This window comes from Streptomyces sp. NPDC033270, from assembly GCF_055576575.1.
The window spans coordinates 62,770-117,017 of sequence record NZ_JBVIRA010000017.1; the positions used below are offsets into that span (position 1 = coordinate 62,770).

Consider the following 54,248-nt stretch of genomic DNA (forward strand, 5'->3'; position numbering starts at 1 on the left):
AACAGCGAAGGGGGGGGGGGGAGACACTCCCACGCGGCTGGCAGGCCCGCCCCCCCCCCCCCCCCCCCCCCTCCCCCCCCCGTGCGCCGTCCGTCTCACGCCGCGCAGCCGGGCAGTTTCCCGTCGTTGTACGCGACCATCTCGCCGAAGACCGAGAGCACGTCCAGCGCCGCCCCCGGTGTGGCGCCCGGCGTCAGTTCGGCGTACGCCCGGTGCAGATTGCCCACCAGCCGCTCCGGGTCCAGCCAGTGCCCGAACTCTCCGGTCCCCGCCTCCCGGGCCGCCCGCAGCGGACTCCAGCCCTCCGCGGCGCCGGCCGCGGCGAGGTGCTGGACGCGCCGCAGATAGGCGGCGTTCTCCTCGAACACCTCCGGGCCCGCCACGGGGCCGTGACCGCATACGACGGTCCGGGCGCCGAGGCCTTGCAACCGCTCGATCGCCGTGAGGGAGCCGGACACCGAGCCCATCAGCGCGAACGGCGTACAGCCCGACAGCACCACGTCGCCGGCGAACAGCACCCTCGGCCCGGGCAGCCACACCACGATGTCGTTGGTGGTGTGCGCCGGGCCGACGTGGAAGACCTCCATGTGCGTTTCGCCGACCCTCAGCGCGATGCGGTCGGCGAAGGTGAGGGTGGGCCGGGCGACGCGGACGTCGCCCCACTCCACGTCGGGCCACAGGGCGGTCAGGGCCAGGCCGGTCGCGTCGAGTTCGGCGACCGCCCGCTCGTGGGCGATCACCTCGGCCGCGGCACCGAAGACATGGTTGTTGAAGGTGTGGTCACCGTGGTGGTGGGTGTTCACCACCGTCCGCCGCGGGCCGATGCCCAGCGCGTCCACCGACGCCCGCAGCCGCTCGGCCCGCCGCTGGGTGGCGAGGGTGTCCACGACCAGCGCGCCGTCCCGCCCGGCGACCACTCCCGCGTTGCTGACGCACCAGCCACCGGGCGGCTGGACGTACGCATAGACGTCGTCGGCGACCTCGGTCAGGCCCGCGGACTCGGTGGGGGTCTCCATCCGGCTCTCCCCCGTCCTCAACGTGCCTGTGCGGCGGCGCCGTTGACCAGGTCCAGCACCGCGCGCGGGGTGCGCAGCTCGAAGAGGTCCTCGTCGGCGATGCGCACCCCGAACTCCTGGGTGATCAACGCCGCGGTCTCCAGCAGGGCCAGCGAGTCATAGCCGAGCGCCTCGAACTCGGTGTCCTCGATGTCGCCCGCGAGGGCGCCGTGTTCGGGCTCGCCGGCCGCCTCGGTCAGCATCCGGCGCAGATCGTCGAGGGTCATGGGAGTCGTTGCCATGGTCAGCTCCTTGGTGTGTGGCGGTGTGGGCGAGAGGGCGGCGGGCGGGTGGCCCGGGGCCGTGCGGGGGTCAGCGGGGTGCGTCGCGGACGACGACGGCGGCGTTGAAGCCCCATCGGCCGCGGGCCAGGACCAGCGCGCAACCGACCCGCGCGGCCCGCGCCCGCCCCCGCACGAGGTCGATCCGGTACTCCTCCGGCACCGTGCCGGAGGGCGTGGGCGGGATGACGCCGTCCCGTAGGGACATCAGCGCGGCGGCCACGTCGACCGGTCCGGCCCCCGAGAGCAGCCGTCCGGTCAGGGCCTTGGGCACGGTGACCGGCACACCGTGCGGGCCGAAGAGGTCCGCCAGGGCGTCGGCCTCCGCGCGGTCGAGTTCGGCGACCCCGGCGCCGTCGGCGAACACCACATCCACCTCCCGGGGCGCCACCCCCGCCTGCGCGAGGGCCAGTCGGGCGGCGCGGCCGAGCCCGGAGGGCGCCGCGGAGCCGGGCGGGGTGGCTGCCCCGTCGAGGGCGGGCGGAGGGTCGAAGGTCGCCGCGTAGCCGGCGATCTCCCCGTAGACCTGCTGCGCGCCGCGCCGCCGCGCCGCGTCGGCGTCCTCCAGCACCAGCAGTGCGCCGCCCTCGCCGGGCACATGGCCCAACGCCCCGGCGTCGAACGGCAGATAGGCGGCGGCCGGGTCGGTCGCCGGGCTCACCCGGCCGCCGGCGATCTGGGACGCCCAGCCCCAGGGGTCCAGCGCGGAGTCCACTCCCCCGGTGACGACCAGCGGGGTGCCGTCCACGATCGTCCGGCGCGCCTGGCCGATCGCGTCCAGCCCGCCGGCCTGCTCGGTCACCAGCGCGCTGCTCGGCCCGCGCAGCGCGTTGCGGATGGAGATCTGGCCGGTGTTGACCGCGTAGAACCAGGCGAAGGACTCGTACACGCTGACCGCGTCCGGCCCTTGCGACCACAGCTTGCGGAACTCGCGGTGGGTGAAGGCGAACCCGCCGCACGCGTTGGCGGTCACCACGCCCATCTCGTAGTCGGCGTACGCGCCCGGCTCCACCTTGGCGTCCTGCAGCGCCCGGTCCGCGGCGACCAGGGCCAGTTGGGTGGAGCGGTCCGTCTGCGGCAGCAGCCGGCCCGGCAGGTGCCGCGCCGGGTCGAAGCCGGTGACCTCGCCGGCGAGGTGGGCCGGATAGCGCGAGGCGTCGAACCGCGTGAGCGGGCCGATCCCGCTGCGGCCCTCCAGCGTGGCCTCCCAGAACTCCTCCAGGCCCGACCCGTTGGGCGTCAGCAGACCGATTCCGGTAACGACGGTCCGGACGCCGTCCACCGGCCGTGGCCCGGCGGGCACCTGCGGTTCCGTCATGCCCGCGCTCCTTCCGGGCGGCGCAGCACCATCGCGCTCTGGAAGCCGCCGAACCCGCTGCCCACCGTCAGCACAGTGTCCACCCGACACTCGCGGGCGGTGCGCGGTACGTAGTCGAGGTCGCACTCGGGATCGGGCGTGTGCAGGTTCGCCGTCGGCGGCACCACGCCGTGCTCGATGGCCAGCGCGCACGCGGCGATCTCGATGGAGCCGATCGCGCCCAGAGAGTGCCCGACCATCGACTTGATGGAGCTGACCGGTGTCCGGTAGGCGTGCTCGCCGAGACTGCGCTTGTACGCGGCGGTCTCGTGCCGGTCGTTCTGCCTGGTGCCGGAGCCGTGCGCGTTGATGTAGTCGACGTCCGACGGGTTCACTCTGGCCTCCGCGAGGGCCACCCGGATCGCCTCGGCCATCTCCCGCCCGTCGGACTTCAGCCCGGTCATGTGGTAGGCGTTGCACCGGTTGGCGAAGCCGGAGATCTCCGCGTAGATGTGTGCGCCGCGGCGGCGGGCGTGGCCGTACTCCTCCAGGACGAACATCGCGGCGCCCTCGGCGAGGACGAAGCCGTTGCGGGTCCGGTCGAACGGCCGTGAGGCGTGCTCGGGGTCGTCGTTGCGGGGGCTGGTGGCCTTGATCGCGTCGAAGCAGGCGACCACGATCGGGGTGATCGGGGTGTCCGCGGCGCCGGCGAGCATGACATCGACGCTGCCCTCGCGGATCAGGCGGCAGGCGTGGCCCACCGAGTCCAGGCCCGAGGTACAGCCGTTGGAGACCAGCGCCACGGGGCCCTGCGCGGCCACCGTCCAGGCCACCTCGGCGGGCATCACACTCGGCACGAGGTAGTCGGCCATGTGCGGCGACATCCGGGTGTGGTCCACCAGCCAGTCGCGGCCGGCCCCGGACACCGCGAGGTACTGCTGCTCCAGGCTGGTGGCGGCGGCCACCGCGCTGCCGAGGCTGACGCCGGTGCGGGTGGGGTCCAGCGCCGCGAAGTCCAGGCCGCTGTGCGCCACCGCCTCCCGTGCGCAGACCACCGCGAACTGCGAGGCGCGGTCCATCCGTTCGGTCTCGGCGGGGGTCAGGCCCTCGGCGGCGGCGTCGAAGTCCGCTTCGGCGGCCACCTGCGAGCGGTACGGGGACGGGTCGAAGAAGGAGATCCGGCGAGTGGCGGTACGTCCGGAGGTCAGCAGCTCCCAGAACGGCGCGGTGCCGCGGCCGCCGGAGGTGCGCACTCCGATGCCCGTCATGACGACACGGCGGCTCATGCCGGACCGCCGATCACCGGTGGTTGTTGACCGCAGACCATCGCGAACCCCTCTTCCCCCTGGCGGTGTTGATGCGGCACAGCCTGCTCAGCGGAGCTTGAGCGCCGCTTGGCGGCCGATCACCGCCCTTGACCGCGCGCTTCCAGCCGACTTCGAGCGACTTACCAGCGGACCACGACCGGCGTTCGATCAACTGGTCTCCCAGCCGCCACGACAGCAGGGAGAGGGCAGCACAGATGGCGTCGACCCAAGGTGACCCGGATTCCGCGAGCGGCCCCCGGGTCGCGGCGCCGACCGGCCCGAAGCCCGCCCCGGCCGTGCCCCGCGAGGTGTGGCGGGTGACCGCGGTGGTGATCGTCGGCGCCTTTCTGACGCAGCTCGACGGCGCCCTGGTCAACGTCGGCCTCGCCACCGTCGCGGACTCCCTGGACGCGCCGCTGCCGTCGGCGCAGTGGATCGTCAGCGGCTATCTGCTGGCCCTGGTCATCGGGCTGCCGCTGTGCGGCTGGGGCAGCCAGCGGCTCGGCGCGGGCCGCCTGTGGCTGTGGGCGCTCGGCGGCTTCACCACCGCCTCGGCGCTGTGCGCCCTGGCCACCGACATCCGGCTGCTGATCGCCTTCCGGGTACTGCAGGGGCTGGCCGGCGGTCTGCTGCTGCCGGCCGGGCAGACGGTCATCGCGCAGGTCGCGGGGCGCGCGCTCATGGGCCGGGTGATGAGCACCGCGGGGATGGCGCTGGTGCTGGGGCCGGCGGCCGGGCCGACGATCGGCGGTCTGCTGATCGCCCATGCCTCCTGGCAGTGGCTGTTCTGGGTGAACGTGCCGCTCGGCCTCCTGGGGCTGTGGCTCGGCCGCCGCATCATCCCGCCCGGCGAACGGGCTGCCGGGACCCGCTTCGACGTCCGCGGGTTCGTCCTGGTCGGCGTCGGCCTGCCCGCCCTGACCTACGCGGTCAGTCTGCCCGGCCGATCCGGCGGGCCCGGCCTCGCCACGACCTATGCCCCCCTGCTGCTCGGCTGCTGCGCCCTGGCGGCCTTCGTACTGCTCGCCCGGCGCACCGAGGCACCGCTGCTGCGCATCGGCCTGTTCACCCACCGCGTGTTCGCCGCCGCGGCCGCGTCGAGCTTCCTGGCCGGTGTGATCCAGTTCGGTGCCCTGGTCGTATGGGCCCTGTACTTCCAGATGGTGCGCGGCTACGACGTGATCGGCACCGGCCTGGCCATGGCCGGTTTCGCGGCCGGTGCCGCGGTGCTGCCGCTGTCCGGGAGGCTGACCGACCGCTTCGGCGGCGGCCCGGTGTCCCTCGCCGGTGCGGTCCTGACGACCGCGACGTTCCTCCCGGCGGCGCTGCTGCCGCCGGACGCCTCCCTCCTCGTCCTGGAGGGCTGTCTGTTCTTCCTCGGTGTCGGCAACGCCCTGTCGGTCGTGCCGTCGTCGACGGCCGCCTATGTCACCGTCGACCCGCCCCACCTGCCCGACGCGGTCACCCTGGTCAACATCTTCCTCCGCCTCGGCGGCGCGGTCGGCGCGTCCCTCCTGGTCGCCGTCGTCACCCACAGCACCGGAGGCCAGACCGCTCCCGGCAGCTACCACTCGGCCTTCTGGTGCCTGATCGCGGCGTCCGCCCTGGCCGTCGCCGCCGCCGCGGCGATCCTCATCGCGTCGGGACCGCGGACGGAACGGGCGGAGGGAGCAAAGAGGTAGGGGCCCGGCGCAGGGCGGGGCAAGACGTGACCAGGCGGCCACAATCCGGCTTTGTCTGTTTTATGTCTTGTCGCGCGGACTGATCACCCGCACTGTCGGTTCCGGCAGTCGTTGATCGCCATCGCCACGCCGGAGAACGGCTGCCCCGCGGGCGACAACCGCCCGCACGCCGCCCGTTCCCCTGCAGCCAAGGTCCCACGATGACTGAAACCACCGCACGTCACGCCGCCGTCCGCACCGCACTGGAACGCTTCCTGCAGACCCCGGAGTTCAGCTGTCTGGGAGCGCGCGCCGCGCTGAAACGCGGCACCCTCACGCATCGGCACTACCGAAGAATGGGCGAGCCGGCGTCGGCTCGGGACAACCACCGCGACCTCGTGGCGTACGTCGAGGAGATGCGGCCCCAGCTGTCCGACCAGAGTTTCCGCACCTTCGTCGCGACGTTCGACGAGCCCGGCCCGGTGGACGAACTCGCCTACGAGGGGCTGATATGGCAGCACCTCCAGCTCATGCACGACATCGACAGCCGGACGTACGGCCTGGACGCGGGCGCGTCGTCGGATCCCGACCGGGCCAATTTCGGCTTTCACACGGGCGGGCATGCGTTCTTCGTCGTGGGGATGCACCCCGGTTCGTCGCGGGCGAGCCGCCGCTTCTCGGCGCCGGCGATCGCCTTCAACTCCCTGGCGCAGTTCATGCTGCTCGGCGAGAAGTTCTACTCGATGCAAGACGCGATCCGTCGACGCGAGGAGCGCCACAACGGCTCGGTCAATCCGAGCTTCACGGTGTACGAGTACGCGCAGCCCGCTCGGCACTTCTCGGGGCGGTTCACCGAGGCGGACTGGAAGTGCCCTTATGTCGCACGGCATGAACCGGCCGACGAGGACTACACCGAGGGGCTGATGCAGCACAGGCGGTGAGGCGCCCCGCACCACGCCGGACCCCCGCTCACCCGGACACCCGGACACCCGGACACCCGGACTACAGCACGTCCGAGGCCGAGTCCGCCGGCCGTCGTCGTGCCGCACGGGCGGCCGGCAGGGTCGCGGCCGCACCCGCGACCACCACGGCCAGGGCGACGACCAGCAGCAGAAGGCTCAGGGCGGGGCGCTGGGCGATGCCCGTTCCCCAGCCGCTGGTGTGGCCCTGGAGGTTGATCAGCCATTGCGCGGCGAGGACGCCGAGCGCCGTGCCGGCCAGTGCGGCGGCCAGTGCGACGAAGCCGGCGGCCGAGACGATGACCGCGATGATCTGGCGTGGAGTCAGGCCGACGGCCCGGAGGGCGAGGAGGTCGCGGCTGCGGTCGCGTACGGCGGCGCCGACCGTCGTCGCCAGTTCCACGAGCCCGATCAGGGTCACCACGGCGATCAGACCGGCGGTCACGGCACGGACCGAGGTGAGCTGGTCGGCGGGGTTGGGCGTCTGGCGCACTTCGAGACGGCCGGCGGAGGCCTCGGTCAGGGCGTGGCGTACGGCGCCGGGGTCGGCGTCGCGCGGCAGGACGAGGTGGTAGAAGTCCGGGCGGGGCGAGGCGGCTCCGGCGGAGGCCGGAGGCTCGTCGCGCAGGGTGTCGAGGCTGGTGGAGACGGTGCGGCCGCCGTCGGCGGTCTCGATGCCGCGGCCGACCAGGTGGAGGACGTGCGGGCGGCCGGCGACGGTCATCCGGACCCAGTCGCCGACGTGTGCGTCCAGGAGGTCCAGCAGGCCCTGTCCGGCGACCGCCTCGTCGGGTCCGTGCGGGGCGCGCCCCTCCGCGATGGCGTAGGGGTAGGGGTGGGCGTCGGTGCCCAGCCCGCGCAGCGTGATCGTCCCGGTCTGGCCGGGGACGAGGGCCTGGACCTCGCTGCCGGGGTAGGCGGTGACCTTCGGCTCGGTGGCGAGCAGCCGCTGCACCTGGCGGTCGTCGAGGGTGTCGGAGCGGGCGGTGAGGGCCGCGGGCAGGCCGACGCTCTCCGGGTGGGTGGTGAAGCGGTCCAGTGTGGTCCAGGTGCCCAGGGCGATGGTGATCAGCAGCAGGGGTACGGCCAGGCGCGCCACGGCGGCCGTCGAGCGCAGCGGGCGGTGGAAGGCGCCGCGCCAGCCGAGGACCAGGGCGGGCGGGATGCCGAGGCCGAGCGCTCGCCGGGTCGTGGCGGAGGGCCGGCCGGCGGTGGGCGCGGCGGCGCGGGCGACGGGCACCGGCGGTACCCGTCCGGCCCGCCAGGCGGCCAGGCAGGTCGCCGAGCCGATGAAGGCCATCACCCCGCCGACGATCGCCGGCGGCAGCCAGGCGTGCTCGGGGAGCTGCTCCCACAGGGTCATCGCCTCCCCGATCCGGCCGGGGACGAGGGAGCCGAGCGCCTGGGCGAGCAGCGCTCCGAGGGCGGTGCCCAGCAGTGCGAGACCGAGGTGGAGCGCGAGGAACATGCGGACGACCTGGCCGGGGGTGAAGCCGATGGCCTTGAGGACGGAGATGTCCCGCAGATGTCCGTGCACGCGGTTGGTGATCGCGCCGCCCACGGCGAGGGCGGCGGCGAGCAGGGCGCCGAGGCCGAAGAGGCCGAGGAGCCGGGCCAGGAGGTTGTTGTCCCCGGCGGCTTCGGCCTTGGCCTGGCGCCAGGTGGAGACGTCGGTGATCTGATCGGCGCCGAGCTGGGTGACCGCCCGCTGGACGACGTAGTCGGTGTCCTCGGGGTGGGTGAGCTGGAGGCCGATGGTGCGGCCGCGCTGGTCGCGGGCCGCGTCGGAGGCGGTGAGGGTCTTGGGCAGCACCCAGGCCACGCCCGGGGTCTCGCCCGCGTGGAAGGGGGCTTCGGCGGTGTCGGCGATGCCGACCACCCGCAGGGGTGCCTTGAAGCCGCTCAGGACGAGGGAGTCGCCCGGTTCCGCCCACATCGCGCGGGCCACCGAGCTGTCGAGCACGATGCCCTGGTTGGCTCCGGCGTCGGCGCCCTCGTCGAGCCAGCGGCCGGCGACGGTCTGCGGGGCCGCGGTGGCGGGGCGCTCGGCCGTGCCGCGCAGCTCCAGGGTCGCCTTGGTGCCGCCGGGCTGGAGGCCGGCGGTGGTGCGGACGGTGGGGAAGGGGCCGGAGGTGGCGCGCACCTCGTCCAGCGTCGCGAGCGATCCGGCGGGGGCGCCGGCCTGGGTGTGGATCCAGACGTGGGCGCCGGCGGACTGGGTGAAGACGCGCTGCCAGGGGTCGGTGGCGTAGGCGAAGAGGGCGGTGGCCAGCAGGAGGGAGATGGTGATCCCGGCGGTGGCCAGCACGATCAGCACGGCCGCCGGGCGGTGTGCTCTGAGGTGCGCCTGGGTCCAGCGTGCCGCTGCTCGCACAGGTCAGCCCTTGAGCTTCAGTACGTCGGCCACGCCGGCGGCGGGGCGGTCGTGGGGCTCGCCGAGGTGCGCGTCGTCGACGACCTGGCCGTCGTGGAAGCTGATCACCCGGTCCGCGGCGCTGGCGATCCTGGCGTCATGGGTGACCAGCAGGATGGTCTGGCCGCGCTGGTGGAAGCGGGCGAGCAGCCGCAGCACCTCCCGGGTGCCCTTGCTGTCGAGGCTGCCGGCGGGTTCGTCGGCGAGCAGCAGGCTGGGCGTGTTGACCAGGGCGCGGGCCAGGGCGACGCGCTGCTGCTCGCCGCCGGAGAGCTCACTGGGTGTGCAGTTCTCCTTACCGGTCAGGCCCAGCTCGTCCAGCAGCTCGGCACGGGCCGTGCGGGCCTGCCGGGGGGACCTGCCGGCCAGCAGCGCGGGGAGTTCGACGTTGTCGGTGACGGTGAGGTTGGAGACGAGGTTGAAGAACTGGAAGACGATGCCGATGTGCTTGCGGCGCAGCACCGCCCAGCGTGCCTCGCTGTAGGCGTCGACCTGGCGGCCGCCGAGCCAGAGGGAGCCGCTGTCGGGGCGGTCGAGGCCGCCGAGGAGGTGCAGCAGGGTGGACTTGCCGGCTCCCGAGGGGCCGGTGACGGCGACGAATTCGCCCCGTTCGATACGGAGGTCGACGCCGCGCACCGCGTGGACGGGGGCGGCGCCTTCCGGCCGGTGGGTCTTGACCAGGCCGGCTGCCCGCACTATCGGGCCGGATGGCTCGTCCCGGTTCATTCCAACTCCTCTTGACAGCGCTCCAGCCAGTCGAGGTCTGCCTGCAGGTGCAGCATCGCGCCCTCGATCAGCAGTTGGGCGACGCGGTTGCCCCGGTCCTCGACCGCCGCGAGTTTCGACAGGTCGCGCATGGTGTTGAGGTACTGGCGGCGCTGCTTGTTGATCAGGGCGATCTGGTTTGCGGTCCCGGTGTGCCGGGCGAGGGCGAGCTTCATGAAGAACTCGTCCCGTACCCGTGGTTCCGCGGTGGTCTCCTCGAACCACGCGTCCACCGTCTCCCGTCCCGCCTCGGTGATCCGGTAGATGCGCTTGTTCGGACGGTCCGACTGCTCGACGTCCTCGCCCTCGATCAGGCGCGCCTTCTCCAGCCTGCCCAACGTGACGTAGATCTGGCCGACATTTGGCTGAGGGTAGGCGGCGCCGAGGAGGTTCTCAAGGGCCTGTTTGAGTTCATAGCCGTGTGCGGGTCCGCTGACCAGCAGTGCCAGGAGTGGCAGCCGCACGCTCTCTCCCTCTCCTCACCGCCGTACATGCCGGTTATCTGGGCCCGTCCGACTGTGAGCCGGATCGCCGTCGTATCTTCCTGCGACATCTAGTATCCCGCATGGCTAACAGGTATACATGGGGCGGGCTGTCGGTCCTGTGTCCCGTCGACGCCTGGTTCAAGGAGGAGCCCATGCGGTGGAAGCGTGCCGCGGGGAGGGCTCTGCTGATCTGTTCACTGCTGTTCGCGGGCAGTGCGGGTGCGCAGACCGGGGAGCCGGCCGGCGGCTCGGACGGCCGGGGCCCGGTCACGCTGGTGACGGGCGGCGACCTCACGGGCTATCTGCGGGGCGTCCTCGACGGCTGGAACGAGCGGCATCCGCGCGAGAAGGTGACGCTGGTCGAGCTGCCGGACGCGGCCGACGAGGTCCGGGCGCAGATGGTCACCGAGCTGCGCTCGCGCAGCGCCCGCTTCGATGTGCTGAACATCGACGTGGCGTGGACGTCGGAGTTCGCGGCCGCGGGCTGGATCAAGCCGGTGGACGGCGGACAGTTCCCGCTTGATCGCTTCCTGCCGCCGGTGGTGGACACCGCCACCTTCCGGGGCCGGCTCTACGCGGTCCCGTACGTGACCAACGCGGCGTTGCTCTACTACCGCAAGGACGTCCTGGAGAAGGCGGGCGCACACCCGCCGCGCACCTGGGCGGAGTTGTCCCACCTGGCGAAGACGGTCGCGCCCAAGCACGGACTGGACGGCTACGCGGGACAGTTCCTGCCGTACGAAGGGCTGACGGCCAATGTCGTCGAGGCCGTGCAGTCGGCGGGCGGCACGGTGCTCGCCGGGGAGGGCGAGCGGGTGACGGTGGACTCCCCCGCGGCCCGCCGGGGTCTGTCCTTCCTGCTCGACGGGGTGCGCGAGGGGTGGATCCCCCGGCGTGCGCTGTCGTACAAGGAGGAGGAGTCCCGCGAGGCGTTCCAGGACGGCCGGCTGCTGTTCCTGCGGAACTGGCCGTACGCGTACGCGCTCGCGGGCGGCCCGTCCTCGAAGGTGGCGGGGAAGTTCGGCGCGGTGCCGCTGCCGGGTCCCGACGGGCCGGGGTCCAGTGCGCTGGGCGGTTCCAATCTGGCCGTCAACACGCAGTCGCGGCACCAGAAGACGGCCACCGAGCTGATCTCGTATCTGACGTCCGAGGCGGTGCAGCGCCGGGTGCTCACCGAGGGTGCGCTGCCGCCGGTCTGGGCCGGGCTGTACACCGATCCCCAGCTGGTACGGCGGTTTCCGTACCTGCCCACGCTCAAGCGGAGCATCCTCGCGGCCAGGCCGCGTCTGAAGAGCCCGCAGTACGACCAGGTGAGTCTCGCGGTGCAAGCGGTGATGCACGACGCGCTGGTCCACCGACGGAGCACGGACGCCACCGTCGCGCGTCTGGAGTCCGAGCTGAGGGCGATCGTCAGCCGCGGCTGACCCCCTCTCCTTTGGTCGCGAGGGCGACCCATCTCTAGTTACTTGTTAGGTACAGCATCGCGCTGCCGTGCGCCTTGGCGCTGCATAAGTCACCGCAAACTAGGACACTTTACGGGCATATTCGTCCGTTCCGTTGACACCCAAATGACATCCCTACTTAACATGCATGCATAACGGCGACCAGCAGGTCGCACAGCACGCCCCTGCAAGAACGGGATCACGGCAGATGCTCACAGCCACGGCGGACAACGGCCGGCCGGCCGACTCCGCGCCCTCTCTCCCCCTCCCCGGCCCGGGAGCGCCCGCGCTCTCTCCGGCCGCCGAGGACGCCTCCCGGAACACGGCTCAGCGCTGGTGGCGCGACGCGGTGATCTACCAGGTCTACGTCCGCAGCTTCCTCGACAGCACCGGCGACGGCATCGGCGATCTCGACGGCGTCCGCACGGGGCTGCCGTACCTCAAGAAGCTGGGGGTGGACGGCATCTGGCTCAGCCCCTTCTACCCCTCCCCGCAGCACGACCACGGCTACGACGTCGCCGACTACCGCCAGGTGGACCCCGTCTACGGCGACCTCGCCGCCTTCGACCTCCTGGTGGCCGACGCCCACCGGCTCGGCCTGAAGGTGCTCCTGGACATCGTCCCCAACCACTGCTCCAGCGAGCACCCGTGGTTCCGCGCCGCCCTGGAGGACCGGCCGGACGGCCCCGCCCGCGAGCTCTTCCACTTCGCCGACGGGCACGGCGAGAACGGGGAGCTGCCCCCCAACAACTGGCGGGCGATGTTCGGCGGCCCCGCCTGGTCCCGCGTCACCGAGGCGGACGGGACCGCCGGCCAGTGGTACCTGCACATGTTCACGCCCGAGCAGCCCGACCTGAACTGGCGCAATCCCGCCGTGGGCGCCGACTTCGAGAAGGTGCTGCGCTTCTGGCTGGACCGCGGCGTGGACGGATTCCGGATCGACGTGGCCGCGGGCCTGTTCAAGCACCCCGAGCTGCCCGACTCCCCCGACCCGTCGGCCGACGAGCGGACCCGCGACTCGGTCAACCCGCTGGCCTGGAACCAGCCCGAGGTGCACCAGGTGTGGCGCGAGTGGCGCGCGCTGTGCGAGGAGTACACCGCCCGCGACGGCCGCGACCGGCTGCTGGTCGGCGAGGTCTCCGTACGGACACCGAGCGAGCAGGCCGCCTACGTCCGGCCGGACGAGCTGCACCAGGCGTTCTTCTTCCATCTGCTGACCGCGCGCTGGGACATCGACACCTTCCGCACGGTGATCTCCGAGGCGCTGACCGACATCGCCGCCACCGGGTCCACCGTCACCTGGGTGCTCAACAACCACGACCAGGTCCGCACCGTCACCCGCTACGCGGCCGAGCCCGGCGGCGGGACCGCTGCCACAGCCGGGACACAGTCCGCGGACGGGTGGGGGCCGGCGCGGGCCCGTGCCGCCGCCCTGCTGATGCTGGCGCTGCCCGGCGCGGCGTACATCTACCAGGGCGAGGAGCTCGGTCTGCCGGAGGTCCTCGACCTGCCGGACGAGGTCCTCACCGACCCGATCTTCCACCGTACGGGCAGCCGGCAGCACATCCGCGACGGCTGCCGGGTGCCGCTGCCCTGGTCCGGGCACGCCTCCCCGTTCGGCTTCACCGCCAGCGCCGACGCGCCGGCGCCCTGGCTGCCGCAGCCCGCCTGGTTCGCCGAACACACCACGGACCGGGCGCTGTCCGACACCCGGTCGTTCTGGCACCTGTACCGCGAAGCGCTCCAGCTGCGCCGCAGCCTGCCGCAGCTCGGCGAGGGCACCCTGCGCTGGCTGCCGTCGTCGCCGCTGGTCCTGGCGTTCGTCCGCGGCGACGGCCTGGTCTGCGCGGTCAACTTCGGCACCGAACCGGTGCCGGCGCCCGTACCGGGTGTCCCCCTGCTGGCCAGCGGCGACTGCCCGGCGGGCACGCTGCCCGGCTCCACCGCCGCCTGGTGGATGCACACCCCCGACCCCCGATAACGCCACCCTCCAAGCCCCGCCCCGCTGGCCCCCGCCCCTCCTCGCAAGTCCTCTCGAAGGGAATCCCACGATGAGACGCTCCGCAGTACGACACACCCGAGTCGCCCTTTCCGGCGCGGCCGTGCTCGGCCTGGCGCTGACCGCCACCGCATGCGGCGGCGACGTCTCCGCCGGAGGCGGCAAGCAGGAACTCGACGGCCAGACGGTGACCGTCGCCGGGGTCTGGACCGGCGTGGAACAGCAGAACTTCAAGAAGGTCCTGGACGCGTTCTCCGAGAAGACCGGCGCCAAGGTCGTCTTCTCCTCCACCGGCGACAACGTCTCCACCGTCGTCGGCAGCCAGATCGAGGGCGGCAACGCGCCCGACGTGGTGATGGTCCCCCAGGTCGGTGTGCTCCAGCAGTTCGCCAGGAAGGGCTGGCTGGCTCCGCTCTCCCCGGAGATCGCCGCCGCCGCCAAGAGCAACTTCGCGAAGGTGTGGAAGGACTACGGCACGGTCGACAAGACCTACTACGGCCTGTACTTCAAGGCCTCCCACAAGTCGACCGTCTGGTACAGCCCGGAGGCCTTCCAGCAGGCCGGGGTCGAGCCCGCCAAGACCTACAAGGAGTTGCTGGCGTCGGGCCGCACCCTCTCCGACTCGGGTGTCCCGGCCTTCTCCGTGGCGGGCGAGGCCGGCTGGCCGCTCACCGACTGGTTCGAGAACATCTACCTCTCCCAGGCCGGGCAGGAGAACTACGACAAGCTCGCCGCCCACAAGATCCCCTGGACGCACCCCACCGTGGTCAAGGCGCTGACCACTCTGGGCAAGCTGTTCGGGGACAAGAACCTGGTGGCCGGCGGCGGATCGGGCGCGCTGCGCACCGACTTCCCCGAGTCCGTCCAGCAGGTCTTCGGCCCGGAACCGCAGGCGGCCATGGTCTACGAGGGAGACTTCGTCAGCGCCCTGGTCACCGACGAGCTCCACAAGCAGGTCGGCAAGGACGCCAAGTTCTTCCCCTTCCCCTCCGTCGACGGCGGCAAGGCGCCGGTGGTCAGCGGCGGTGACGCCGCGGTGGTGCTCAAGACCGGGAAGAACAAGAAGGCCGGGATGGAGCTGGTGAAGTACCTGGCCTCCCCCGAAGCGGCGAGCGTGTGGGCCAAGGCCGGCGGCTACATCTCCCCCAACAAGAAGGTGCCCGCGGGCGCCTACCACGACGAGGTCACCCGCAATGCGGCCAAGTCGCTGACCGGCGCCGGGAACTCGGTGCGGTTCGACATGTCCGACCAGGCACCCGCGGCCTTCGGCGGCACCCAGGGAGCCGGCGAGTGGAAGCTGCTGCAGGACTTCCTGCGCGACCCCGCCGACCCCGAGGCGACGGCCGGCAAGCTCGAGGCCGCCGCGGCCAAGGCGTACGGAAAGTAAGGACCAGGGCCCCCTCCATGCCTGTCACCACTCCGGAGGTGCCGCGCGCGACGACGCGCGGCACCCCGCCCCTCCCGCCGCGCGGCACCCCCCGCCGGCCCAGTGCCCCCGCCCGGCGCGCCGTCCGGCGCCGCCGCCGGATCGCCGCGGTGTTCCTGTTTCCCGCGCTGTTGCTGCTGGGCGCGCTCGTCGCCTACCCCATCGTCTTCTCGGTGGTCCGCAGCCTGTACGACGCCTCGGGCGACACGTTCGTCGGCGCCGGCAACTACACCGAGATGTTCCAGGACCCGGCCACCCTCCGGGCCATCCGCAACAGCGCGATCTGGGTGGTGTTCGCCCCCGCGCTGCTGACCGGACTCGGCCTGGTCCTCGCCGTCCTGACCGAGAAGATCCGCTGGAAAACCGCGTTCAAGCTGCTGATGTTCATGCCCATGGCGATCTCCTTCCTCGCCGCCGGCATCATCTTCCGCCTCGCCTACGAGCAGGATCCGCAGCGCGGCGTCCTCAACGCGGTCACCGTCGGCATCCACGACAGCGTCCAGGGCGAGTCCGCCTCCTTCCCCACCGCCAAGACGCGCATCGGGGACAAGCAGTTGACCCACGCCCGTGACGGCTCCTACCGCACGGCCGACCGCACCTCCCCCGGACACACCGTCAACCTCGGCCTGGTCGGCGTCGCGCCCAAGGACATGCCGCCGCAGGCACGACCCGCCGCGCCGGCGGCCGACGCCCCGGCCGGCGAGCGCGAACTGCGCGGTGTGGTCTACCTCGACTTCACCCCTGGCGGTGGCGGCACACCCGGCACCGTGGACCGCGGCGAGCGGGGACTGCCGCGACTCTCGGTCGAGGCGGTCGACTCCCACGGCAAGGTGGCGGCCACGGCCACCACCGGGCCGGACGGCTCCTACCGGCTGAAGGGCCTGTCGCCGGGTTCCTACGCCGTCCAGCTCCCCGCAAAGGACTTCGCCCCGCCCTACGAGGGCATCTCCTGGCTCGGCCCGGCCCTGATCACCCCCGCCATCATCGGCGCCTACATGTGGATCTGGACCGGTTTCGCGCTCGTGCTGATCGGCGCGGGGCTCTCCTCGATGCCCCGGGACGTCCTGGAGGCCGCGCGGATGGACGGCGCGAACGAGTGGCAGGTGTTCCGCCGGATCACCGTGCCGCTGCTCGGCCCCGTCCTGGGCGTGGTGTTCGTGACGATGGTGATCAATGTGATGAAGGTCTTCGACCTCGTCTACATCATCGCCCCCGGCCCCGTGCAGCAGGACGCCAACGTCCTGGCCCTGCAGATGTGGCTGGTCTCCTTCGGCGGCGGCAACAACCAGGGCCTGGGCAGCGCCCTCGGCGTCCTGCTGCTGCTCCTGGTGGTGCCGGCCATGGCCCTCAACATCCGACGCTTCCGCAGGAGCCAGTCTTGACGTCCTCGCCGGGTTTCCACGCAAGGAGATTTCGATGACCACCGTCCAGGGAACCGCCGCGCCCCGCAAGCGGGCGGCCGCGCGGCCGGCGAAGTGGCTCAGCCGCGGCGCGATCCAGCTCCTCCTGGCCGTCGTCGGGCTGGTCTGGCTCACTCCGGCCGCGGGCCTCTTCCTGTCCTCCCTCCGCACGGAGGGGGCGAACGCGAGCAGCGGGTGGTGGACCGCGCTGACCGCGCCCGGCCAGCTGTCGTTCGACAACTACGCGGTGCTGCTGAAGGACTCGGGCATCGTCCAGGCCTTCTGGAACACCGTGTTGATCTCGGTGCCCACCACCCTCGCCGTGGTGGCGTTCGCCGCGCTGGCCGGATACGCCTTCGCCTGGATGGAGTTCCCCGGCCGGGACTGGATCTTCCTGGTGGTAGTCGCCATGCTCGTGGTGCCGGTCCAGATCGGACTGCTGCCGGTGGCCAAGCTGTTCGGCGCGCTCGGCCTGTTCGGCTCCATCCCGGGCGTGATCCTCTTCCACACCGCGTACGGTCTGCCGTTCGCCATCTTCCTGTTGCGCAACTACTTCGCGGAGATCCCCAAGGAGATGCTGGAGGCCGCCCGCATGGACGGCGGCGGGGAGTGGCGGATCTTCTCCCAGCTGGTGCTGCCGCTGGGCCGCCCCGCCATCGCCAGCCTGGCCATCTTCCAGTTCCTGTGGGTCTGGAACGACATGCTGGTCGCGCTGCTCTTCGCCGACAACTCCTCGCAGCCGCTGACGGTGGCCCTGCAGTCGCAGATGCGGCAGTTCGGCAGCAACATCGGCGTGCTGGCACCCGGCGCGTTCCTGTCCCTGATCGTTCCGCTGATCGTGTTCTTCGTGTTCCAACGGCACTTCGTCCAGGGGATCATGGCGGGTTCGGTCAAGTAGCCCGCCCCCGGGACGTACGGGGGGATGGGCGAGGGGGGGGGGGGGGGGGGGGGGGGCGCGCCCCCCCCCCCCCCCCCCCCCCCCCCCCCCCCCCCATGCCGTGCCCTTACTGGCCGGGGTCCGGCAGGGGAACCGCCTGGCCCGTCACCCGTATCCGGGCGTCGTCCGGGTACAGGTCGACGAGGAGGTCGCTGGGGCGGCCCATGTCCTCGCCCTGCCGGATGTGGACCCGCCGGGGCTCGGTGACCAGGCCCAGCGCGCGCAGATAGCCGCCGAAGGCCGCCGCGGCGGCGCCGGTCGCCGGGTCCTCCACGACACCCCCGACGGGGAAGGGGTCGCGGGCGTGGAAGTCGAGGCGGTCGGGGGCTTCGCGGTGCACGAGGTGCACGGTGGTCCAGCCGTACCGCCGCATGATCTCGTGCAGGGCGTCGAAGTCGTAGTCGAGCGCGGCCAGTCGTGCCCGGCTCGCGACCGCCAGTACGAGGTGCTCGTTGCCCGCGAAGGCGATGTGCGGCGGGAGGGCCGGGTCCAGCTCGTCCCGGCTCCAGCGCAGGGCCCGCAGCACCGGATCGACCTCGGTGTCCTCGGCCGGGCGGGAGTGCGCCGGAACGCTGGTGAGCGTGGCGCGGACCGGCCCGTCGCCGTCGGCGGTGGTCCCCACCCGGATCTCGCCCGCGGGTGTGTCGAAGAGCAGCTCGCCGGTGCCCGTCCGGGAGGCGAGGGCGACCGCGGTGGCGATCGTGGCGTGCCCGCAGAAGGGGACCTCGGCGCGGGGGCTGAAGTACCGCAGCCGGTAGCGGCGGGCGACGGGGTCGGACGCCGTGACGAACGCGGTCTCCGAGTATCCGACCCGGGCGGCGACGGCGAGCATCTGCGCGTCGTCGAGCTCTTCGGCGTCGAGCACCACGCCGGCCGGATTCCCGCCCGCGGGGTCCGCGGTGAAGGCCGAGTAGCGCAGGACGTCGAGGGCGGACAGAAGCTCGTCCGAGCCGGTGGAGGACTGCTGTGTGCTGGTCATGCACACACCCTGGCACCGTGCGCTCATCGCGTCCAACGATGGTTTTCGTTGGCGCCCATCGACGATCGCGATAGTGTGCGCCGATGGACACCAGACTCCTGCGGACCTTCGTGACGCTCGCCAGAACGGGCGGCTTCACGGCCGCGGCCCGCGCGCTGCATCTCGCGCAGTCCACGGTCACCGTCCAGATCCGCACGCTGGAGCGGGAGCTGGGGACGCCGCTGTTCGACAGGCTGCCCTCGGGGACGGTGCCGACCCGGGCCGGAGCGCGACTACTGGAGGCGGCCGAGGAGGTGCTCGACGCGGTGGCCCGGCTCCGCGCGACGGCCTCGGCCGGGCAGGGGGATGCGGCGAGCGGGACGGTCGAGGGCGAGGTGGCCGTGGGGGCGGGTGATTCGCTGTGCTCCTCGCGGCTGCCCGCGGTGATCGCCTCGTTGCGGCGCGGCCATCCCGGTCTCGATGTCCATCTGCACGCCGTCGGCACGGCCGCGGCGGTGGACGGTCTGCGCACGGGCCGGCTCGACCTCGCCCTCCTCCTGGAACCGGAGGTCGCCGAGAGCGATCTGCTGGCCCGCCGGATCGCCGGCGAGCCGCTGGCGTACGTCGTGGCGCCGGGCCACCGGCTCGCCGGCCGGGCCGCCGACTGGGAGGAGTTGGCGGGCGAGAGCTTCTTCGTGCACGAGGAGGGCTGCTCCTACAGCGACCGGCTCGTCCGGACATTGCAGGGCATGTCCGGCGCCCGTCCCCGGATCACCCGCTTCGGCAGCATCGACGCCGCCCGGTCGTGCGTCGAGGCCGGGCTCGGTCTGACCCTGCTCCCCCGGGTCACCGTCGAACGGCATCTGGCGGAGGGCCGGCTGTCCGCGGTGGACGGCCCCGGGGCCCAGCCGGTTCCCGTCCAGCTGGTCCGGCATCGCAGGCGCTGGGTCTCGCCGGGCGCCCGGGTCGTGGCGGAGGAGCTGACGCGGGCCTTCGCCGGGGGCTCGGACGCGGCGTCGCACGAGGCCTGACACCGGCATCGGCATCGGCATCGGGCTCGGTGCGGCGTCGGGTATCCGAACAGCGGACACCAGAGGACTCCCCTGTGATATCCGCCATACCCGTGGGCGGCATCAACTAAGCCGGTTAGTAATTGATCTGCTGGCGACATAGGGGACTTGTCCGTCTTGATAGCGGAATACCTCATGCGGGGCGGGACGATATGAGTTCACCCTGAAGCGGTCCCTCGCCCATTCGCCGCACAAGGCATTCTGACGGGGCACCAGCAATTCCCGGACGAGGTGGATCAGGACCTGCATGCCGATACCTCCGTGACAAGGGCCGAGCCGATCTACTATTCGCTTTAGTACATCGCTTTCTTGTCTTGCCCGGCAGTGGTCCGAAGAATGACGACCCCACGGCATCTCCGCAGCTCAGAAGCGGGGACTAGGCGGAGCAAGCCGCACGCAAAGGCGCTCCGCGATTACCGAGCGAGGTCATGGATGAGCAAGCACCGCAAGACGAGGCACCGCCGGAAGATAGTCATCGCCGCTCTCGCCGTAGGCGCCGTGGGTGTGCCCTCCGTCGCCATGGCGTGCTTCGGTGACCAGGCGGACGAGCGCGTCCGGTCCCATGACCGCGGGCAGCACGGGTCCCCCCACCGCTGGCAGCACGAGTCCCCTGACGGCCGGCACCACGATCGGCCCCAGCACCACCGGTCGCGGCAGGGCACGGAGCACGCGAAGCCGACCGCGCAGGCCACCAAGACCCCCACCGCGGCGCCCACCAAGGCCCCCGCCAAGACACCCACCGCGGCGCCCACCAAGGCCCCCGCCAAGACACCCACCGCGGCGCCCACCAGGGTCGCCACCAAGGCCCCCGCCAAGGCCCCGGCTCCGGCGCCGAGCGCCACGAGAACCGCCGCCCCGGCGTCCTCGGCCACCGCCCGCGTGGTGGAACTCGTCAACATCGAACGCGGCAAGGTCGGGTGCTCGCCGCTGAAGGTGAATGCGCAGCTGACCAAGGCCGCGCAGGATCACAGCAACGACATGGCGTCGCACCGGAACATGTCCCACACGGGATCCGACGGATCTTCTCCGGAGGACCGTATCCAGCGCGCCGGCTACAACTGGAGCGCATACGGCGAGAATGTCGCCTACGGATACTCCACACCGGAGAGCGTGATGAAGGGCTGGATGTCCAGCCCCGGCCACAAGCGCAACATCCTGGACTGCTCGTTCAAGGAGATCGGTGTCGGCCTGGCTCAGCCCGGCTATTACTGGACGCAGGACTTCGGAACGGCCGGATAACCGCGAGGCGTCGAACGCGAGACGTCGAAGCGGCCGGAATTCCTCGGCACTTCGGGACGGCCATGAGGTCCCCTACGGGAGTGTCCGTAGGGGACCTCACCGCTGTCCGGTCGCCGACACCCCCTGGCGGTCGCGTGCGATCCGCAGATGGCGCGGGCCGCGCAGTACGGGGCTGCGCCGGTAGGGCGGGGGGTCCTCGACCAGCCGGGGGTCGTCGAGGTGCCGGATGAGTGCGGTGAGGGCGATCTGGGCCTCCAGACGGGCGAGCGGTGCGCCGAAGCAGCTGTGGATGCCGCTGCCGAACCCCAGGTGCTGGTTGTCCTCGCGCGCCGGGTCGAAGCGGTCGGGATCGCGGAACCGCAGCGGGTCGCGGTTGCCGGAGGCGAGCACCAGGATGAGCGGAGCGCCCTTGGGGATGGTGACGCCCGAGACCTCGATGTCGGCCAGCGGGGTGCGCTGCGGCAGCATCTGGACCGGTGGCTCGTAGCGCAGCAGTTCCTCGACCGCCAGCGGCATCAGCGCGGGTTCGCTGCGCAGGCGTGCCAGCTGGTCGGGGTGGCGCAGCAGGGTCAGTACGCCGTTGGTGATCAGGTTGACGGTCGTCTCGTGGCCCGCGATGAGCAGCAGGACCGAGGTGGTCATGATCTCCAGCGGGTTGAGCTGCTGGTCGGCGCATGCGCCGGCACCGTCGACGAACGCGGAGAGCATGTCGTCGGAGGGTCGAGTGCGGCGCTGCTCGGCGAGCCCTCCCAGATACAGCGCCGTCGCCTTGCGGGCCTCCAGGGCGGTTTGTTCCCGTTCCGCGGGATCCTCGCCGGGCGTGGGGTCGAAGCCGGCGACGATGGCGTCCGACCACTGCCGGAACTGCGGCTCGTCCTCGGTCGGTACGCCCAGCAGCCGGCAGATCACGGTGACGGGAAGCGGGTAGGCGAAGTCGTCCACCACGTCGATCTGGTCCCTGTCCCCGAAGCCGGCGAGCAGCTCCCCGACGATCCGGGTCATCTCCCCCTGCAGGGCGTCGATCCGGCCCGGGGTGTGCGGGGGGCCGAAGGGCCGCATCGCCAGTCCGCGCAGCCGGTGGTGGGCGGGGTCGTCGAGCCCGATGAAGGACGGCGGAAGCTGCTCCCCGGCCCCGGCCCCGGCCTCCTCCGCCGCGGTGCGCTTGCGGCGGTCGGAACTGATCCGCGGGTCGTGGAGCAGCGCCATGATCTCGTGGTACGTGCCGACGAGGTAGCTGCCGTCCTCCTGTCGCGCCACCCCCGCCTCGCGCAGCTCGGCGTAGAGCGGGTAGGGGTCGGCGCGGCTGGCGTAGTCGGTGATCCGGTGGAACAGGGTGTCCGCGGCCATGGGCGGGGGCTCCTCATCGCTCTGCATCGCTAGGGAGTGACGGGTCTCAGCGGGCCGGGCGCACCAGGGTCAGGCGCCGGTCCGGCAGATGACCGGTGAGGGCGACGGTCGGACCGTGCGAGAGCACCTTGGGGTCCGGTACATCGGAGGGGGCCGGCGCCATGCGCCCGGTCTGGTCGGGGGCGCCGGGCCCGGGCGGGAAGGGCGCCGCCGTCTCGATCATGCGCTCGTAGTGCTCCAGGGACTTGGCCTGGTTCACGCTCACCGCCGCGGTGACGCGCCCCCGGTAGCCGTAGACGGCGACCAGCCGGGCCTCTTGGAGCGACCCCTGGGCGATGACCACCTGGTCGGAGAAGGTGGGTACGCCGACCGACTTGATGTTGAGGCCGAACTGGCTGGACCAGAAGGCCGGTACGGACAGATGCGGGCGTCTGCGGGGCCCGGGGTTGACCATGTTGTGGGCGGCGACCTCGGCCTGCGCGACCGCGTTGCCCCAGTGCTCCAGGGACAGCAGCTGATACTCGAAGAGCGGGTGCGGGAACCTGGCCACATCACCCGCGGCGAAGACGTCGTCGGTGACGATCCCGTACATGTCGAAGGCGCGGCACCCCGCGTCGCAGGTCACCCCCCGTGGGCCCGCGGCGAGTCCCGACTCGGCCAGCCACTCGGTGTTGCGGACCGCGCCCAGGGCGACCACGGCGACCTCGGCTTCGATTCGTGTGCCGTCGCAGAACCGTGCGCCGGTGAGCCGCCCGTCGCCCTCCAGGGAGGTGACCGTCACTCCGCAGCGCAGGTCGACGCCGTGGGCGCGCTGCAAGCGTGCGGCCAGCGCGCCGAGCGTTCCGCCGAGCGCACCGACCAGTGGCGCCGGCCCCCGCTCGGCGACCGTCACCTCCAGGCCGCGCTCCCGGCAGGCGGAGGCGATCTCCGAGCCGGTGAACCCGGCGCCGATGACCAGGACCCGGCGCGGCCCGGCGTCCAGCCGCTCGGCGAGCCGGCCCGCGTCGTCGCTGGTGCGCAGGGTGAACACGCCGTCCAGGGCGGCTTCGGCCGGGTCCGGCCAGGGGCGGGCCCGGGTGCCGGTGGCGATCAGCAGCCGGTCGAAGGGCACCTCGGCACCGTCGGCGAGCAGCACCCGCTTCCCGTACGGGTCGACCCCGGTGGCCCGCACGCCCAGTCGCCAGTGCGCGTCCACCTCCCGGCGCCGCGGCAGGCCGGTGCCGTCGGCCGGCACCTTGCCGAGCAGCACCTGCTTGGACAACGGCGGCCTGTCGTACGGGGCCTGCGGCTCCTCCCCGATCAGGGTCAGCGAACCGCCGAAGCCCTCCGCGCGCAGCGTCTCGGCGGCCCGCAGCCCGGCGAGCGACGCGCCGACGATGACGATCCGGCCGTCGCGGAGTTCACCCGGCACCGGTGCCCGCCTCCTCGCCGACGAGGATGGCCTGCACGGGGCACGCCGCCACGGCCCGGTGCACCCGTTCGAGCTGGTCGTCCGGGATGACCGGGGTGTACATCAGGGCCTCCTCGCCATGCATCGTGAACACCTCGGGGGCGAGGAACGCGCACTGTGCGTACCCCTGACAGCGATTGAGGTCGACGACGACGTTCATCCCGAGCATCCACTCCTCCCGCGGCCACGCCGGTCCCGCCACCTCCGTCCTACTACCGATGCCGGCGCGGGGCAGGCGGTGCCGGGCCGTCGGAGTGGTGACTCATGGCGAGCGCGGAAGTTGTCATGGGCATGCTTTCCGCGCCTCGCCGCGGCGGCCGCCGAGAGACGCCCCGACCGGAAGAAACAAGACCTGACCCCCCTTCCGCTTCTCGCGCCCACTGAGCACCCTTTTGGCACGAAGGCGGAAGACCGGAACGCATGCCGCCCCCCACACCCGAGAAGTGAGTCGCACCATGGACGCTGAACACACCACCCGCCCCTTAGCAGCCGAAGGAACCGCGGCCACCGACTGGTACGTCGACGAGCGCTGCAACAACTGCGACGTCGCCCGGCAGCTCGCGCCGACGCTGATCGGCGAGGTCGGCGGAAGGTCCCGGATCCTGCGTCAGCCGCGCGACGAGGCGGAGGAACGCCTGCTGCACACCGCCGCGTTCGCCTGCCACTCCCGCTCCATCCGCCGGCCTTCCCGACGGCTGGACACCTCGCTGGACCCGTTCCCGCAGCCCCTCGACGACACCGACGACGCGGTGCACCTGTGCGGCCACAACTCGCCGCACACCGCCGCGGCCAACTCCTACCTCGTGCGGCGCCCCTCCGGGACCCGGATGATGGTCGACACCCCGCGCTGGAGCGAGGAACTGGCCGCACGGTACGAGGGGCTCGGCCCCGTCACCGACATCCTGCTCACCCACCGGGACCACGCCGCGCACGGCCGCCGGTACGCCGACCGCTTCGGCGCCCGGCTGTGGATCCACGAAGGCGACCTCGATGCGGCTCCGGACGCCGACCGCGTGCTGCGCGGCACCGGCCCGGCCGAGATCGCCGACGGCGTCCTCGCCCATCCGCTCCCGGGTCACACCAGGGGAAGCGTGCTCTACGTCGTCGACGAGCGGTACTGCTTCAGCGGAGACAGCTTCTACTGGTCGCGGTCGACCGGCGACATCGAGGTGGCGGAGAGCGTCACCTGGTACTCCATCGAGGAGCTGGCGGCGTCCTTGGCCCGTACGGTCGACCGGCTGCGCTTCGAGTGGCTGCTGCCCGGACACGGCGATCGCAAGCGGCTGCCCGCCGACCAAATGGACCGCAGAATGCGGCAGTTGGCGGCGCGGGTCGGCGAACTGGAGCCCCGTCCCATCGACTTCACCGCGGTGCGCTGGTGAGCGACGGCAGGCGGGGCCTCGTCGCGGCGGCCGGAGCAGCGGTTCACCGCACCGAGGCGGCCGGCGGGCGCTCGCGCACGGCGCCGTAGGCGAGGAAGTAGGCCGGTACGCGGTTCAGCCACCGCGAGGTCGTGACCAGTTCGGCCATCCGCTTCGCCCGCCGGGGATTGCCGAACGGCGCCTCCCCGGCCAGCACCGGTCCGATGACGCGGGTGTGGGCGAGCCGCTGCAGGGCCTGGGTCAGTGCGGTGGTCGGCCACCGGCGGCGCTGGACGGCCCGTACGTCGCGCAGACCGACACGGTCCGCCCGCAGCGGCCCGACGAGGTGCCGGGCGGCGGCCACCGCGTCCTCGACGGCGAGGTTGATGCCGATGCCGAAGACCGGCGACATCGCATGCGCGGCGTCGCCGATGCACAGCAGCCCCGGGCGGTGCCAGCGCCGCAGCCGGTCGAGCCGTACGTCGAGCAGCTTCACCTCGTCCCAGGACCCGAGCGCCCGGACCCGGTCCGCCAGCCATGGGGCGGCGGTGGTGAAGTTGGCCATGAACGGTTCGAGGCCGGCGGCGCGGCGCTCGGCGTCGGTGCCCTTGGGGATCAGCGCGGCGCACTGCCAGTAGTCTCCGCGGTCGATCATGGCGGCGAGCAGCCGGTCGCCGACGCCTCCCACGAGCCCGTGCGGGTCGCCCGCCCGCCGCGGCAGCCGGAACCACCAGGCGTCCATCGGGCAGGCGAAGCTGTGCAGTCCGAGCTCGGGCAGGAGACGGGCCAGCGAGCCCCGCCCGTCACAGGCCACCGTGAGCGTGGCCCTCAGCTCACCGGTGCGGCCGTCGGACGTGCGGTAGCGCACCCCGGTGACCCGGCCGCGATCGACCAGGAAGCCGGTGGCCTCGGTGCTCATCCGTACCGAGAAGGACGGCTCGCGCCGGGCCTCGTCCGCCAGGAGGTCGAGCAGGTCCCACTGCGGCACCATCGCAATGTAGTTGAACCTGCCCCGCAGCGCGCCGATGTCGCCGACGGTGACCAGCGAACGATCCCGCCCGAGCGGCAGCTGAACCGTCTTCACCCGCCGCTGCGGCAGACGGGCGAACCGCTCGCTCAGCCCCAGCTCGTCCAGCAGCGCCAGCGTGGAGGGGTGCACGGTGTCGCCGCGGAAGTCGCGCAGGAAGTCCCCGTGCTTCTCCAGGACCGTGACCGCCACCCCCGCCCGGGCCAGCAGCAGCCCGAGCACCATCCCGGCGGGGCCACCGCCCACCACACAGCAGGTGGTCCGCTCCATCGCAACCGCTCCTCTCCGGTGTCCGCCGGGCATCCGCCGCACCGGCGCCCCTGGGGGCACCGGCACTCAGCCAGATATACCCGCAAACCCGGGCACCATCGCGGATCCCCCTTCGCGACCCGGGCGGGCACCGCGGCGGGCGGGCCCGCCGGAGCGCCGCGTCACCAGGTGTGCGCGACGTCCACGATCAGCTGGTGACCGGACTGGTGGACCCGGAACGGCAGCTTGGCGCGCACACCGAGGCCGACCTGGGTCTGCCCCTCGAAGCTCGCCCCGAACCTGGTGTCCTTGAACGTCCGGTAGCCGGCGAGGTCCACGCCCGGCAGCGGCTTGCCGGCCTCCGCGGCGTAGCTCTGCCCGCCGGTCGACGGGTCGTAGCTCGGCGCGGACACATAGATCTGCAGGATGGCGCCGCCGCCGACCGGAATCCGCCGGCCGGAGCCGTCCTGATGGAACGCGTCGACGTAGCCGACGTGGTAGCCGATCTTGCCGGTCGTGCCGCCGATGTCGAAGACCATGCGGTCGTAGCACGCGTGCCGGCCGGTCCTGACGCTCTTGAGCGGCGCGGAGTCGGCGTCGGTGGCCGACTTGTCGCGGCTGCCCCAGCCGGTCGCGCAGGTCGTGGCGGGGTCGGCCGTGCCGGCCGGGCCGGTCACGGCGCCGGCCGCCCCGGTAGTGCCCAGCACCCCGGCGCCCGCCAGCACGAACACCGCGGCCGCGGTCCCCAACCGTCGCATGACTTACCTCCAGGAGAAATTCGGTACGGAGAACTCCGGTGCAGCGCATTCGATGCCATCGCCACACCGGTAACGATGCGTGCGGGAGGACGGCCGGCGGGGCCACCGCGTTCCACCCGGGGCCGCTTTCGGCCAGCGCGGAGGCGAAGTTGTCGCGAAAACGGGCGCCGTGGTCACCGCACGCCGTGGGGCCGGAACTGCACGCTGATCCGCGGTCCCGCCGCCCGGGTGCTCTTGGGTATCGCGTGCTCCCAGGTCCGCTGACAGGAGCCGCCCATCACGATGAGATCGCCGTGCCCGAGCGGCTTGCGCACCGAGCCGCCACCGCGACGTGGACGCAGCAGCAGGTCGCGCGGCGCGCCCACGGACAGGATGGCGACCATCGTGTCCGCATGCCTGCTGCGGCCCGTCCGGTCGCCGTGCCAGGCCACGCTGTCGTGGCCGTCGCGGTAGTAGCACAGGCCGGCTGTGGTGAAGGGTTCGCCGAGCTCGGCTGCGTAGTGGGCGGAGAGCACGTCCCGCGCCTCGTCCAGTACGGGGTGCGGCAGCGCGTCGTCGGCCTGGTAGAAGGCGAGCAGCCGCGGTACGTCCACCACGTGCTCGTACATCTGCCGGCGCTCGGCCTGCCAGGGCACCTCGGTGGCGAGCCGCAGGAACAGGGCGTCCGCCCCGCTCAGCCACCCGGGCAGCAGATCGATCCAGGCCCCGTCGCCGAGCTCGGTCCGGCGCAGCCCGTGCAGCGGGCCGAGGCGGATGTCGTCGGTCTGGTCGAAGAGCGAGCCCTGAAGTTGCGTGCTCATGCTGCCAGCGTACCCAGATAATCGAATAAATGTTCAGTGCCGTGTTCTGTAGCGGCCCCGCTCACCGGGCGCGGGCACCCGGCCGCACCGCGTCGGCGCCCGAAACGCACGGATCCGCCCCTCCCGACGGCGCAGATTGCGATCATGGGGCGAGCAACCGCGGAGCCCACCGAGGGACTCCCCCGCGCATGAAGGAAGCAGATCTGCGATGCCGGCAATTCCCGCCGACCCGACCGTGGTTCACCCGATACCCGAGCTGCCCCGGCTCGTGCTGCTCAAGCCGCTGTTGACCTCGCCGCTGATCGAGGTCGGGGAGTTCACGTACTACGACGATCCGCACGACCCGACCGCTTTCGAGTCCCGTAACGTGCTGTACCACTACGGGCCGGAGAAGCTGATCATCGGGAGGTTCTGCGCGTTCGCCGAGGGCGTGCGCTTCCTCATGAACGGCGCCAACCACCGTATGGACGGCCCCTCGACGTTCCCCTTCCCGATCCTCGGCGGCTCCTGGGCCGAGCACGCCGATCTGCTCACCGGCCTGCCCAGCCGCGGTGACACCGTGGTCGGCAACGACGTCTGGCTCGGGAACGGGACCACGGTGATGCCCGGCGTACGCATCGGCCATGGGGCGATCACCGCCACCGGCTCGGTCGTCGTCGACGACGTGCCGGACTACGGCATCGTCGGCGGCAATCCCGCACGGCTCATCCGCCGCCGCTACGACGCTGCGGACATCGCGCGCCTGCTGGCCCTGGCCTGGTGGGACTGGCCCGTCGAGCACCTCACCGAGCACCTTCGAACGATCATGTCCGGCAGCGTCGACGACCTCGAAGCAGCGGCCCCGGCTCCGCCCCCGCGGTAACCGCCCACGGCTGACCTCCCCTCAGGCCGATGCCTGTGCGGCGGCGCGTTCGCGGGCGGCGGCCGCCCGCGCCGGGTCGCCCAGCTGGTCCTCCAGCCGGGCCTTGGCCGCCCAGTTGTACGGGCAGATCGGACGCAGTTGGATGCGTTCGCTGAGCAGGGTGCGGGCCAGTTCGGTACGGCCGGCGCGCAGGGACGCCTCGACCAGGGTGCGCTGGATCGCGTCGCGCTGGGCGTGGCTGCCGCCAAAGGTGTGCAGGCGGTCGCGGACGGGCAGCAGCAGATCGGTGGCCCGGGAGTAGTCCTGCTGTCCGTAGGCGATCAGCGCGCGGCAGACCGGCAGGCCGATCCGGGCGGTCATGGCGCGGTTGAACCCGGCGGGCTCGGCCGCCAGCCAGCGCTCCCGGTCCTGGACGAGGCGCTGCGCCCGGGCGATGCGGCCCGCCCCCACATAGGCCATGACGGCGTGGGCGTCGTTGAAGGCGTAATAGGGGCCGTCCTGGCGGCGCTCCCAGGCGTCGGCGAGTCGCTCCCACCGTCCGCTGTGTACGTCCTCGGCCAGGTACAGCCGCCACAGCAGGGCCGCGGCGTCCAGCAGTCCCATCGCCATGCCCGCCGAACCGTCGTGGTGGATGGCCGCGTCGTAGATCTCCAGCACCCGGTCGCCGTCGCCGGCCTCCAGTGCGTAGAGGGCGTAGTGCCACCAGGTGTGGACGGTGAGCAGGGTGCCGCTGGCCCAGTCGTCGGTACGGGCGTCGAGGAAGCGGATCCCGTCGGCGAAGCGTCCGCGCATCTCATGGCTGTGGACCACGCTGTGGATCGCCCACACATCGTGGGGATGCCGCGCGACGGCGGCGAGGCCCACCTCCTCGGCGCGTTCGTAGTGGCCCGACTCCTCCAGGCCGAACGCGTACATGCCCAGCAGCGGTCCGTGGTGGGGGTCGTCCTCGTCCCAGGCGTCCAGTGCTCCGCCGACGCGGTCGCGCAGACGTGCGGCGTCGCCGGTGAGGAAGTCGTGCTGATGCCCCACGAAGAGCGCCAGCGCATCGCGCGGAAAGGCGATGGAGATCTCGCCGAGGAGCCGGCCGGCACCATGCAGGTCGCCGTCCAGCCATGCCGTCGCGGCGGCGATGTGCATCCGCTCGCGGGGGGTGAGCCGTTCGGTGTCCAGCCCGGAGCGGAAGTCGACGAAGGCCTCGCGTGCCGCGGCCGCGTCCTTCTCCTCGGTCCCCAGCACGCCCAGATACGCCACCAGGCTCTGCCCCATCACGGAACGCGGCGCCGCGGCGAGCACGGACCGGGCCGTCTCCATGACCTGGGGGCGGAAGAACAGCAGGTCGTCCAGGGCCTGTTCGTAAGGGGTGACGGCATCGGCGCCGGTGTCGGTCATCGTGTGGCCGTGCCGGTCCGTGGTCATGGATACCTCCTGTGTGGCATGGGTGGGGACGGGCTGGTCCGCTCAGGATGCAAAAGAAGCACGGGCCGCCGCTCCGGGACGGGGCCGTCGCGCATCCCGCCATGGTCCCCGCGCCGGAGACGTGCGTCAGGCCCCTTCACCCGAATGGCCGAGCGACGTCGCCGGGCCGGGTCCGCGAGCGAGCACCTCCCGCCCCGTCCTCAGCCGACCTCGGGCCGCTGCTGGGTCGAGCAGTGAATGCCCCCTCCGCCCTCGCCGAGGTGGTCCACCGGCAGTTGTACGACCTCGCGGCCCGGGTACAGGTCGCGCACGATGGACGCGGCCCTGCTGTCGGCCTTCCGGTCACCGAAACGGGGCATGATGACCCCGCCGTTGACCACGTAGTAGTTGACGTAGCAGGCCAGGAATCCCTCCCCGCGGCGACCGATGTCGACCGGCTCCGGCAGCTCGACGATCTCCAGCCGCTTCCCCCGGGCGTCGACAGCGCGGTCCAGGACCTCGCGGGCCTGGTCGTAGGCCGCGGTCCAGACGTCCCGGGGGGCCTGCTCGGGCGGTGTGCTCATGACCACGACGCCGGGCTCGCTGAAGCGCGCCAGCGCGTCGATGTGGTAGTCGGTGATGTCTTCGCCCAGGACGCCCTTCACCCAGATCACCGTGGTGACGCCGAACAGGTCCTTGAGCGCCCGCTCGATGGCGTTGCGCGACATACCGGGGTTGCGGGCGTCGTTGACCAGGGAACTCTCGGTCACCAGCAGCGTCCCCTCCCCGTCGGTCTCCAACGCCCCGCCCTCGGCGGTGATCGGCGCCTTGATCCTCCTGACGCGCTCGCCCTCCAGGACCGCCCGGGCGACCCGGCCGTCGCGGGCGTGCTCCTGCTTGCCGCCCCATCCGTTGAAGTTGAGGTCGACGCCCGCGATCCGGTCGCCGTCACGCACGAAGGTCGGTCCCGTGTCGCGCATCCACAGGTCGTCCACCGGGGTCGGCACGACCTCCACCGCGGAGCCGCACGCCCGCCGGGCCGCCCCCACCTCCGCGCGGTTGGCGAGCAGGGTCACCGGCTCGAATTCGGCGACGGTCCGCGCGATGCGTGCGATGTCCTCGCGCACGCCGTCGGTGGCCGACCCCCAGATCCGGCGCGTGGGCCAGGCCATATAGGTCAGCTCGTGCGGCTGGGACTCGTCGGGCCACCACCGCCGGCCGGTCGGCCGTGCGCAGCCGATCCCGCCGAGGGCGGCCATGGCCGCTGCCTGCAGTGTCCGGCGTCTGGATATTCCCACGATCAACCACCTGACTGAAAATTCGGTCAGGACGATTCTAGGGCATGATCTGAGCCGACACAGTGACCTTTCTCTTGGACAGCGGGAGTGCGTGATGCCGGACCGGCCCACCCAGATCCTGGAAGCCGCCGCCCGGCTGATCGCGCGGCGCGGTGTGCGCGGGCTGCGCGTCGAGGAGGTCTCCGCCGAGGCCGGCGTCTCGACCGCGCTGATCTACTACCACTTCAAGGACCGCGCCGGGCTGCTGCGACGGACGCTGGAGTTCATCAGCCGGCGCGCGGTCCGCTACACCGACCCCGCCCTGGAGTCCTCCGACGATCCGCGAACCCAGCTCACCGACATGCTGCTGCTGGAACTGCAGGACCTCGCCCAGGTACGGGAGAACAGCGCGGCCTGGGGCGAGTTGCGCGCCACCGCCGTCTTCGACCCGGACCTGCGCGAGCTGCTGGCGGATGCGACCCGCGACTGGGTCGAGGACCTCGCCCGGCTCATCGGCCAGGTGCAGACGGCCGGTTCGGCCGACACCGCCACCGACCCGTACGCCGCGGCCGAACGGCTCACCGCCCTGGTGGAGGGCCTCAGCGAACGCTGGCTGAGCGGGACCACCTCGCTGGAGCGGGCCCACGAGCTGCTCCGCGGCGCCATCGAGGTGGAGTTGGGGGCGAGGTGACCGCCGGGCCGGCCCCCTCCCGCGCACCCTCGGTCTCCGACTGACACGGCGTCAGCGCCATCGGGCACGCCCCACGGCGGCCGCGAGGGTCAGCGGAACCGTCAGCGCGGCGGCGACGGCGAAGAGCGCGCCGTACTCATGCCGGGCGGCGGTACTCGCCGTCAGGCTGCTGGCCAGCGCGCTGCCGCCGTAGAGGCTGACGCCGAACATCGCCACGCCGGTGGCCCGGGCCGTCGGCGTCGCCGCCGTCGCCCACGACTGGACCGTGGTGTGCAGGAACGACCAGCCGGTGCCCAGCAGCAACGCGGCGACTCCCAGGGCCGGTACGGACCGGCTCACGGCGGCGAGGGAGTAGGCCACGGCGGCCTGTGCCCCGCCCGCCGCGATCAGCATGGCGGGGCTCCACCGGCCCACCAGCTTCTTGACCAGCTGTGCGCACGCCATCGCGCCCACGCCGTAGAGCGCCGACACCGCCCCGGCCACCGCGGCCGGCACGCCCCCGGCCTCCAGCGCGGGCGCCAGATACGTCAAGAAGCCCAGCATGACGGCGCCTTCGAGCAGGGCGACGGCCATGACGTACCACATCCACCGCGTGGCCAGGACGATGCGGAACGGAGCCAGCAGGCCGGATCCGGAGGGGCTGCGCGCCGGTTCGGGGAGGTGGCGCAGCGCGCGGGAGAGGTACCCGGCGAGCAGCGCGGGCAGCAGGAAGACCACCCGCCAGCTGACGTAGTGCGCCAGCGCGCCGGCCACGACCGTGCCCAGCGCCGTTCCCAGGGCGAAGGCGGTCATCAGATCGGTCAGCGGGCGCTGGCGCCGCTCGGCGGGTACGACGTCGCCGACATGGCTCAGGGAGGCGGGAATGCAGGCGGCGAAGCAGGCTCCGGAGACGGCACGGGACACGATGAGCGTCTCGACGTTCGGGGCGAGCGCGGAGAGCACCGCGGCGAGCGAACCCGCGGCGAGGGAGAACCTCATCACGCGGATCCGCCCCAGCCGGTCGCCGGCCAGCCCCCAGGCCGGCTGCATCAGGCCGTACGCCAGGTAGTAGCCGCCGGCTGCGAGCGCCACCTTCGACAGCCCCGCGTCGAGTCGGTCCGCGATGATCAGCAGCATCGGAGCGATACAGAACCGGTCGAAGTTGCTGATCAGGCCCGCGCCCCGCAGGAGCCGGAGCGAGCGGGCGGGCAGCCCGGACGCCGGCTCGGTGGGCCGATCGGGCCCGGTGGGCGTGGCGGCGGACACGGAGCGGTCTTTGAACACAGGGGGACTCCCTTCGGCGCCCGGCACCTCCCCGGGCTCTTTCCGCCAGCCCACCACCCCCACCGTCCACTTTTGATCGCCAAGCGATCACCATCACTCACACTTTGAGCCGACACGACATGCGTGACGAGAAAGGAAGTCGGCCCGATGAGCGTCAGGGAACGGCCGGCCGGCGAAGGACCCGGCCCGGCCAGTACGTCGCGCAAGGAGCTCGGTGCCTTCCTGCGCTCGCGCCGGGAGCGGCTGACGCCCGGGGAACTGGGGCTGCCGGTCGCACCGCGCCGTCGCGCCCCCGGTCTACGGCGCGACGAGGTGGCCGAGCGGGCCGGTATCAGCACCTCCTGGTACGCGTGGCTGGAGCAGGGACGCGTCCGTACGTCGGAGCAGGTGCTGCGCGCGGTGGCGCGGGCGCTGTGCCTGGACGGCGCCGAGACCGCGCACGTCCTGTCGTTCGTCGAGGACGCCGCGGCGGCCGGCACCCCGCCAGGCTATGTCTCACGGAACCTGCTGTCCCTGGTGGAGTCGGTGTCACCGAACCCCGCGGTGGTCATCGACCCACATTGGGACCTGCTGGCCTGGAACGCCGGATACGCGGCCCTGCTCACCGACCCTGCGCGCCTTCCTCCGAAGCGGCGCAACCTGCCGTGGCTGGTGTTCCGTTGGGCACCGGCGCGTGACCTGCTCGCCGACTGGGAGTCCGAAGCGCGTGGTCTGCTGGGCCAGTTCCGTGCCGCCGCCGCCCGGCGTCCGGAGGACCGGCGGTATGCGGAGATCATCCGCGAGATCACCCAGGACCCGGATGCGGCCCGCTGGTACGGCCGCCGGGAGACAGCCGTCTACCAGCCCGCGGTCCGCCGCTTCCGCCACCCCAGGGCGGGCGCGCTGAGCCTGCGCTATGTGAAGCTGGCCGACCTCGACGAGCCGGGGCATCACTTCCTGTGCTACCTGCCCGACGACGCGGACACCAAGGCCGCGGTGCGCAGGCTCACCGAGGACGACGGCTGATTCCGGCCCGGTCCGAACCGACGCCCGGTCCGGACCGGCCCGCTATGCCTCGCCACCCGCACCGGAGCGGCATGCCGGGTGGCCCCAGCCGTCCGGGTTCTTGGCGATGGGCTCGCCCGCGGCGTACGTCCGCCCGCACCGGCAGCGGCCGGGGAACTTGGCGTCGAGGGTCCGCGTGGAGCCGCCCGAGGTGCGCCGCCGCGGCGAAGAGGCCGTCTTCGAGGCGGCCGTAGGCGAGGAAGCGGTCCTTGCGGAAGCCGCCTTCGTCGCCGAGCCGGTGGTACGGCGGCGCGCGCCGCCGGGCCGAACGGTGTCCGGCGCGGGCGGCGGCTCCGCGGACCCGAGCGCGCTGCCCGCGGCCTCCTGGACGACCGCCGCCTGGCTCGCGGCCCGGTCGGCGAAGTCGTTGAGCCGGTCGCCGTCCACTTGGTGCGCGGGCACGTACCGGAACTCCACCTCGCGCCCCGTGAGCAGGGCGTCGATGCGTACGACGAGTTCCTGGTTGGCCACCGGCTTGCCCGCGGCCGTCTTCCAGCCCTTGCGCTTCCAGCCGGGCAGCCACGTCGTGACGGCCTTCATCGCGTACTGGGAGTCCATCCGGATCTCGATCGGAACCGCCGGGTCGGTGGCCGTCAGCAGGCGTTCCAGCGCGGTGAGCTCCGCGACGTTGTTCGTCGCGGTGCCCAGCGGACCGGCCTCCCAGCGAAGGACGGTCTCCCGGGTGTCGGCGACGACCCAGGCCCAGCCCGCGGGCCCGGGGTTTCCTTTCGATGCGCCGTCACATGCGGCAATCACGCGTTCAGCCATGCGCGCGATCATGCCAGGCGGCGACTCGCGGGGCGAAGTCGCGTCCGGTCAGTTGCCGGCGGCCTTCTCCGGGCGGAGCTCACTGGGCCGTACGATCACGAAGCCCTCGCCGTCGAGGCGGAGCTGAACGGCCTCGCCGGAGCCGCCCCGGAGCATCGAACCCAGGCTCTGCGAACGGTGCAGCGTGGTCTGCAGGCTGCTGCTCCAGCCAACCACGGCGTCGGTGTCGACGAAGACCGGAGACTGCGGCGACACGGGGATGACGATGGGATTGCCCTCACACACGACGCCCAGCTTGCCCTGGCCGCTGAAAACGGAGTTGAAGAGTCCGCCGCCGACCATACCGGCGCCCTTGACGACCTTGATCTCGTAGGAGAGCGACGGGTCGAAGCACAGGACATTGCGGCCGTTGACGGTCAAGCCGTCACCAGGGGCGAGATCGATGATGAAGCAGTTCGCGGCTTCGTGCGCGAACCACACCTCGCCACGGCCCCGTACGGCCATCAGCGCCAGCCCCTCGCCGGTGACCGCTCGCTTGAGGAACTTGCCGACGCCCTGCCCCTGCTTCTCGAACTGCAGATCGCCGCGGAAGGCGACCATCGCCCCCTGCCGGGCGTAACACTCGCCGTCCAGCGCATACTTGATCGACTTCGCGTTCTGCTGCGTCATACCGGGCGCGGTCGCCGGTATGGCCATGTTGTCCGAGGAAAAGAGATCACTGTTCATGGCCGTCATGGTAGGCCGCGTTGCCGCCGCGCCAACCAGCAATGACGGCCGGCAGCAACCGATGCGGTCCTGCCGTGCCCTCTCCCGCCACGGATCGATTCGTACGGCAGAGCGTCAACTCGGGCCGCGACAACACCTAGAAGTCTGATCTTCGTGACCCGTGCTTCTGGATCGGGATTCGGCGGGGAATCCACATCGGTGTACGCACCGGGCGGCTCACAGTCGTGGTGCGAGGCGCTCCTACGGAAGCCGCATCGCCCGTGAGCCGCTTTCCTTCACCAGTAGGGAGACCGATCGATGGCTCACCGGATCAAGAGTGCCCTCCTGACCGCCGGCGCCTGCGCCGTCGTCCTCGGCGGGGCCGGCCTGGCCTCCGCCGACAGCGGTGCACAGGGCGCATCGCTCCACTCACCTGGTGTCCTGTCCGGCAACACCACCCAAATCCCCGTCCATGTTCCGGTCAACGCCTGCGGCAACACCCTCAGCATCGTCGGACTGCTGAACCCCACCTTCGGCAACACCTGCGTCAACAGCTGACGCCTTGCCGTCACGCGGCGTCCGGAGGCGAGCAGCCCGCCCCGGAAAGCCGAGTGCCGGCCGAGCGGGCCCTCGGTTTCCCTTCCCGAGGGCCCGCTCTTCGCGTCGTGGCACTCTGACCGGCACCCGACTGACACGGCCACTGCCACTGCTGCCCAGCACTGACTGGATCCGTGCAACGCCGACCGGAACCGGAAAGCCGCTGACCGGCCTTTCCTCCTCGGGCGGAATTCCGCGACCGCGCACGCCGCTTTACCCCTAAAATCTTCTCCCGTTTACCTTCGGTGCCCCCCTAGGCAATCGCGTCCTCGCGTAGCACGATCGACTGTAAAGGGCCGGACCTTCATCTCGACACAGCAGGTATTCAGCACGTCCCTCACCGCCACCGCTCCCCCGATTCGGCTCGCAATCCATCAGACTTTCCCCACCCTGAGCGCACCGGCGCGTCGCGTGGTCGCGGCGCCGGTGTTCGGCACCGCGACCACAGGACGCGCCGGTGCGGAAAGCGACACGTCATGAAACTGCTCGCCGAGCCACGGACGGACAACGACTCCGGGCCCAACGGACTCCGGTCTCCCCCGCTCGCAGCCGATGTCGGCTTGCTGCTGCTCCGCCTGAGCGTAGGACTGATCATGGCCGGCCACGGCGCCCAGAAGCTCTTCGGGCTCTTCGGCGGCGAAGGGCTCACGGCGACCGGAAAGGGATTCGCCGCGCTCGGCTACCGGCCGGGCGAGTTCTTCGCCGGCCTCGCCGGGGCCTCGGAGCTCCTCGGCGGTCTCGGTCTCGCGGCCGGGCTGCTCACCCCGCTGGCGGCCGCCGCACTGATCGGCGTGATGATCAACGCCATGGCGCTCGGCGCCCCCAAGGGCCTCTGGGGCCAGTCAGGCGGGCTGGAATATCCCCTGACCATCGCCGTCGTCGCCCTCGCGGTCGCCGCGATCGGGCCCGGCCGCCTCGCGCTCGACAGGCCCTTCGTCTGGCGGGACGGGGGCTGGGGCTGTGCCGCCGTCGCCCTGGGACTGGGCGGCCTGGGCGCCGCCCTCATCTTGGCCCTGTGATCCGGAGAATTCCCCACCTGTGATCCGGAGGCGCCCTGGAAAGAACAACGCATCACACGTCCTTGAACGAACACGGGCCGCTCGACCGGCATCGCGCGGGAGGAATACGCGGGTAGCCGATCGGTGGTCATCTAGGTCATGCGTCCGGGAGGGTGGCCTGCACCTGGCGCAGGAACGTCGCATTGTCCGGAGCGTGTCGCATCTTCTCCAGCAACGCCTCCCATTTCGCCGACCCGTCGCCGGTTTGGAGGGCCCGCCGCAGTCGACGCGTAGCCGTCAACTCGGCCGAGGTGAGCAGCAGTTCCTCGCGACGGGTGCCGGAGGCGGTGGCATTGACCGCTGGGTAGATCCGCTTTCCCGCCAGTGCGCGGTCCAGGCGGAGTTCCAGGTTGCCGGTGCCCTTCAATTCCTCGAAGTAGTAGTCGTCGGCCCGGGAGCCGGTCTCCACCAAAGCGGTGGCGAGGATGGTCAGCGAACCGCCCTCCTCCGCGAGGCGCGCGGCTCCGAAGAGCCGCTTGGGCCCGTACAGCGCGGCGGCGTCCACACCTCCGCTCAGCGTGCGACCACCCGATGCGGCGGCATTGTTGTGCGCCCGGCAGAGCCGAGTCAGCGAATCCATGAGGATGACGACATCCACTCCGTGCTCGACGAGTCGCTTCGCGCGTTCCACGGCCAGTTCGGCGAGTGCGATGTGCTCTTTCGGCGAGCGGTCGAAAGTGGAGGCGAGCACCTCACCGCGTACGCAACGACGCATTTCGGTGACCTCTTCCGGCCGTTCGTCGACCAGGACCACCATCAGCCGGCATTCGGGGTGATTGTCGGCGACGGAGGCGGCGAGCTGTTGCAGCAGAACCGTCTTGCCGGTCTTCGGCGGGGCGACGATGAGCCCGCGCTGCCCCTTGCCGACCGGGGCGATCAGGTCGACGATGCGTGACGCCAGACCGCCATGCGGGCTTTCGAGGCGTATCCGGTGTCGTGGATGCAGCGGTGTGAGATCACGGAAGTGCGGTCGGGCCCGCAATTCCTCTGGCGGGCGACCGTTGACGGTCTCGACCTCGGTGAGCGCCCGCGGGCGGCCGCACCGGCCCACGACGAAGTCACCTTTACGCAGGCCGTTCCTGCGGATCAGCGCAGCGGGCACTCGAACGTCTACGGGCGAGGCGAGGCATCCTTCCGCACGAAGAAAGCCGAATTCCTGCCGCTCGTTCGCGATATCCAGGATCCCGGCGGCCGGCGTGGCGATGTCGACCCGGGGATCGACCATCGTCGTGGAGTGGGTCGAATGGGTCGAGTGGGTCGAGTGGGTCGAGTTGGTGGAGTCGGCGGCGTGAAGGGCGCGCGTGGTGTGCTTGGTTTTGGTGGTGGTCACGGTGTCCTCTCGGGACGTATGGAGATGAGTACGCGGTAGGGCGGTACAAGGGGACCCGGCGGGTTGGGGGGCGGTGCCTTCACGCCCACGGGCGGGCAGGAAACCCGCGGCCGGAGAGGGAGGGTGATGCCGCTGCCCGGCAGAAGTGAGATCTGCGAGTGCCGGGCGGAGAGCGGGAGCTGGACCGCCGTCGCCGGTCTGGACAGACAGACCGAGGGCGTATCGGCGATGCGAACCCGTCGCGAACGCACTGCGAGGAGAGGCCAGCAGAAACGAACGGATGCGATGGTGATGATGGTGATGGTGTTGCTGAGATGAGCCGGGCACCGGCGCCGTCATCGCGGCGAACACAAGTGCGCTCCGAACGCACTGTAGCACTCGACGCGGACGGGCTGACAGGCCTTTCGGTACCCCTCGATACCTCTCGATGCCTCACCCTGCGTCCCGGGCCACGGATGAGCCTATGCTGAGCGCGATGTTCGCACCCCAGGGCCCCACGTTCCGTGAACTCGCCGTCCAGGCACTGTCCTCCGTCGAGCACGGCTATGACCTGCTCGCTCCGAAATTCGACCACACCCCGTTCCGGACACCGCAGTCGGTGCTGACTCCCGTGTCACAGGCGCTGCTGAGGCTGGGACCGTTCGACAGCGGCCTCGACCTGTGCTGCGGTACGGGCGCGGGGGTGGGCGTACTGCGGCAGGTGTGCCGGGAGCGGGTCACGGGGGTCGACATCAGCGCGGGCATGCTCTCGATGGGCCGTGCCCGTGAGCGGACGACCGCGACCGCGCCGCGCATCGACTGGGTACGGGCGGATGCGCGGGCCCTTCCGTTCGGCCCGGCCTTCGATCTCGTCGTGAGTTTCGGCGCGTTCGGGCATTTTCTGCCCCAGGAGCGGCCGGGGCTGTTCGCGCAGGTCCACTCCGTGCTGCGCCCCGGCGGACGGTTCGTCTTTCCGATCGGCGCGCCGCCCCGCCCGGGGTCGCCGGCCTACTGGACGCTGCTGGCCTTCGATACGGCGATGCGGGTCCGCAATGCGCTCTGGCGCCCGCCCTTCGTCATGTACTACCGGGCGTTCCGGCTCGCCGACGTACGGGCGGAGCTGGCCCGGACCGGCTTCGCAGTGCAGCTGCACGCGCTGCCGGAGCCGGGCCTGCGTCCCGATGGCACCCCTCGGTGCCGGTTGGTGGTGGCCACCCGGAGCGGGTGAGACCAGAGGGGGCCCGTGCACCTCACCGTCCAGTCGACGACGGCGTACCGGCGCCCTCCGTCCGAGCCGTGACGACCGCCGCCGCGTCCATGACCTGCCGGGCCACCGCCGTTGCGTCCGCGAGGAGGGTGAGGTGCCCACACCCGGGCCGGACGTTGAGGCGGCCGTCTCGGCAGGCACGGAGGAAGCGGCGTTCGTCGCGGCGGAAGTGGTCGCGTTCGCCGTTCCACAGCCATACCGGGCCCGGATACGCCGACAGCGTCGCGAGCGGGTCCAGCTCGCGGACGGCGGCGACGACGTCCGGCACGGTCTCGCAGCTCAGACCGCCCGCGGCCATGGCTCGCCCCAGGGAGCCGGGCAGCGCGTGACGGAACGCGAACGCGCTGAGGCGGTTGGCCTCTTCCGGATACCTGGCCGCCGCTCGTGCCGCTCCCCGGTACACGGCGCCGAGCGGTCCGCGTGGCAGGGCCGTACAGCCCATCGCCATCAGGCCCGCCACCCGGTCCGGGTGTCCGGCAGCCGTGGCCATCGCGACGTAACCGCCCAGGGACAGCCCCGCCACCAGGGCGCGGCCGCCGAGTCGATCCACCGCCTCGGCCACCGCCGCCACGGCGCCCGGCAGGGTGAACTTCTCGCCGCGCCTGGCTCCATGGCCCGGTAGGTCAGGTGCCGCCACGGGGTGGCGGGTTCCGATGGCACGGACAACGGGTTGCCACATCGTGCCGCTGACGCGCGTGCCGTGCACGAAGACGACGGGCAGCCCGGCTTCATTGGTCTCCATGCTCGGCACGCTACACGCAAATGCAACGCAACGTTGCGTTGTTTTTCGATGCTAACCTTCCCTCATGAGCGAGGCACGACACGACGGAACGCGGCGAAGCGGCGGCCCACGGAAGGCACCGGAGATCTTCGACGCCACACTGGACCTGCTCGCGGAGAAGGGCTACGAGGGCCTGACCGTCGAGGGGGTCGCGCAGCGGTCCGGGGTCAACAAGACCACGATCTACCGCTGGTGGCCGTCGAAGGGAGCGCTCCTGGGTGCCGCGCTCACGGGTGCCCGCCGGCTCGATGTCGAACTCCCCGACACCGGCAGCCTCCAGGGCGACCTGGAGGCGCTGCTGCGCACGGTGGTGACCTTGCTGACCGCCCCACCGGGCGCCGACATCGCCGTCTCCGCACTGGGCGCGGTCACCCACAGCCCCGAACTCGCCGGCCACGTCCGCGACTTCTTCGCCGACCGGATCGACCGCGAGCGGCCCGTCTTCGACCGCGCCGTCGCCCGCGGCGAACTCGCGGCGGACGCCGACCCGATGCTGCTGGTGGACCTGCTGGCCGGGGCCGCCTGGCTCCGCGTCGTACTGCGGCAGCTCCCGGTGGAGAAGGACTTCGTCTCACGCGCCGTGAGCACCGTCCTCAACGGCGCGTCCGCTGCCCGGCGGTGAGAGAAGAGGACCCGAAGAGAGCCCGCAGAGGACCCGCGCGAGACCCGCCAGGAAACTGACGCAGCCTCCGTTTCGATTCCCCCTAAAGGGACTGTTTCGCCATCAACTACAACTTTACCGACTCTTGGTGTAGTTGAAACAACTTTCACTCCAGTCTCGAACGCAACAGCGGCGGACGCGACATGCACCACACTCCACCCGGAACCGTCGCTTCCATGTGCCGTGTGTGAAATAGGCGAGAAGCACGAGAGGCAACACCAAGATGACGAAGAGGAACGGCAGAACGGTCCGGTACGGGAGTCGGCTGATGGCACTGTCGACGGCCGCACTGGGACTGCTCGCAGCAATGACCGTACCCGCTGCCGCAGACGACGGACCCACCCGGGAGCAGCTCATAGCCGACTGCGCCTCCGGCGAGGGGAAGTGCAGCTTCAACGAGCCGACGCTCGGCAAGGCGTACCTCGGCGACTTCCGGCAGGTCTCCAACTCCCTTTACAACTGCAGCACTTCGGATGCCACGCAGTCGATGGGCTGGGCGGACACGGTGGGTTCGACGGACAGTGCCGGAGTCTCGGTCACGGCCGGCGGAAAGATCGCCGGTCTGATCGACCTGAGTGTGACCGCGACCTACAGTCACACCTGGTCGAGCTCGCACACCGAGAACAGCTCCCTGAACATGACGGTGAAGCCGGGCGAGGTGGGCTGGATCTCCCGTGCACAGGTCATGCAGACCGTCTCGGGTACCTGGCAGACCCATTACGACAGCCCCAAGTGGGGGCACTACTTCTGGTTCGTGCCGGACACCGTCACGGGCCCCGCGCCCAACGGCACGGACGGGCAGAGCAATGCGGTGACGGTCAAGACCCGCAAGATGACCGCGTCGGAGAAGGCTTCCTGCTCCGCCGACGCGAAGAAGGGCCGGGCGTTCGTCGTGAAGCGCTGATCGCGGCGACCGCGGCGACCGCGGCCGCCTGACGGTGGGCGCGGCCGACACGAGAGCGCGGATGGCCGAGCAGCCGGCCCGGCGCCTCCCGGCCCACCCCATGGGGCCGGGGGGTTCCCCGGGCCGGACTCCCGAAGGGCTCTCCCTAGGGCCTGTCCGATGGGTCAGGGTCGGAAAGGCCCTAGTCCAGGGATTCGGCCGCCTTGGTCCTCGGGCCCCCCGCGTCACCGGTGTTGATCGTCCCGGCGGGTTCGAGCAGCAGGACGGCGGTCTCCTCCTCCGCCAGTGGGCAGTGTTCGACGCCGCGCGGAACGACGAACAGTTCACCGGGTCCGAGCACCACATCACCGTCCCTGAGCTGGATGGTGAGGCGACCGCCGAGGACGAGAAACAGTTCATCGGTGTCCTCGTGGGTGTGCCAGATGAACTCCCCCTTCAACTTGGCGAGCTTGACCTCGTAGTCGTTGAGATCGGCCACCTTCTTCTGTGACCAGAGGTCACTGAACTGCGCGAGCTTGTCGGCCAGACTGACCGGGGCGGGAGGCTGCGGCATCTGCGGTCCTTTCGCTGTCGTGAGATGTCAGCCTGCCGCGCCCGGACGCCCGCGATCTTGTACGTTCCTGGCATGACAGCAGCTCCGGGCCCACCCCCCACGACGGTCAGCGCCTGGCAGCCGTCGGTACCGGGTCTCTCCGAGGTCTTCCATGCGCGCTTCACCGATCACGCCTATCCGGCCCACACCCACGACACCTGGGCCCTGATGATCCTCGATGACGGGTCGGTCGACTTCGCACTCGATCGGCAGCGTCATGGGGCTACCGGTACCGGCAAGGTCGTTCTGCTGCCTCCCGGTGTCTCGCATGACGGCAGGACGGTCACCGCGACGGGCTTCCGCAAACGCGTGCTCTACCTGGACCTGACCGTGCTGCCGGAGCGGCTGACCGGCAGCGCGGTGGACGGCCCGGTCCTGCACGATGCGCTGCTGCGCCATCGGATCCACCAGCTGCACACCGCCCTCGGCGACGCCGGCACCGCTGCCGACGCCGGGTCCGAGGGTCGGCCCCGGGCCGGCGGCGGGTGCGGCGACGCCGCGTTCGAAGCCGCGTCCCGGCTGGCCTTCATCCGTGAACGGCTGCATCGTCACCTCGCCCCACCCGACCGCCTCGACGCGCTTCGGCTCCGTACTCCCGGTCGCGAGGCGAACCGGCTCGCGGCCGAGCTGCGGGAACTGCTGGACTCCCGGATTCCCGCCGGCATCTCCCTACAGGAGGCCGCCGCCGTCCTGCACGCCCACCCCACCCATCTCATCCGCTGCTTCAAACAGACCTACGGGCTGCCGCCGCACGCCTATCTGACCGGCAGACGCATCGACCGGGCCCGTCGGCTGCTGCTCGACGGCCGCCGGCCGGCCGAGGTCGCGGCGACCGTCGGCTTCCATGACCAGGCCCATCTGAACCGGCACTTCACCCGCCACGTGGGCACCACGCCGGGCCGCTACGCCGCCGTGCGAGGGCACGGCTCGTCGTGAGGGCGCTGGGAGGGAGGTTTTGGCCGACCGTGGCGTCACGGAGAGCTGAAGTGCCGTCATTTCGGCCATCTCCCAGAGTTGTCGGTCTGATGCGCTGCGTGTTGTGCCTACAGTCCCGCCATGACGCATGGGCAGGACGTGGCCGGCGACCGGGTGCTGGTGGCCGGGGCGTACTCGGTCGATCTTGTGTACCGGGGGCTGACGGGACCCGTCGCGTACGGCAGGGAAGTGTGGGCCGAGGGCTTCAGCATGGTGCCCGGCGGGGCGTTCAACCTGGCCATGGGGTTGCGGCGGCTGGGGCGCGAGGTCGTCTGGGCAGCGGACTTCGGCAATGACCCGTTCAGCCTGGAGGTGCTCGCGGCGGCACGGGACGAGGGGCTGGACGAGCGGGGCTTTCGGCGCCATGCGCGACCGCTGCCCCATGTGACGACCGCGTTGTCCCGGGCCGGTGACCGGGCGATGGTCTCGTACGAGGAACCGGTCGTCGCCCCTCCGCTGGCGCAGCTGATCGAGACCTACCGGCCGACGATGGTGATGCTGCCGTTCCTGCAGTACGGGCCGGCGGTGTCCAAGGCCCTGGACGCCGCCGCACGAGTGGGGGCGGAGGTGTTCATGGACTGCCAGGACTACGCCGGCAGCGTCGACGTCCCCGAAGTGGCCAAGGCGCTCGGGCAGGTCGCCGTCTTCGCGCCCAACGCGGCGGAGGCGCTGCGGGTGACCGGGACCGGATCCGTCGACGACGCGCTGGAGGTGCTCGCGGGGTTGGTGCGCACCGTGGTGATCAAGCAGGACAGCAGGGGCGCGGTGGCCGCGCAGGACGGTGTACGGATCGCGCAGCCGGCGCTGCCGGTGGACGTGGTGGACACCACCGGCGCGGGGGACTGCTTCAACGTGGGTTTCGTCCATCGCCGCCTCGCGGGCGGGACGCTCGCCGAGTGTCTGGCCGCCGGAGTCGTCTGCGGGGCGGCGTCCGTCACCGCGGCGGGTTCGGGCGCCGCGCTGGACGCGGCCGGACTCGAGCGGTGGCTGGCACGCCTGGCCACGTAGCGCAGCCGTCTTCGTACGGCGCACACGGCCCGTACGGAGCCGCCAGGAGCAGACCTGCTCGGCGGTGGACAGATCCGGACCGCCGGAGTACCGACCCGTAGCGCGGAGACGCGCCCAGACGACAACGGGGGAAACATGGCAGCGCTGGTGTCGGACGAGCAGGCTTCGCGCGAGCCGTCGGCCGCGGGTGCCGGTGACCGGGTGCTGGTCACCGATCTGGACGGCACGCTGCTCGGCGGCGACCGTACGGACCGCCGGCGGCTGCGCCAGGCGCTCGACCGGCATCCGGAACTGACCGTGGTGTTCGCGACCGGCCGCTCACTGTCGTCGGTCGAGGGGATCGTGCGCGCCGATCCGCTCGTCCCCTCTCCCCGGTGGATCATCGCGGACGTCGGTGCGAGTGTGGTCGACGGGAGGGACCGCACCTGCGTCGGCCCGTTGCAGGACCGGCTGCGTCACGGCTGGCCGGGGCAGCGGCGCGTACGGGAGCGGTTGGCGCGCTTTGCCGAACTCGTCTATCAGGAAGGGGTGGTTCAGGAGGGCCGCTGCTCGTTCTTCCTGCGTCCCGAGCAGTTCTCCGAAGCGATCACCGACGCGGTGCGGGAGCTGGGCTGCGGATGGACGTACTCGGCGGACCGCTACTTCGACGTCCTGCCGGCCCGGGCGAGCAAGGGCAACGCCCTGGCTCTGCTCGCCCGTCGGCAGCGGTGGCGCATGGACTCGGTCCTCGTGGCCGGCGACTCGCTCAACGACCTGTCGCTGTTCCAGCTCGGCGCACGAGGCGTGCTCATGAGCAATGCGGAAGCCGCCCTCCGGGAGCGGATCCCCGACCGTGCCGAGGTCCACCGGCCGGACCGTCCGGGGGCGGCCGGCATCCTGTCCGCGTTGGAGAGCCTGGGCTGGATCGAGCGTGCTCGCCCCCTCGTGGTCGGCTATCACCGTCCGCCGGTGCGCTGGGCGGACGGGCAGTGGCAGCAGCCCCTGAGCCCGAACGGCGTGCTGCCCACGCTGCAGGGCCTGTTCAGCCCCGACGGTCCCGACGCCGTCTGGGCCACGGCACTGGTCGGGGACGACGCCCCGCAGGGCAGGGTCCAGGTCCCGCAGGGGGGCGGTGTCGCGTACGGCGGCGGGGCCGGGCCGCGCGGCGGCGAGGGTGCCTTGGCCACCTGTCACGGCGTGCCCGCCCGTCCGGGTCCTCCGCACGGGACCGGTCTGCCGCTGGCGTTCCTCCCGGTGGCCGCCGCCGAGTGGAGGGAGTACTTCCACCGTGCGTGCAAGGAGACTCTCTGGCCGGCGCTGATGTCCCAGCCCGACCGGATGCGCCACAGCGCCTCGGCCTGGCGGCACTACGAGTCGTTCAACGCGCGCTTCGCCGACCACGTGAGCGCCCACGCGGCACGCGGCGCCACGGTCTGGCTGCACGACTACAACCTCTGGCTCGTGCCCGGCATCCTGCGCGCGACGCGGCCCGATCTGCACCTGGGGCTGTTCCACCACACACCGTTCCCGCCACCGGACGCATTCGCCCGCATTCCCACCGCCGAGCAGCTGCGCGACTCCCTCGCGTGCCTGGACTGGGCCGGCTTCCACACCGCCGAGTTCGCCGGCCACTTCCGGCAGGCGCTGGCCGGGGCCCGTCGGGCACCGCGTACCGGCGTCCACCCTCTGGGCATCGACCGGCGGGCCGTCGAGGAGCTGGCTCGTACGCGCGGGGTGCCGGCGGCGCGGCCGGGGCCAGGGCCGGCCCTGATCCTGTCGGTGGAGCGACTCGACTACGCCAAGGCGCCGCTGGAGAAGGTCCGTGCCGTCGCGATCCTGCTCGCCCAACACCCGGAACTGTGCGGGAAGTTGGTGTTCCGACTGGTGTGCCCGCCGCCCGAGCCGGGCATCCGCGTGCACGACGGCACCCGCGCCGCCCTGGAGCGCGCCATCGCCGACCTCAACGACCGCTGGCGCACCGGCGGTTGGGAACCGGTCGAGTACCTCCCCCGCGCCCTGTCCTTCGGCGAGGTGGTCGGCCAGTACCTGGCAGCGGACGTGTTCTGGGTGACGTCGCTGCAGGACGGTATGAACCTGACCGCCAAGGAGTTCATCGCCAGTCATGCCGCCACCGGCCGGTCCGGGGTGCTGATCCTCTCCCGCCACACCGGAGCGGCCTCCCAACTGGGGGCCGCCGCCCTGCTCACCGACCCGCACTCCCCCCGGGACCTCGTCGGCACCCTGCACCGCGCGCTGACCATGACGCCTTCGGAGCGCTTGGCGCACCTCACCCGGCTCGCCACCCTCCTGGACGACCAGACGCCCGCCCGCTGGGCCCGCCAGATCATCGGCGCCATCCCACGGCCGTCGAGGCAGACGGTCAGGGCGACGGGCGCGGCAAGCGGACCGAGCGCGGCGAGTGCGGAAGAGGCCTTCATGCGCTGAGCCGCTCCCCCGCCGCGCTTCGAAGAGCGCGGTGCGAGCGCCCGAACAGCGGGTATCACCCTGGGGAATCCGCACTCTTGCGCTCCCGGGAGCCGCTCATGAGGCACACCCATCCCCAGCCCGGCGACATCGGACTCACCCAGATCCCCGGCGTCACCGGCCGGTTGATCCGCTTCGGACAGTGGATCAACGGCGACGGTTTCGCCGACTACCAGCACGCCTTCCTGGTCCTGCCCGACGAGCGGCTGCTCGAAGCCCAGCCCGGCGGGTCGCGCATCCGGCCGCTCGCGGACTACGCCGACGCCGATGTGCTCTATGTGTACCCGGAGGGGCTCACGGAACGGCAGCGCGCCGGCATCTGCGCGGCGGCCTCCCGCTATGTCGGGGTGCCGTACAGCTTCCTCGACTACCTCGCGATCGCCACGCACCGGTTGCGGGTGCCCGTTCCGGGGCTGCGGCGCTATATCGCCAGCAGCCGGCACATGATCTGCTCCCAGCTCGTCGACCAGTGCTATCTGGACGCCGGCGTGCACCTGTTCGCCGACGGTCGGTGGCCCGGGTATGTGACGCCGATGGCGCTGTACAAGCTATTGGGCCGCTGACGCCGCCGGAGCCGAGGAGAGGGGCGGCACGAGGGCAGGGGCGGTGCGTCCGGGGCGCCGGAGCCATGCATCCGGCTGCTGGACCAGCGCCCCTTGCTCGTCGTCCTCGGTCGCCCTCGTCCGCCGTGCGTGCGGGCCCGGTGATCAGGTGCCGGACTTGCGGCCGTAGACGTAGACGTCGTCGCCGTTCTTCAGCAGGGACCAGTACTTCTTCGCGTCATTGCCGCGCATGTTGACGCAGCCGTGCGAGCCGGGGGCCGACCAGACGCTGCCGCTGATGGAGTGGAAGGCCTGACCGCCGTCGAAGAACTGGCTGTAGGGCATGGGGACGTCGTACAGCGTCGAGACATGGTGCAGGTTGCGCCAGTAGATCTTCTTGGCGCCGGTGCGGGTCTCGTAGCCGTCGCGGCCGCTGCGGATCGGGACCGGCCCGAACACCAGCCTCGATCCGTCCTGTATCCAGCTGAGCTGGCGGGTCAGGTCGACGCAGGCTATTCGCCCCCGATTGGTGGGGCATTTGCCGGATTTATTCGGGTTGTGGCCGGCTGCCTTCTGCTGTGCGACCAGGCTCATCACGCCCCAGGTGACGGGGCCGGCGTAGCCGATGTTCGGGGTGATGCCGTGGCTGGTCTGGAAGGCGCGGATCGCGCGGCAGTCGGAGGCCGACTGCCGGCCGTCGACCCGCAGGCCGAGGAACTTCTCGGCCTGCTTCTGGTAGGGGCCGCGGCTCGCGGTGCAGGCGGACGCGGCGGTGGCGGCCTGGGCGGTGGAGCCGAAGGCCGCCGTCAGCGGCAGGGTCAGCGCCGTGAGGGCGAGCGCCGCGCCCACCCGGCGGCCGGAGCCGGACCGCTGCCGTCTGCTGAGGTTCACCCGCCGTCGCAGGTTCAGTCGTGGTTTCATGCCGGGTATGACTGTTCGCCCGACCTGTCGGTTGCAGGCGTGACCGACCCGAAATAACGGCGTACGTCATATCCGGTCAGGTGGGGTGCCGCCCCGGTCCTCGCCCCGGCCCCGGCCCGGTGCCCGTCGCGGTCCGTCCCTGGCGGCGACGCGGCCCCTGCTCCGGACGCTCACGCCGACGGATCAGCCTCCCACCATTCCTTCGCTTCCCTTGCGACCATGGGCGCGCCGCCGGGGCTGACGCCCTCCGCCCGTCGTCGCAAGGGAGCCCGTATGACCGCCGCCAGCGCAGAACTGCTCGTCGATGCCTTCGGCCGCATCCGGGAGGTCGTCGAGGAAGTGGTCAGCGGGCTCAGCCCCGAGGAGCTCGGCGAGCGCCCCGACGACGCCGCCAATTCGATCGGCTGGCTGGTCTGGCATCTGACCAGGATCCAGGACGATCATGTGGCCGGTGCGGCCGAGGCGGAGCAGGTCTGGATCTCGGACGACTGGTACGAGCGCTTCGGGCTGCCGTTCACGGCCGATGACACCGGATACGGCCACTCCCGCAAGGAGGTGGCGGCGGTGCAGGACCTCAGCGCGCAGCTGCTGACCGGCTACCACGAGGCGGTCCACGACAACACGGTCCAGTACCTCGCCGGGATCGAGGACAAGGACCTCAAGCGCGTCGTCGACCGCGCCTGGTCGCCGCCCGTCACGCTGGGCGTCCGGCTGATCAGCGTCATCGCCGACGATCTGCAGCACGCCGGCCAGGCGGCGTACGTGCGCGGTCTGCTCGGTCGCTGAACGGCGGGGCGGCCGGCCGGCGGGCATGGCGCGCCCGCCGGACAGCCGCCCACGGGTGCTCACCGCGCGACCAGCCCCCGGGGCAGATGGTTCTGCTGGAGGAACGTCTGCAGGCTGCGGTCCCAGGTGCGGGCGAAGCCCTGGGCCAGTTCGGAGGTGCCGCGGACGGGAGCGGGCAGGTGGAGGTCGAGCGTGAAGCCCATCATCCGGGCGATCGCGCGCCACAGCCGGGCGTCGGTGGTGCGGCCGACCGCGGCGTGGTGCACGGCCAGCAGGTGGGCGGCGAGCTCGTCGCCGGCGCCGGCCGCGAAGCGCCACCAGTACAGCGCGCCGTCCCACTTGTCGAGGGTGTAGAGCAGACAGGCGAAGGTTCTCGCGCCGGCCGCGTCGTAGTCGGCGGCGAACGCGCCGAGGGTGTCGATGTCCTTGGAGCGCAGCACGACGTTGCACAGCCGCCGGGCCTCCGCGAGGACGGCGGCGGACGGGACGGGCGCGGCGAGGATGGGGGTCGGACGGCGGCGCCGGCGGCCGCGGGCCGGGCTCGGGCGTACGGGGGTGGGGCGGATGCCGCCGACCGTGCCGCGGGTGACGGACTCGGGTTCGCGGGCGGTGCCGTCGGCGATGCGGGCGGCCAGGCGCTGGGTGAAGGCCACCGGGTCGTGATCGGCGAACTCGGCGTCGAGGGCCTCGGCTTGGCGTCGTAGCAGGTCTTCGAGCATCACGCGTCCTCTCCGGTCCCGCAGGAACCGTTCGTCATGATCTCTTTGAGTCGCTGTAGTCCGACGCTGGTGCTGACCTTCGCGGCGCCGGGGGTGGTGCCCAACCGCTCGGCGATCTGGTCGTACGACAGGCCCGCCAGGTGGCGCAGGCGTACGGAGTTGGCCTGCAGGGGCGCGGTGGACTCCAGCTCGTCCAGGGCGAGGTCGAGCGCCTCGCAGCTGCGCAGCTCCTGGAGGTAGGAGGTGTCGGGCGGGTCGGCGAAGGGCTGTACCCGGCTGTTGCGGATCTCGCGGCGGTAGAAGTCGGAGATGACGCCGTTGAGGATGGTGTACGTCATGGCTTTCGGGTTGACGTGGGCCAGGATGCGCTCCCACTTGCTGTACATGCGGCAACCGGCTTCCAAGGTGGCCTCCTCCGCGTCCCGGCGGTCCCTGAGGCGGGAGGCGGCGATGGCGAGGAGCGCCTTTTGTTCGCGCTGGAAGAAGACCTCGAAGTCCAGTGGCAGATCGGTCGGGCTGGCCAGGGGGGAGTGCTCGTTCACCGGGCCTCCTCACAGGGGTGGCCGGTCGGTGGCAGCGGCGGGGACGTGATGCCGGCGTCCGGGAGCGCGCCGCCGCGTCGCGAGCGGCCCTGGAGGGGGGTGCCGTGTGGTGGTGGCACGGCGGTGGCACGGGCGGTGGTGACGGCGCGGTGGTGCTCGGCACGGGCCTGCGCGACGGTGCGGACCACGCGGCGGACAAGGGCGTCGAGTCCTGTGGCGGTCAACCGGTAGACGCCGACCAGTGCCAGCGCGTACCAGGGCCATGAATGCCCCAAGTGCTCCACGAAGCCCTCCCTTCATGAGAGTTGCTGCCACCCGCGTCGTTGCGGGTGGGGCGGAACGTGCGGTGCGTTCCTGCCCCTCTCACCGACGAGAGGGGCCCTCAGGGTTAATCAGGCTGCGCACATAATCAGCAGAAAGTGATCGATCAATTGCACACTGTGGGTCCGACCTGCGCATTCCTCCTCCTGGAGTGATCAATGCCACATCGACGGGATGTTTAATGGTGGGTAACTCCTGTTCGAGAGGGGCCGGTTCGCGCTCGGCGGCGACCTCACGGGGCGTCCGGGGCGAGTAGCGCACCCTCCGCGGCGGCCGGCGCGGGCCTCACGGCTTTCGCTCCGCCCCTCGCGTCCCGGCCGGGGCCGCTGCGAACCGCCCCGGTGGGACGGGTTGTTGCACCGCCGCGCCGGGACGGCACGAGCCGTTGCACTGCCCAGAGGTCTGTGCGCGGTGCGTGCGGACCTGCGCAGCGCATGCACCAAGTGCCTCGGATGCGCTCGGCGGACACCCCCACAGCGGGTGAACGATCCCCCGGACCCGGTGGGGCATGCGCCTACGGCATGAGGGGCGCGCCCCTGCCCGTCAGAGCGGGTGCGCCGTGGGCAGGCATGCCCGTGCTCCGGAGGCAAGGGGGCAGACCGAGCGGCGACGGCGCTACCGCGCGCTCTGCCGATGCGAACTCGGTGCGTGGTTGTCTCATCCCCGTCGAATTCATGGCGCCGCACGGAAATCGCGGTCGGGGCACCGCTCGAACGCGATTTCCGTTAAGGCGTCACGTTTCCTGAATGGCCGCCAGGGAACTGCGCGGCAAGCGACGGGAGCAAACGCATGGAATTTCCGCAGGTATCGGAATCGACCGCCCGGAATGAATTCCGGGGCTACGGGGTCCGAGGCATCACGGCGGCAGCCGTACTGCTCGCGGCCGGCGCGCTGAACGTGGCGACCGAGCAGCCGGCCGAGGCGGCGGCAGGCGGGACGTGGGACCGCCTGGCCGGGTGCGAGAGCGGAGGCAACTGGCGTATCGATACCGGGAACGGGTTCTCCGGAGGGCTGCAGCTCGCCCACTCCACCTGGCGCTCGTTCGGCGGCCGGGCGTACGGGGTACGGGCGTCGCATGCGAGCCGGGCACAGCAGATCCACGTGGCGGAGCGGGTGCTGGCCCGGCAGGGGTGGGGTGCGTGGCCCGCCTGCTCGGCCCGGCTCGGACTCAACTCGGCCTCGCGGCACACCGCCCCGCGGGTCACCACCCCGCGCCCCGCACCGCAGCACCGGGCCCAGCCGCCGGCTCGCCAGCGACTGCCGCACCCGCAGTTCCACCACAAGCGGTACAAGCCGCGTCCGCAGCGCAGCGGCACCACCGTCGTCGTCAACACCGGGGACACGCTGAGCGGTATCGCGCAGGAATTCGGCTGCCACTGGCGGCAATTCCACCGGCTGAACCGCGAGGTGATCGGTGCGAATCCGAACCTCATTTACCCCGGCACGCGACTGGCCGTGCCGCGAAACAGCTCCCGCTGAGCACCAATTGAGCGGAAGACGGGCAGCGGACACGAACTGAACGCACCGTAGAACCGCTTCGAAACCCCGTTTCGAAGCCCGATCCGAAACCCGTTACGGAATACCCGGGTATTCCCCAGCGGTGGGTTGCAGGCCGTCCGTGGCGCCGCGGACGGCCTGCCCGCGCGAGCGGACCCGTGGGGATGCGGGGCTGGACGAAGCGTCAGACCTTGGTGAAGCAGAGCGTGTAGTTGCCGCTGCGATAGCGCGAGCCCGTGAACACGATGCTGGCGTCGTACTGCGGCCCGCACTTCTGGCCGGAGCCGTACAGCCGGTCGCCGGTCTTGAACTCGGCCTGGGCGGAACCGCAGTCGACGACCAACGGCCGCGGAGCGTCGTCGGTGCCCTGCATGTCGACGCAGTCACCGGTCTGCGGGGAGTACTTCTTGTTCTCCTCGGCCCGCGCGGACGCCGAGGCCTCCGCCTTGGCCTTGCCGCCGTTGGGGTTGGTGTTGTAGTCCCACACGTACCAGGCCCCGCCGCCGAAGACCGCCAGCACGACGACGGCGGTGATCAGACCCCGCAGCGGACTCGCCTGCCGCTGCGGCGGCCGCTGCGGCCCACCCGGCTGCTGCGGATACGGGTGCTGCTGCGGCTGCTGGCCGTACGGCTGCGGTGGCTGCTGCTGCCCGTACGGCTGCTGCTGCGGATACCCGTAGGGCTGCTGCGGCGGCTGGTTCTGGTAGGGCGGCGGCGGTGCGGACACGACTGAGGTCCCCCATGGTTGACTGCACGATGACGTCAACGCGTTGTTGACCGATGCAGGCTACCTGCCGTCAGCCGGCCGCCGGTCGGGCGGGCCCCCGCGCCCGGACGGCGCGCCGGGCCGGAACTCTCCCGGCTCCAGCGCACCGGTGCGCCAGGGTGTGCAGGAGGGCGACCGTCAGGCGGTCGCGTACACGCGGGTCGCGAACTCCGCGATCTGCTTGTCGTTGAGGTTCTTGGCGAGGTTGGCCTCGGTGATCATTCCGATCAGGCGGTGGCCGCCCTGAACATCGATCACCGGCAGGCGCTTGATGTGGTTGTTCTCCATGATCTCCAGGACCTTGGTGGCGTCCGCGTCGGCGTCGATCCAGTGCAGTTCCCCGCCCAGGGAACCGGCCTGCACGGACGCCGGGTCCACCCCTTCCGCACAACAGGTGACGACGATGTCGCGGTCGGTGATCATGCCCATGAGCTTGTTGTTGTCACCGCAGATGGGCAGGCATCCGACGTCGAGATCGCGCATCATCTTGGACGCGTCGTAGAGCGATTCATGCGCACCCACGCAGCGCACGCCGCCGGTCATGATGTCTCGGGCTCGCAGTTTGCCGGCCATGGTTCCTCCTGGCTTAAGGAGCGTTGCTTGCCTCGCCTTCGATGACACCACGAATGGCCCAACGACGCTTCCCGGGGAAGGGCCCGGCGGGCCGTGTTCGGCGACTGCCGGACCAAGCGTCGCCACCGGGCATAGGGTCGACGCCCGTGATGCCGACGAACCCCTTCTTCGAACCGAGTGACCTGCCCTACGAGCTGCCGCCCTTCGCGCGGATCCGGCACGAGCACTATCTGCCGGCTTTCGCACGCGCAATGGCCGAGCAGTTGGCGGAGGTG

General features: G+C 71.6%; 53 protein-coding genes (1 of these 53 running past the window's edge). 25 read left to right on the forward strand and 28 right to left on the reverse strand.

Translation table 11 applies throughout. From position 1 onward, the window contains the following. Window positions 1-95: 95 nt before the first annotated feature. The 4 genes from ACZ5XZ_RS23275 to ACZ5XZ_RS23290 all read right to left on the reverse strand — a co-directional run bounded on the left by ACZ5XZ_RS23275 (window position 96) and on the right by ACZ5XZ_RS23290 (window position 3,919). Window positions 96-1,016 carry an MBL fold metallo-hydrolase gene (locus tag ACZ5XZ_RS23275; RefSeq protein WP_468981016.1) on the reverse strand — a complete coding sequence of 307 codons (921 nt, stop codon included), beginning with the start codon at window positions 1,014-1,016 and terminating at the stop codon, window positions 96-98. Between the two features lie 17 nt (window positions 1,017-1,033). Continuing rightward, entirely contained in the window at window positions 1,034-1,297 is a 264-nt protein-coding gene (locus tag ACZ5XZ_RS23280) for an acyl carrier protein (RefSeq protein WP_468981018.1), read from the reverse strand. Between the two features lie 70 nt (window positions 1,298-1,367). Beyond that, the gene (locus ACZ5XZ_RS23285) at window positions 1,368-2,654 is read right to left on the reverse strand and encodes a ketosynthase chain-length factor (RefSeq protein WP_468981020.1); all 1,287 of its coding nucleotides are present in this window, start codon (window positions 2,652-2,654) and stop codon (window positions 1,368-1,370) included. Further along, window positions 2,651-3,919, reverse strand: coding sequence for a beta-ketoacyl-[acyl-carrier-protein] synthase family protein (locus ACZ5XZ_RS23290; RefSeq protein WP_468981023.1), 1,269 nt, complete (start codon window positions 3,917-3,919; stop codon window positions 2,651-2,653). The genes ACZ5XZ_RS23285 and ACZ5XZ_RS23290 overlap by 4 nt, the downstream gene beginning before the upstream one ends. Before the next feature lie 236 nt (window positions 3,920-4,155). Between ACZ5XZ_RS23290 and ACZ5XZ_RS23295 the strand changes: the two genes are divergently transcribed. Together ACZ5XZ_RS23295 and gntA are read left to right on the forward strand one after the other, a co-directional pair. After that, entirely contained in the window at window positions 4,156-5,622 is a 1,467-nt protein-coding gene (locus ACZ5XZ_RS23295) for a DHA2 family efflux MFS transporter permease subunit (RefSeq protein WP_468981025.1), read from the forward strand. Window positions 5,623-5,822: 200 nt separating this feature from the next. Further along, a complete protein-coding gene (gene gntA / locus ACZ5XZ_RS23300) occupies window positions 5,823-6,542 on the forward strand; it encodes a guanitoxin biosynthesis heme-dependent pre-guanitoxin N-hydroxylase GntA (RefSeq protein WP_468981027.1) in 720 nt (239 codons plus the stop codon). 61 nt (window positions 6,543-6,603) lie between these two features. On the opposite strand, the gene ACZ5XZ_RS23305 is transcribed toward gntA, so the two are convergent. The 3 genes from ACZ5XZ_RS23305 to ACZ5XZ_RS23315 are packed head-to-tail and all read right to left on the reverse strand — an operon-like array spanning window position 6,604 to window position 10,202. Continuing rightward, the gene (locus ACZ5XZ_RS23305) at window positions 6,604-8,934 is read right to left on the reverse strand and encodes an ABC transporter permease (protein WP_468981029.1); all 2,331 of its coding nucleotides are present in this window, start codon (window positions 8,932-8,934) and stop codon (window positions 6,604-6,606) included. Window positions 8,935-8,937: 3 nt separating this feature from the next. Beyond that, window positions 8,938-9,699 (reverse strand): ABC transporter ATP-binding protein, encoded by a 762-nt coding sequence (locus tag ACZ5XZ_RS23310; RefSeq protein WP_468981032.1) that lies wholly within the window; start codon window positions 9,697-9,699, stop codon window positions 8,938-8,940. After that, window positions 9,696-10,202 carry a PadR family transcriptional regulator gene (locus ACZ5XZ_RS23315; RefSeq protein ID WP_468981034.1) on the reverse strand — a complete coding sequence of 169 codons (507 nt, stop codon included), beginning with the start codon at window positions 10,200-10,202 and terminating at the stop codon, window positions 9,696-9,698. The genes ACZ5XZ_RS23310 and ACZ5XZ_RS23315 overlap by 4 nt, the downstream gene beginning before the upstream one ends. Before the next feature lie 173 nt (window positions 10,203-10,375). Between ACZ5XZ_RS23315 and ACZ5XZ_RS23320 the strand changes: the two genes are divergently transcribed. From ACZ5XZ_RS23320 to ACZ5XZ_RS23340, 5 genes are all read left to right on the forward strand, one after another. Continuing rightward, window positions 10,376-11,647 carry an ABC transporter substrate-binding protein gene (locus ACZ5XZ_RS23320; RefSeq protein ID WP_468981262.1) on the forward strand — a complete coding sequence of 424 codons (1,272 nt, stop codon included), beginning with the start codon at window positions 10,376-10,378 and terminating at the stop codon, window positions 11,645-11,647. A gap of 226 nt (window positions 11,648-11,873) precedes the next feature. Beyond that, window positions 11,874-13,646, forward strand: coding sequence for a glycoside hydrolase family 13 protein (locus tag ACZ5XZ_RS23325; protein ID WP_468981036.1), 1,773 nt, complete (start codon window positions 11,874-11,876; stop codon window positions 13,644-13,646). Window positions 13,647-13,716: 70 nt separating this feature from the next. Beyond that, entirely contained in the window at window positions 13,717-15,051 is a 1,335-nt protein-coding gene (locus tag ACZ5XZ_RS23330; protein ID WP_468981039.1) for an ABC transporter substrate-binding protein, read from the forward strand. Window positions 15,052-15,068: 17 nt separating this feature from the next. After that, window positions 15,069-16,472 (forward strand): ABC transporter permease, encoded by a 1,404-nt coding sequence (locus ACZ5XZ_RS23335; protein WP_468981040.1) that lies wholly within the window; start codon window positions 15,069-15,071, stop codon window positions 16,470-16,472. 34 nt (window positions 16,473-16,506) lie between these two features. Next, on the forward strand, window positions 16,507-17,388 hold the full coding sequence (locus ACZ5XZ_RS23340; RefSeq protein WP_468981043.1) for a carbohydrate ABC transporter permease: 882 nt from the start codon (window positions 16,507-16,509) through the stop codon (window positions 17,386-17,388). Between the two features lie 106 nt (window positions 17,389-17,494). Here ACZ5XZ_RS23340 and ACZ5XZ_RS23345 read toward each other — a convergent pair whose 3' ends face one another. After that, window positions 17,495-18,406, reverse strand: coding sequence for a PhzF family phenazine biosynthesis isomerase (locus ACZ5XZ_RS23345; RefSeq protein ID WP_468981045.1), 912 nt, complete (start codon window positions 18,404-18,406; stop codon window positions 17,495-17,497). 83 nt (window positions 18,407-18,489) lie between these two features. On the opposite strand from ACZ5XZ_RS23345, the gene ACZ5XZ_RS23350 reads away from it, so the two are divergent. Both ACZ5XZ_RS23350 and ACZ5XZ_RS23355 read left to right on the forward strand, forming a co-directional pair. Continuing rightward, entirely contained in the window at window positions 18,490-19,416 is a 927-nt protein-coding gene (locus ACZ5XZ_RS23350) for a LysR family transcriptional regulator (RefSeq protein WP_468981048.1), read from the forward strand. Between the two features lie 471 nt (window positions 19,417-19,887). Next, entirely contained in the window at window positions 19,888-20,694 is an 807-nt protein-coding gene (locus ACZ5XZ_RS23355; RefSeq protein WP_468981051.1) for a CAP domain-containing protein, read from the forward strand. Between the two features lie 96 nt (window positions 20,695-20,790). On the opposite strand, the gene ACZ5XZ_RS23360 is transcribed toward ACZ5XZ_RS23355, so the two are convergent. Genes ACZ5XZ_RS23360 through ACZ5XZ_RS23370 form a run of 3 tightly spaced genes read right to left on the reverse strand, consistent with a single transcriptional unit; the run spans window position 20,791 to window position 23,651 of the window. Then, window positions 20,791-22,041 (reverse strand): cytochrome P450, encoded by a 1,251-nt coding sequence (locus ACZ5XZ_RS23360; protein WP_468981053.1) that lies wholly within the window; start codon window positions 22,039-22,041, stop codon window positions 20,791-20,793. A gap of 46 nt (window positions 22,042-22,087) precedes the next feature. Next, window positions 22,088-23,452: an NAD(P)/FAD-dependent oxidoreductase gene (locus ACZ5XZ_RS23365; protein WP_468981056.1), complete on the reverse strand. Its 1,365-nt coding sequence runs from the start codon at window positions 23,450-23,452 to the stop codon at window positions 22,088-22,090. Beyond that, window positions 23,442-23,651, reverse strand: a complete 210-nt coding sequence (locus ACZ5XZ_RS23370) for a ferredoxin (RefSeq protein ID WP_468981264.1) — start codon at window positions 23,649-23,651, stop codon at window positions 23,442-23,444. The genes ACZ5XZ_RS23365 and ACZ5XZ_RS23370 overlap by 11 nt, the downstream gene beginning before the upstream one ends. Window positions 23,652-23,946: 295 nt before the next feature. On the opposite strand from ACZ5XZ_RS23370, the gene ACZ5XZ_RS23375 reads away from it, so the two are divergent. After that, a complete protein-coding gene (locus ACZ5XZ_RS23375) occupies window positions 23,947-24,873 on the forward strand; it encodes an MBL fold metallo-hydrolase (protein WP_468981058.1) in 927 nt (308 codons plus the stop codon). Window positions 24,874-24,916: 43 nt separating this feature from the next. Here the strand turns inward: ACZ5XZ_RS23375 and ACZ5XZ_RS23380 are convergent, their stop codons facing one another. The 3 genes from ACZ5XZ_RS23380 to ACZ5XZ_RS23390 form a co-directional block, all read right to left on the reverse strand. Further along, complete coding sequence (locus ACZ5XZ_RS23380) at window positions 24,917-26,149, reverse strand: FAD-dependent oxidoreductase (RefSeq protein ID WP_468981061.1); 1,233 nt, start codon at window positions 26,147-26,149, stop codon at window positions 24,917-24,919. 161 nt (window positions 26,150-26,310) lie between these two features. Continuing rightward, entirely contained in the window at window positions 26,311-26,886 is a 576-nt protein-coding gene (locus ACZ5XZ_RS23385; RefSeq protein WP_468981064.1) for an AMIN-like domain-containing (lipo)protein, read from the reverse strand. A 173-nt stretch (window positions 26,887-27,059) separates the two neighbouring features. Beyond that, entirely contained in the window at window positions 27,060-27,686 is a 627-nt protein-coding gene (locus ACZ5XZ_RS23390; RefSeq protein WP_468981066.1) for an alpha-ketoglutarate-dependent dioxygenase AlkB, read from the reverse strand. Window positions 27,687-27,894: 208 nt separating this feature from the next. Here ACZ5XZ_RS23390 and ACZ5XZ_RS23395 point away from each other — a divergent pair, with 208 nt between their 5' ends. Beyond that, entirely contained in the window at window positions 27,895-28,548 is a 654-nt protein-coding gene (locus ACZ5XZ_RS23395; RefSeq protein WP_468981068.1) for a CatB-related O-acetyltransferase, read from the forward strand. A 21-nt stretch (window positions 28,549-28,569) separates the two neighbouring features. Here the strand turns inward: ACZ5XZ_RS23395 and ACZ5XZ_RS23400 are convergent, their stop codons facing one another. After that, on the reverse strand, window positions 28,570-29,964 hold the full coding sequence (locus ACZ5XZ_RS23400; RefSeq protein WP_468981070.1) for a tetratricopeptide repeat protein: 1,395 nt from the start codon (window positions 29,962-29,964) through the stop codon (window positions 28,570-28,572). Window positions 29,965-30,164: 200 nt separating this feature from the next. Beyond that, complete coding sequence (locus tag ACZ5XZ_RS23405) at window positions 30,165-31,241, reverse strand: agmatine deiminase family protein (protein WP_468981071.1); 1,077 nt, start codon at window positions 31,239-31,241, stop codon at window positions 30,165-30,167. 94 nt (window positions 31,242-31,335) lie between these two features. Between ACZ5XZ_RS23405 and ACZ5XZ_RS23410 the strand changes: the two genes are divergently transcribed. Continuing rightward, on the forward strand, window positions 31,336-31,911 hold the full coding sequence (locus tag ACZ5XZ_RS23410; RefSeq protein ID WP_468981074.1) for a TetR/AcrR family transcriptional regulator: 576 nt from the start codon (window positions 31,336-31,338) through the stop codon (window positions 31,909-31,911). A 51-nt stretch (window positions 31,912-31,962) separates the two neighbouring features. Here the strand turns inward: ACZ5XZ_RS23410 and ACZ5XZ_RS23415 are convergent, their stop codons facing one another. After that, window positions 31,963-33,156 carry an MFS transporter gene (locus ACZ5XZ_RS23415; protein ID WP_468981076.1) on the reverse strand — a complete coding sequence of 398 codons (1,194 nt, stop codon included), beginning with the start codon at window positions 33,154-33,156 and terminating at the stop codon, window positions 31,963-31,965. Between the two features lie 165 nt (window positions 33,157-33,321). Between ACZ5XZ_RS23415 and ACZ5XZ_RS23420 the strand changes: the two genes are divergently transcribed. Next, window positions 33,322-34,179: a helix-turn-helix transcriptional regulator gene (locus ACZ5XZ_RS23420; protein ID WP_468981078.1), complete on the forward strand. Its 858-nt coding sequence runs from the start codon at window positions 33,322-33,324 to the stop codon at window positions 34,177-34,179. A gap of 42 nt (window positions 34,180-34,221) precedes the next feature. On the opposite strand, the gene ACZ5XZ_RS23425 is transcribed toward ACZ5XZ_RS23420, so the two are convergent. After that, window positions 34,222-34,998, reverse strand: coding sequence for a ribonuclease H family protein (locus tag ACZ5XZ_RS23425; protein ID WP_468981081.1), 777 nt, complete (start codon window positions 34,996-34,998; stop codon window positions 34,222-34,224). A 36-nt stretch (window positions 34,999-35,034) separates the two neighbouring features. Further along, entirely contained in the window at window positions 35,035-35,712 is a 678-nt protein-coding gene (locus tag ACZ5XZ_RS23430) for an AIM24 family protein (RefSeq protein ID WP_468981082.1), read from the reverse strand. Window positions 35,713-36,009: 297 nt separating this feature from the next. Here ACZ5XZ_RS23430 and ACZ5XZ_RS23435 point away from each other — a divergent pair, with 297 nt between their 5' ends. Beyond that, entirely contained in the window at window positions 36,010-36,249 is a 240-nt protein-coding gene (locus ACZ5XZ_RS23435) for a chaplin (protein WP_468981085.1), read from the forward strand. Window positions 36,250-36,764: 515 nt separating this feature from the next. Then, entirely contained in the window at window positions 36,765-37,307 is a 543-nt protein-coding gene (locus ACZ5XZ_RS23440) for a DoxX family membrane protein (protein ID WP_468981086.1), read from the forward strand. A gap of 136 nt (window positions 37,308-37,443) precedes the next feature. Here the strand turns inward: ACZ5XZ_RS23440 and rho are convergent, their stop codons facing one another. Continuing rightward, window positions 37,444-38,571, reverse strand: coding sequence for a transcription termination factor Rho (gene rho / locus ACZ5XZ_RS23445; RefSeq protein ID WP_468981265.1), 1,128 nt, complete (start codon window positions 38,569-38,571; stop codon window positions 37,444-37,446). 580 nt (window positions 38,572-39,151) lie between these two features. Between rho and ACZ5XZ_RS23450 the strand changes: the two genes are divergently transcribed. Further along, entirely contained in the window at window positions 39,152-39,883 is a 732-nt protein-coding gene (locus ACZ5XZ_RS23450; RefSeq protein WP_468981087.1) for a class I SAM-dependent methyltransferase, read from the forward strand. A 22-nt stretch (window positions 39,884-39,905) separates the two neighbouring features. Here ACZ5XZ_RS23450 and ACZ5XZ_RS23455 read toward each other — a convergent pair whose 3' ends face one another. Further along, window positions 39,906-40,664, reverse strand: coding sequence for an alpha/beta fold hydrolase (locus ACZ5XZ_RS23455; RefSeq protein ID WP_468981089.1), 759 nt, complete (start codon window positions 40,662-40,664; stop codon window positions 39,906-39,908). Window positions 40,665-40,728: 64 nt separating this feature from the next. Between ACZ5XZ_RS23455 and ACZ5XZ_RS23460 the strand changes: the two genes are divergently transcribed. After that, window positions 40,729-41,325, forward strand: coding sequence for a TetR/AcrR family transcriptional regulator (locus tag ACZ5XZ_RS23460; RefSeq protein WP_468981090.1), 597 nt, complete (start codon window positions 40,729-40,731; stop codon window positions 41,323-41,325). Window positions 41,326-41,632: 307 nt separating this feature from the next. Beyond that, window positions 41,633-42,268, forward strand: a complete 636-nt coding sequence (locus ACZ5XZ_RS23465) for a hypothetical protein (protein WP_468981092.1) — start codon at window positions 41,633-41,635, stop codon at window positions 42,266-42,268. Window positions 42,269-42,449: 181 nt separating this feature from the next. Here the strand turns inward: ACZ5XZ_RS23465 and ACZ5XZ_RS23470 are convergent, their stop codons facing one another. Further along, the gene (locus tag ACZ5XZ_RS23470; protein WP_468981095.1) at window positions 42,450-42,821 is read right to left on the reverse strand and encodes a cupin domain-containing protein; all 372 of its coding nucleotides are present in this window, start codon (window positions 42,819-42,821) and stop codon (window positions 42,450-42,452) included. Window positions 42,822-42,893: 72 nt separating this feature from the next. Between ACZ5XZ_RS23470 and ACZ5XZ_RS23475 the strand changes: the two genes are divergently transcribed. From ACZ5XZ_RS23475 to ACZ5XZ_RS23490, 4 genes are all read left to right on the forward strand, one after another. Next, window positions 42,894-43,796 carry a helix-turn-helix domain-containing protein gene (locus ACZ5XZ_RS23475; protein ID WP_468981097.1) on the forward strand — a complete coding sequence of 301 codons (903 nt, stop codon included), beginning with the start codon at window positions 42,894-42,896 and terminating at the stop codon, window positions 43,794-43,796. A 120-nt stretch (window positions 43,797-43,916) separates the two neighbouring features. After that, on the forward strand, window positions 43,917-44,843 hold the full coding sequence (locus tag ACZ5XZ_RS23480) for a carbohydrate kinase family protein (RefSeq protein ID WP_468981098.1): 927 nt from the start codon (window positions 43,917-43,919) through the stop codon (window positions 44,841-44,843). A 135-nt stretch (window positions 44,844-44,978) separates the two neighbouring features. Next, on the forward strand, window positions 44,979-47,267 hold the full coding sequence (locus ACZ5XZ_RS23485) for a trehalose-6-phosphate synthase (protein WP_468981101.1): 2,289 nt from the start codon (window positions 44,979-44,981) through the stop codon (window positions 47,265-47,267). A 98-nt stretch (window positions 47,268-47,365) separates the two neighbouring features. Next, a complete protein-coding gene (locus ACZ5XZ_RS23490; RefSeq protein ID WP_468981103.1) occupies window positions 47,366-47,869 on the forward strand; it encodes a C40 family peptidase in 504 nt (167 codons plus the stop codon). Between the two features lie 144 nt (window positions 47,870-48,013). Here ACZ5XZ_RS23490 and ACZ5XZ_RS23495 read toward each other — a convergent pair whose 3' ends face one another. Further along, a complete protein-coding gene (locus ACZ5XZ_RS23495) occupies window positions 48,014-48,769 on the reverse strand; it encodes a L,D-transpeptidase family protein (RefSeq protein WP_468981106.1) in 756 nt (251 codons plus the stop codon). Between the two features lie 273 nt (window positions 48,770-49,042). Here ACZ5XZ_RS23495 and ACZ5XZ_RS23500 point away from each other — a divergent pair, with 273 nt between their 5' ends. Continuing rightward, window positions 49,043-49,555: a mycothiol transferase gene (locus ACZ5XZ_RS23500; RefSeq protein ID WP_468981108.1), complete on the forward strand. Its 513-nt coding sequence runs from the start codon at window positions 49,043-49,045 to the stop codon at window positions 49,553-49,555. Window positions 49,556-49,614: 59 nt separating this feature from the next. Here ACZ5XZ_RS23500 and ACZ5XZ_RS23505 read toward each other — a convergent pair whose 3' ends face one another. Genes ACZ5XZ_RS23505 through ACZ5XZ_RS23515 form a run of 3 tightly spaced genes read right to left on the reverse strand, consistent with a single transcriptional unit; the run spans window position 49,615 to window position 51,100 of the window. Continuing rightward, a complete protein-coding gene (locus ACZ5XZ_RS23505) occupies window positions 49,615-50,274 on the reverse strand; it encodes a hypothetical protein (protein ID WP_468981110.1) in 660 nt (219 codons plus the stop codon). Next, window positions 50,274-50,816 carry an RNA polymerase sigma factor gene (locus ACZ5XZ_RS23510; protein ID WP_468981112.1) on the reverse strand — a complete coding sequence of 181 codons (543 nt, stop codon included), beginning with the start codon at window positions 50,814-50,816 and terminating at the stop codon, window positions 50,274-50,276. The genes ACZ5XZ_RS23505 and ACZ5XZ_RS23510 overlap by 1 nt, the downstream gene beginning before the upstream one ends. Next, window positions 50,813-51,100, reverse strand: a complete 288-nt coding sequence (locus tag ACZ5XZ_RS23515; protein WP_468981115.1) for a hypothetical protein — start codon at window positions 51,098-51,100, stop codon at window positions 50,813-50,815. Before ACZ5XZ_RS23515 ends, ACZ5XZ_RS23510 begins: the two co-directional genes overlap by 4 nt. 826 nt (window positions 51,101-51,926) lie before the next feature. On the opposite strand from ACZ5XZ_RS23515, the gene ACZ5XZ_RS23520 reads away from it, so the two are divergent. Further along, the gene (locus ACZ5XZ_RS23520) at window positions 51,927-52,616 is read left to right on the forward strand and encodes a transglycosylase family protein (protein ID WP_468981117.1); all 690 of its coding nucleotides are present in this window, start codon (window positions 51,927-51,929) and stop codon (window positions 52,614-52,616) included. 202 nt (window positions 52,617-52,818) lie between these two features. Here ACZ5XZ_RS23520 and ACZ5XZ_RS23525 read toward each other — a convergent pair whose 3' ends face one another. Further along, window positions 52,819-53,361, reverse strand: coding sequence for an LppU/SCO3897 family protein (locus ACZ5XZ_RS23525; protein ID WP_468981120.1), 543 nt, complete (start codon window positions 53,359-53,361; stop codon window positions 52,819-52,821). Between the two features lie 177 nt (window positions 53,362-53,538). Continuing rightward, window positions 53,539-53,973 carry a CBS domain-containing protein gene (locus ACZ5XZ_RS23530; protein WP_468981122.1) on the reverse strand — a complete coding sequence of 145 codons (435 nt, stop codon included), beginning with the start codon at window positions 53,971-53,973 and terminating at the stop codon, window positions 53,539-53,541. Window positions 53,974-54,122: 149 nt separating this feature from the next. Between ACZ5XZ_RS23530 and ACZ5XZ_RS23535 the strand changes: the two genes are divergently transcribed. Then, on the forward strand, window positions 54,123-54,248 hold the 5' portion of the coding sequence (locus ACZ5XZ_RS23535; RefSeq protein ID WP_468981124.1) for a M3 family metallopeptidase. Its footprint extends 1,902 nt past the window's final position; the window shows 126 of its 2,028 coding nt (coding positions 1-126); the start codon lies at window positions 54,123-54,125; its stop codon lies beyond the right edge, outside the window.

What these genes read in the sequence shown, in the direction of transcription:
- ACZ5XZ_RS23335 (WP_468981040.1), top strand. Translation starts at nt 15,069, where the DNA reads ATGCCTGTCACCACTCCGGAGGTGCCGCGCGCGACGACGCGCGGCACC.
- ACZ5XZ_RS23325 (WP_468981036.1), top strand. Translation starts at nt 11,874, where the DNA reads ATGCTCACAGCCACGGCGGACAACGGCCGGCCGGCCGACTCCGCGCCC.
- ACZ5XZ_RS23420 (WP_468981078.1), top strand. Translation starts at nt 33,322, where the DNA reads ATGAGCGTCAGGGAACGGCCGGCCGGCGAAGGACCCGGCCCGGCCAGT.
- ACZ5XZ_RS23380 (WP_468981061.1), bottom strand. Translation starts at nt 26,149, where the DNA reads ATGGAGCGGACCACCTGCTGTGTGGTGGGCGGTGGCCCCGCCGGGATG.
- ACZ5XZ_RS23490 (WP_468981103.1), top strand. Translation starts at nt 47,366, where the DNA reads ATGAGGCACACCCATCCCCAGCCCGGCGACATCGGACTCACCCAGATC.
- ACZ5XZ_RS23430 (WP_468981082.1), bottom strand. Translation starts at nt 35,712, where the DNA reads ATGAACAGTGATCTCTTTTCCTCGGACAACATGGCCATACCGGCGACC.
- ACZ5XZ_RS23395 (WP_468981068.1), top strand. Translation starts at nt 27,895, where the DNA reads ATGCCGGCAATTCCCGCCGACCCGACCGTGGTTCACCCGATACCCGAG.
- rho (WP_468981265.1), bottom strand. Translation starts at nt 38,571, where the DNA reads ATGGTCGATCCCCGGGTCGACATCGCCACGCCGGCCGCCGGGATCCTG.
- ACZ5XZ_RS23355 (WP_468981051.1), top strand. Translation starts at nt 19,888, where the DNA reads ATGAGCAAGCACCGCAAGACGAGGCACCGCCGGAAGATAGTCATCGCC.
- ACZ5XZ_RS23285 (WP_468981020.1), bottom strand. Translation starts at nt 2,654, where the DNA reads ATGACGGAACCGCAGGTGCCCGCCGGGCCACGGCCGGTGGACGGCGTC.
- ACZ5XZ_RS23425 (WP_468981081.1), bottom strand. Translation starts at nt 34,998, where the DNA reads ATGATCGCGCGCATGGCTGAACGCGTGATTGCCGCATGTGACGGCGCA.
- ACZ5XZ_RS23295 (WP_468981025.1), top strand. Translation starts at nt 4,156, where the DNA reads ATGGCGTCGACCCAAGGTGACCCGGATTCCGCGAGCGGCCCCCGGGTC.
- ACZ5XZ_RS23340 (WP_468981043.1), top strand. Translation starts at nt 16,507, where the DNA reads ATGACCACCGTCCAGGGAACCGCCGCGCCCCGCAAGCGGGCGGCCGCG.
- ACZ5XZ_RS23345 (WP_468981045.1), bottom strand. Translation starts at nt 18,406, where the DNA reads ATGACCAGCACACAGCAGTCCTCCACCGGCTCGGACGAGCTTCTGTCC.
- ACZ5XZ_RS23500 (WP_468981108.1), top strand. Translation starts at nt 49,043, where the DNA reads ATGACCGCCGCCAGCGCAGAACTGCTCGTCGATGCCTTCGGCCGCATC.
- ACZ5XZ_RS23350 (WP_468981048.1), top strand. Translation starts at nt 18,490, where the DNA reads ATGGACACCAGACTCCTGCGGACCTTCGTGACGCTCGCCAGAACGGGC.
- ACZ5XZ_RS23360 (WP_468981053.1), bottom strand. Translation starts at nt 22,041, where the DNA reads ATGGCCGCGGACACCCTGTTCCACCGGATCACCGACTACGCCAGCCGC.
- ACZ5XZ_RS23330 (WP_468981039.1), top strand. Translation starts at nt 13,717, where the DNA reads ATGAGACGCTCCGCAGTACGACACACCCGAGTCGCCCTTTCCGGCGCG.
- ACZ5XZ_RS23280 (WP_468981018.1), bottom strand. Translation starts at nt 1,297, where the DNA reads ATGGCAACGACTCCCATGACCCTCGACGATCTGCGCCGGATGCTGACC.
- ACZ5XZ_RS23495 (WP_468981106.1), bottom strand. Translation starts at nt 48,769, where the DNA reads ATGAAACCACGACTGAACCTGCGACGGCGGGTGAACCTCAGCAGACGG.
- ACZ5XZ_RS23275 (WP_468981016.1), bottom strand. Translation starts at nt 1,016, where the DNA reads ATGGAGACCCCCACCGAGTCCGCGGGCCTGACCGAGGTCGCCGACGAC.
- ACZ5XZ_RS23480 (WP_468981098.1), top strand. Translation starts at nt 43,917, where the DNA reads ATGACGCATGGGCAGGACGTGGCCGGCGACCGGGTGCTGGTGGCCGGG.
- ACZ5XZ_RS23435 (WP_468981085.1), top strand. Translation starts at nt 36,010, where the DNA reads ATGGCTCACCGGATCAAGAGTGCCCTCCTGACCGCCGGCGCCTGCGCC.
- ACZ5XZ_RS23450 (WP_468981087.1), top strand. Translation starts at nt 39,152, where the DNA reads ATGTTCGCACCCCAGGGCCCCACGTTCCGTGAACTCGCCGTCCAGGCA.
- ACZ5XZ_RS23375 (WP_468981058.1), top strand. Translation starts at nt 23,947, where the DNA reads ATGGACGCTGAACACACCACCCGCCCCTTAGCAGCCGAAGGAACCGCG.
- ACZ5XZ_RS23290 (WP_468981023.1), bottom strand. Translation starts at nt 3,919, where the DNA reads ATGAGCCGCCGTGTCGTCATGACGGGCATCGGAGTGCGCACCTCCGGC.
- ACZ5XZ_RS23460 (WP_468981090.1), top strand. Translation starts at nt 40,729, where the DNA reads ATGAGCGAGGCACGACACGACGGAACGCGGCGAAGCGGCGGCCCACGG.
- ACZ5XZ_RS23385 (WP_468981064.1), bottom strand. Translation starts at nt 26,886, where the DNA reads ATGCGACGGTTGGGGACCGCGGCCGCGGTGTTCGTGCTGGCGGGCGCC.
- ACZ5XZ_RS23390 (WP_468981066.1), bottom strand. Translation starts at nt 27,686, where the DNA reads ATGAGCACGCAACTTCAGGGCTCGCTCTTCGACCAGACCGACGACATC.
- ACZ5XZ_RS23520 (WP_468981117.1), top strand. Translation starts at nt 51,927, where the DNA reads ATGGAATTTCCGCAGGTATCGGAATCGACCGCCCGGAATGAATTCCGG.
- ACZ5XZ_RS23455 (WP_468981089.1), bottom strand. Translation starts at nt 40,664, where the DNA reads ATGGAGACCAATGAAGCCGGGCTGCCCGTCGTCTTCGTGCACGGCACG.
- ACZ5XZ_RS23530 (WP_468981122.1), bottom strand. Translation starts at nt 53,973, where the DNA reads ATGGCCGGCAAACTGCGAGCCCGAGACATCATGACCGGCGGCGTGCGC.
- ACZ5XZ_RS23440 (WP_468981086.1), top strand. Translation starts at nt 36,765, where the DNA reads ATGAAACTGCTCGCCGAGCCACGGACGGACAACGACTCCGGGCCCAAC.
- ACZ5XZ_RS23505 (WP_468981110.1), bottom strand. Translation starts at nt 50,274, where the DNA reads ATGCTCGAAGACCTGCTACGACGCCAAGCCGAGGCCCTCGACGCCGAG.
- gntA (WP_468981027.1), top strand. Translation starts at nt 5,823, where the DNA reads ATGACTGAAACCACCGCACGTCACGCCGCCGTCCGCACCGCACTGGAA.
- ACZ5XZ_RS23400 (WP_468981070.1), bottom strand. Translation starts at nt 29,964, where the DNA reads ATGACCACGGACCGGCACGGCCACACGATGACCGACACCGGCGCCGAT.
- ACZ5XZ_RS23475 (WP_468981097.1), top strand. Translation starts at nt 42,894, where the DNA reads ATGACAGCAGCTCCGGGCCCACCCCCCACGACGGTCAGCGCCTGGCAG.
- ACZ5XZ_RS23310 (WP_468981032.1), bottom strand. Translation starts at nt 9,699, where the DNA reads ATGAACCGGGACGAGCCATCCGGCCCGATAGTGCGGGCAGCCGGCCTG.
- ACZ5XZ_RS23410 (WP_468981074.1), top strand. Translation starts at nt 31,336, where the DNA reads ATGCCGGACCGGCCCACCCAGATCCTGGAAGCCGCCGCCCGGCTGATC.
- ACZ5XZ_RS23370 (WP_468981264.1), bottom strand. Translation starts at nt 23,651, where the DNA reads ATGAACGTCGTCGTCGACCTCAATCGCTGTCAGGGGTACGCACAGTGC.
- ACZ5XZ_RS23470 (WP_468981095.1), bottom strand. Translation starts at nt 42,821, where the DNA reads ATGCCGCAGCCTCCCGCCCCGGTCAGTCTGGCCGACAAGCTCGCGCAG.
- ACZ5XZ_RS23485 (WP_468981101.1), top strand. Translation starts at nt 44,979, where the DNA reads ATGGCAGCGCTGGTGTCGGACGAGCAGGCTTCGCGCGAGCCGTCGGCC.
- ACZ5XZ_RS23465 (WP_468981092.1), top strand. Translation starts at nt 41,633, where the DNA reads ATGGCACTGTCGACGGCCGCACTGGGACTGCTCGCAGCAATGACCGTA.
- ACZ5XZ_RS23320 (WP_468981262.1), top strand. Translation starts at nt 10,376, where the DNA reads ATGCGGTGGAAGCGTGCCGCGGGGAGGGCTCTGCTGATCTGTTCACTG.